49 protein-coding genes, 1 tRNA gene and 1 rRNA gene are annotated in these 51,858 nt (G+C 65.0%); 37 read left to right on the top strand and 14 right to left on the bottom strand.

Annotation, left to right across the window (positions count from 1 at the left end; translation table 11 throughout):
• The first annotated feature begins 31 nt into the window (after positions 1-31).
• The 6 genes from rrf to AC51GT_RS08605 all read left to right on the top strand — a co-directional run bounded on the left by rrf (position 32) and on the right by AC51GT_RS08605 (position 4,828).
• Positions 32-148 (top strand): 5S ribosomal RNA (rrf, locus tag AC51GT_RS08630).
• A gap of 143 nt (positions 149-291) precedes the next feature.
• Positions 292-1,809, top strand: a complete 1,518-nt coding sequence (locus tag AC51GT_RS08625; protein ID WP_496328468.1) for a catalase — start codon at positions 292-294, stop codon at positions 1,807-1,809.
• A gap of 3 nt (positions 1,810-1,812) precedes the next feature.
• Entirely contained in the window at positions 1,813-2,517 is a 705-nt protein-coding gene (locus AC51GT_RS08620; RefSeq protein ID WP_496328467.1) for a glycosyltransferase family 2 protein, read from the top strand.
• The gene (locus AC51GT_RS08615; RefSeq protein WP_496325865.1) at positions 2,514-3,458 is read left to right on the top strand and encodes an acyl-CoA dehydrogenase family protein; all 945 of its coding nucleotides are present in this window, start codon (positions 2,514-2,516) and stop codon (positions 3,456-3,458) included. The genes AC51GT_RS08620 and AC51GT_RS08615 overlap by 4 nt, the downstream gene beginning before the upstream one ends.
• On the top strand, positions 3,455-4,219 hold the full coding sequence (locus tag AC51GT_RS08610; protein ID WP_496325864.1) for a PIG-L deacetylase family protein: 765 nt from the start codon (positions 3,455-3,457) through the stop codon (positions 4,217-4,219). Before AC51GT_RS08615 ends, AC51GT_RS08610 begins: the two co-directional genes overlap by 4 nt.
• A gap of 36 nt (positions 4,220-4,255) precedes the next feature.
• On the top strand, positions 4,256-4,828 hold the full coding sequence (locus AC51GT_RS08605; RefSeq protein WP_496328466.1) for a class I SAM-dependent DNA methyltransferase: 573 nt from the start codon (positions 4,256-4,258) through the stop codon (positions 4,826-4,828).
• An 8-nt stretch (positions 4,829-4,836) separates the two neighbouring features.
• Here AC51GT_RS08605 and AC51GT_RS08600 read toward each other — a convergent pair whose 3' ends face one another.
• Together AC51GT_RS08600 and AC51GT_RS08595 are read right to left on the bottom strand one after the other, a co-directional pair.
• A complete protein-coding gene (locus AC51GT_RS08600; protein ID WP_496325898.1) occupies positions 4,837-5,496 on the bottom strand; it encodes a GAF and ANTAR domain-containing protein in 660 nt (219 codons plus the stop codon).
• A gap of 105 nt (positions 5,497-5,601) precedes the next feature.
• Entirely contained in the window at positions 5,602-6,009 is a 408-nt protein-coding gene (locus AC51GT_RS08595; RefSeq protein WP_496325862.1) for an STAS domain-containing protein, read from the bottom strand.
• A 356-nt stretch (positions 6,010-6,365) separates the two neighbouring features.
• Between AC51GT_RS08595 and AC51GT_RS08590 the strand changes: the two genes are divergently transcribed.
• The 3 genes from AC51GT_RS08590 (at position 6,366) to AC51GT_RS08580 (ending at position 10,354) form a co-directional block, all read left to right on the top strand.
• The gene (locus tag AC51GT_RS08590) at positions 6,366-6,521 is read left to right on the top strand and encodes a hypothetical protein (protein ID WP_496325861.1); all 156 of its coding nucleotides are present in this window, start codon (positions 6,366-6,368) and stop codon (positions 6,519-6,521) included.
• A gap of 181 nt (positions 6,522-6,702) precedes the next feature.
• Positions 6,703-8,175 (top strand): flavin monoamine oxidase family protein, encoded by a 1,473-nt coding sequence (locus AC51GT_RS08585; RefSeq protein WP_496328465.1) that lies wholly within the window; start codon positions 6,703-6,705, stop codon positions 8,173-8,175.
• Between the two features lie 166 nt (positions 8,176-8,341).
• On the top strand, positions 8,342-10,354 hold the full coding sequence (locus tag AC51GT_RS08580; protein ID WP_496328464.1) for an HAD-IIA family hydrolase: 2,013 nt from the start codon (positions 8,342-8,344) through the stop codon (positions 10,352-10,354).
• 137 nt (positions 10,355-10,491) lie between these two features.
• Here AC51GT_RS08580 and AC51GT_RS08575 read toward each other — a convergent pair whose 3' ends face one another.
• Complete coding sequence (locus AC51GT_RS08575) at positions 10,492-11,346, bottom strand: shikimate 5-dehydrogenase (protein ID WP_496328463.1); 855 nt, start codon at positions 11,344-11,346, stop codon at positions 10,492-10,494.
• Between the two features lie 51 nt (positions 11,347-11,397).
• Here AC51GT_RS08575 and AC51GT_RS08570 point away from each other — a divergent pair, with 51 nt between their 5' ends.
• From AC51GT_RS08570 to der, 15 genes are all read left to right on the top strand, one after another.
• A complete protein-coding gene (locus AC51GT_RS08570) occupies positions 11,398-11,697 on the top strand; it encodes a hypothetical protein (protein ID WP_496328462.1) in 300 nt (99 codons plus the stop codon).
• An 11-nt stretch (positions 11,698-11,708) separates the two neighbouring features.
• Positions 11,709-12,527 (top strand): TlyA family RNA methyltransferase, encoded by an 819-nt coding sequence (locus AC51GT_RS08565; RefSeq protein ID WP_496328461.1) that lies wholly within the window; start codon positions 11,709-11,711, stop codon positions 12,525-12,527.
• Positions 12,528-12,547: 20 nt separating this feature from the next.
• On the top strand, positions 12,548-13,537 hold the full coding sequence (locus AC51GT_RS08560; RefSeq protein ID WP_496325855.1) for an NAD kinase: 990 nt from the start codon (positions 12,548-12,550) through the stop codon (positions 13,535-13,537).
• Positions 13,537-15,312 (top strand): DNA repair protein RecN, encoded by a 1,776-nt coding sequence (gene recN, locus AC51GT_RS08555; protein WP_496328460.1) that lies wholly within the window; start codon positions 13,537-13,539, stop codon positions 15,310-15,312. The genes AC51GT_RS08560 and recN overlap by 1 nt, the downstream gene beginning before the upstream one ends.
• A gap of 92 nt (positions 15,313-15,404) precedes the next feature.
• Complete coding sequence (gene steA, locus AC51GT_RS08550) at positions 15,405-16,592, top strand: putative cytokinetic ring protein SteA (protein ID WP_496325853.1); 1,188 nt, start codon at positions 15,405-15,407, stop codon at positions 16,590-16,592.
• Between the two features lie 99 nt (positions 16,593-16,691).
• Positions 16,692-17,615, top strand: a complete 924-nt coding sequence (locus AC51GT_RS08545; RefSeq protein WP_496325852.1) for a copper transporter — start codon at positions 16,692-16,694, stop codon at positions 17,613-17,615.
• Between the two features lie 243 nt (positions 17,616-17,858).
• Entirely contained in the window at positions 17,859-19,625 is a 1,767-nt protein-coding gene (pyrG, locus tag AC51GT_RS08540; RefSeq protein ID WP_496328459.1) for a CTP synthase, read from the top strand.
• Positions 19,622-20,266: an NUDIX domain-containing protein gene (locus AC51GT_RS08535; RefSeq protein ID WP_496328458.1), complete on the top strand. Its 645-nt coding sequence runs from the start codon at positions 19,622-19,624 to the stop codon at positions 20,264-20,266. The genes pyrG and AC51GT_RS08535 overlap by 4 nt, the downstream gene beginning before the upstream one ends.
• A 16-nt stretch (positions 20,267-20,282) precedes the next feature.
• Complete coding sequence (gene xerD / locus AC51GT_RS08530; RefSeq protein ID WP_496328457.1) at positions 20,283-21,209, top strand: site-specific tyrosine recombinase XerD; 927 nt, start codon at positions 20,283-20,285, stop codon at positions 21,207-21,209.
• 114 nt (positions 21,210-21,323) lie between these two features.
• Positions 21,324-22,220: a ParA family protein gene (locus AC51GT_RS08525; RefSeq protein WP_496325897.1), complete on the top strand. Its 897-nt coding sequence runs from the start codon at positions 21,324-21,326 to the stop codon at positions 22,218-22,220.
• 2 nt (positions 22,221-22,222) lie between these two features.
• Entirely contained in the window at positions 22,223-23,086 is an 864-nt protein-coding gene (locus AC51GT_RS08520; protein WP_496328456.1) for a segregation and condensation protein A, read from the top strand.
• On the top strand, positions 23,079-23,861 hold the full coding sequence (gene scpB, locus AC51GT_RS08515) for an SMC-Scp complex subunit ScpB (RefSeq protein WP_496328455.1): 783 nt from the start codon (positions 23,079-23,081) through the stop codon (positions 23,859-23,861). Before AC51GT_RS08520 ends, scpB begins: the two co-directional genes overlap by 8 nt.
• A gap of 782 nt (positions 23,862-24,643) precedes the next feature.
• A complete protein-coding gene (locus tag AC51GT_RS08510) occupies positions 24,644-25,660 on the top strand; it encodes a pseudouridine synthase (protein ID WP_496328454.1) in 1,017 nt (338 codons plus the stop codon).
• A gap of 26 nt (positions 25,661-25,686) precedes the next feature.
• Complete coding sequence (cmk, locus tag AC51GT_RS08505) at positions 25,687-26,355, top strand: (d)CMP kinase (protein ID WP_496328491.1); 669 nt, start codon at positions 25,687-25,689, stop codon at positions 26,353-26,355.
• Positions 26,352-27,779: a ribosome biogenesis GTPase Der gene (der, locus tag AC51GT_RS08500; protein WP_496328453.1), complete on the top strand. Its 1,428-nt coding sequence runs from the start codon at positions 26,352-26,354 to the stop codon at positions 27,777-27,779. The genes cmk and der overlap by 4 nt, the downstream gene beginning before the upstream one ends.
• Positions 27,780-27,858: 79 nt before the next feature.
• On the opposite strand, the gene AC51GT_RS08495 is transcribed toward der, so the two are convergent.
• From AC51GT_RS08495 to AC51GT_RS08485, 3 genes are all read right to left on the bottom strand, one after another.
• On the bottom strand, positions 27,859-29,415 hold the full coding sequence (locus AC51GT_RS08495; RefSeq protein ID WP_496328452.1) for an HNH endonuclease signature motif containing protein: 1,557 nt from the start codon (positions 29,413-29,415) through the stop codon (positions 27,859-27,861).
• Between the two features lie 78 nt (positions 29,416-29,493).
• On the bottom strand, positions 29,494-29,844 hold the full coding sequence (locus tag AC51GT_RS08490) for a DUF4180 domain-containing protein (protein WP_496328451.1): 351 nt from the start codon (positions 29,842-29,844) through the stop codon (positions 29,494-29,496).
• Positions 29,841-30,296: a helix-turn-helix domain-containing protein gene (locus tag AC51GT_RS08485; RefSeq protein WP_496328450.1), complete on the bottom strand. Its 456-nt coding sequence runs from the start codon at positions 30,294-30,296 to the stop codon at positions 29,841-29,843. Before AC51GT_RS08485 ends, AC51GT_RS08490 begins: the two co-directional genes overlap by 4 nt.
• A 191-nt stretch (positions 30,297-30,487) precedes the next feature.
• Here AC51GT_RS08485 and AC51GT_RS08480 point away from each other — a divergent pair.
• Positions 30,488-30,561: transfer RNA gene (locus AC51GT_RS08480), tRNA-Pro, on the top strand.
• 352 nt (positions 30,562-30,913) lie between these two features.
• Positions 30,914-31,123, top strand: coding sequence for a hypothetical protein (locus tag AC51GT_RS08475; protein ID WP_496325829.1), 210 nt, complete (start codon positions 30,914-30,916; stop codon positions 31,121-31,123).
• A 68-nt stretch (positions 31,124-31,191) separates the two neighbouring features.
• Here the strand turns inward: AC51GT_RS08475 and AC51GT_RS08470 are convergent, their stop codons facing one another.
• The 3 genes from AC51GT_RS08470 to AC51GT_RS08460 form a co-directional block, all read right to left on the bottom strand.
• A complete protein-coding gene (locus tag AC51GT_RS08470; RefSeq protein WP_496328449.1) occupies positions 31,192-32,514 on the bottom strand; it encodes a flavin monoamine oxidase family protein in 1,323 nt (440 codons plus the stop codon).
• Positions 32,515-32,586: 72 nt separating this feature from the next.
• Positions 32,587-33,405, bottom strand: a complete 819-nt coding sequence (locus tag AC51GT_RS08465; protein WP_496328448.1) for an Fpg/Nei family DNA glycosylase — start codon at positions 33,403-33,405, stop codon at positions 32,587-32,589.
• Between the two features lie 41 nt (positions 33,406-33,446).
• Positions 33,447-33,965 carry a methylated-DNA--[protein]-cysteine S-methyltransferase gene (locus AC51GT_RS08460; RefSeq protein ID WP_496328447.1) on the bottom strand — a complete coding sequence of 173 codons (519 nt, stop codon included), beginning with the start codon at positions 33,963-33,965 and terminating at the stop codon, positions 33,447-33,449.
• Between the two features lie 138 nt (positions 33,966-34,103).
• On the opposite strand from AC51GT_RS08460, the gene AC51GT_RS08455 reads away from it, so the two are divergent.
• From AC51GT_RS08455 to crtI, 4 genes are all read left to right on the top strand, one after another.
• Positions 34,104-34,865: a class I SAM-dependent methyltransferase gene (locus AC51GT_RS08455; protein ID WP_496325825.1), complete on the top strand. Its 762-nt coding sequence runs from the start codon at positions 34,104-34,106 to the stop codon at positions 34,863-34,865.
• Between the two features lie 103 nt (positions 34,866-34,968).
• Positions 34,969-35,547 carry an isopentenyl-diphosphate Delta-isomerase gene (idi, locus tag AC51GT_RS08450; protein ID WP_496325824.1) on the top strand — a complete coding sequence of 193 codons (579 nt, stop codon included), beginning with the start codon at positions 34,969-34,971 and terminating at the stop codon, positions 35,545-35,547.
• A gap of 36 nt (positions 35,548-35,583) precedes the next feature.
• Entirely contained in the window at positions 35,584-36,501 is a 918-nt protein-coding gene (locus AC51GT_RS08445; protein ID WP_496325823.1) for a phytoene/squalene synthase family protein, read from the top strand.
• The gene (gene crtI, locus AC51GT_RS08440) at positions 36,498-38,081 is read left to right on the top strand and encodes a phytoene desaturase family protein (RefSeq protein WP_496328446.1); all 1,584 of its coding nucleotides are present in this window, start codon (positions 36,498-36,500) and stop codon (positions 38,079-38,081) included. Before AC51GT_RS08445 ends, crtI begins: the two co-directional genes overlap by 4 nt.
• Positions 38,082-38,143: 62 nt before the next feature.
• Here the strand turns inward: crtI and AC51GT_RS08435 are convergent, their stop codons facing one another.
• The 5 genes from AC51GT_RS08435 to AC51GT_RS08415 all read right to left on the bottom strand — a co-directional run bounded on the left by AC51GT_RS08435 (position 38,144) and on the right by AC51GT_RS08415 (position 44,894).
• Positions 38,144-39,649, bottom strand: coding sequence for a phytoene desaturase family protein (locus AC51GT_RS08435; RefSeq protein WP_496328445.1), 1,506 nt, complete (start codon positions 39,647-39,649; stop codon positions 38,144-38,146).
• Positions 39,646-40,809, bottom strand: coding sequence for a glycosyltransferase family 2 protein (locus tag AC51GT_RS08430; RefSeq protein WP_496328444.1), 1,164 nt, complete (start codon positions 40,807-40,809; stop codon positions 39,646-39,648). The genes AC51GT_RS08435 and AC51GT_RS08430 overlap by 4 nt, the downstream gene beginning before the upstream one ends.
• A 78-nt stretch (positions 40,810-40,887) precedes the next feature.
• Positions 40,888-42,003 (bottom strand): polyprenyl synthetase family protein, encoded by a 1,116-nt coding sequence (locus tag AC51GT_RS08425; protein ID WP_496328443.1) that lies wholly within the window; start codon positions 42,001-42,003, stop codon positions 40,888-40,890.
• 149 nt (positions 42,004-42,152) lie between these two features.
• Entirely contained in the window at positions 42,153-43,577 is a 1,425-nt protein-coding gene (gene rox / locus AC51GT_RS08420; protein WP_496328442.1) for a rifampin monooxygenase, read from the bottom strand.
• A gap of 171 nt (positions 43,578-43,748) precedes the next feature.
• On the bottom strand, positions 43,749-44,894 hold the full coding sequence (locus AC51GT_RS08415) for an LLM class flavin-dependent oxidoreductase (RefSeq protein ID WP_496328441.1): 1,146 nt from the start codon (positions 44,892-44,894) through the stop codon (positions 43,749-43,751).
• Positions 44,895-45,144: 250 nt separating this feature from the next.
• Between AC51GT_RS08415 and AC51GT_RS08410 the strand changes: the two genes are divergently transcribed.
• The 7 genes from AC51GT_RS08410 (at position 45,145) to AC51GT_RS08380 (ending at position 51,649) form a co-directional block, all read left to right on the top strand.
• Positions 45,145-46,410 carry an MFS transporter gene (locus AC51GT_RS08410; RefSeq protein ID WP_496328440.1) on the top strand — a complete coding sequence of 422 codons (1,266 nt, stop codon included), beginning with the start codon at positions 45,145-45,147 and terminating at the stop codon, positions 46,408-46,410.
• Positions 46,411-46,417: 7 nt separating this feature from the next.
• Positions 46,418-46,795: an ArsR/SmtB family transcription factor gene (locus AC51GT_RS08405; RefSeq protein WP_496328439.1), complete on the top strand. Its 378-nt coding sequence runs from the start codon at positions 46,418-46,420 to the stop codon at positions 46,793-46,795.
• Between the two features lie 48 nt (positions 46,796-46,843).
• On the top strand, positions 46,844-47,290 hold the full coding sequence (locus AC51GT_RS08400; RefSeq protein ID WP_496325814.1) for a helix-turn-helix transcriptional regulator: 447 nt from the start codon (positions 46,844-46,846) through the stop codon (positions 47,288-47,290).
• A 10-nt stretch (positions 47,291-47,300) separates the two neighbouring features.
• A complete protein-coding gene (locus AC51GT_RS08395) occupies positions 47,301-47,711 on the top strand; it encodes a VOC family protein (RefSeq protein ID WP_496325813.1) in 411 nt (136 codons plus the stop codon).
• Positions 47,712-47,876: 165 nt separating this feature from the next.
• Positions 47,877-50,261 carry an ATP-binding cassette domain-containing protein gene (locus AC51GT_RS08390; protein ID WP_496328438.1) on the top strand — a complete coding sequence of 795 codons (2,385 nt, stop codon included), beginning with the start codon at positions 47,877-47,879 and terminating at the stop codon, positions 50,259-50,261.
• A gap of 134 nt (positions 50,262-50,395) precedes the next feature.
• A complete protein-coding gene (locus tag AC51GT_RS08385) occupies positions 50,396-51,028 on the top strand; it encodes a class I SAM-dependent methyltransferase (RefSeq protein WP_496325811.1) in 633 nt (210 codons plus the stop codon).
• A gap of 207 nt (positions 51,029-51,235) precedes the next feature.
• Complete coding sequence (locus AC51GT_RS08380; protein WP_496328437.1) at positions 51,236-51,649, top strand: hypothetical protein; 414 nt, start codon at positions 51,236-51,238, stop codon at positions 51,647-51,649.
• Positions 51,650-51,858: the final 209 nt, after the last annotated feature.

Raw genomic sequence — 51,858 nt, 5'->3', positions numbered from 1 at the left:
TTGATTTGTGACGATGGTTGTTTCACATTGTTACGGCGGCTATAGCGGTAGGGAAACGCCCGGTCCCATTCCGAACCCGGAAGCTAAGCCTACCAGCGCCGATGGTACTGCACCCTAATCAGTGTGGGAGAGTAGGACACCGCCGAACACAATTTGCGAATACCCTGTATCCGATTCCAGCAATGGACTCGAATACAGGGTATTTTGCTATCGCGGCGTACGATTTCGGGTACTCGTAACGTCAGAGTGCGGCGGCAGCCTTGCCCGCTCGCGAAGAGCGCGGAGGTGCGTATGCCAGACGAGAAGATCTACACCACAACGGACGCCGGAGCCCCGGTTGGAAGCGACGAGCACTCGTTGACCGTCGGAGCCGGCGGCCCGATTGTTCTGCACGATCATTACCTCATCGAGCAGATGGCCCAGTTCAACCGCGAGCGGATTCCGGAGCGGCAGCCACACGCCAAAGGCAGTGGTGCATTCGGCGTCTTCGAGGTCACTGGCGACGTGTCGGCCTACACGTGTGCCGCGGTGTTCCAGCCGGGTGCCGCCACCGAGATGGCTGCGCGATTCTCGACCGTCGCAGGGGAGCGCGGAAGCCCCGACACATGGCGGGATCCCCGTGGCTTCGCCCTGAAGTTCTACACCAACGAGGGCGTCTACGACATGGTCGGAAACAACACCCCGGTGTTCTTCGTCAAGGATCCGATGAAGTTCCAGCACTTCATCCGTTCTCAGAAGCGACGGGCCGACAACAACCTCCGCGACCACGACATGCAGTGGGACTTTTGGACACTGTCCCCGGAGTCCGCGCACCAGGTGACCTGGCTGATGGGTGATCGGGGTATCCCTCGGACCTGGCGCCACATGAACGGCTACAGCTCTCATGCGTACCTGTGGGTCAATGCGGAGGGCGTGAAGCACTGGGTGAAGTATCACTTCATCACCGACCAGGGCCATGAGTTCTTCACCCAGGATGAAGCCGACCAGATGGCATCCATCGACACCGACTATCACACGCGAGATCTGTTCGAGCACATCGACTCCGGGGAGTTCCCGTCCTGGACCCTGAAGGTTCAGTTGATGCCTTTCGACGACGCGGTGGCCTACCGTTTCAACCCATTCGACCTGACCAAGGTGTGGCCGCACGGTGACTATCCCTTGCAAGAAGTCGGGCGGATGACGCTGAACCGGAATCCGACCGATCACCACACGGAGATCGAGCAGTTGGCATTCGAGCCGAACAACCTGGTTCCGGGCATCGGCCTGAGCCCGGACCGGATGCTGCTGGCCCGTGGATTCTCCTATGCCGACGCGCATCGGTACCGCATCGGTGCCAACTACAAGCAGATCCCGGTGAACGCGTCGAAGTATCCGGTGCATTCGTACTCCAAAGATGGTGCGATGCGCGTGAGCAAAGTCAGCGATCCCGTATACGCGCCGAACTCGAAGGGTGGTCCGGCCGCGGCAACAGGCTTCCAGGTGGATCCGGGGTGGGCCGCGAACGGTGAGATCGTCCGGTCCGCCTACGTCGACCATCCGGAGGACGACGACTTCGGCCAGGCAGGCACGATGGTCCGTGAGGTGCTCAATGATGCCGAACGCGGGCGGTTGACCGACAACATCGTTGGTCATCTCCTGAACGGGGTCAGCGAGCCGGTGCTGGCGCGCGCCTTCGAGTACTGGAGTCGGGTCGATCCTGATCTGGGCAACGCGGTGGAGGCCGGGGTTCGGGCCAAGGCCGCCGAACTCGACCCCAAGGCAGCGGAGCAGAGTAATCCGGCGCGTGCCGGCGCGCAGCAGAAGGCGTAGGGAGTGGACGGTTCAGGTGACCAGGTTCGAACAGGCAGGCCAGACGACATTGTCGTCGTTGTGCCCGCGCACAACGAAATGGCAGTTCTGCCCGAGTGTTTGAGCTCGATCGCCGCAGCCGCCGAGCAGGTTGATGTTCCGGTCCGAGTGGTCGTCGTACTCGACGATTGCTCGGACGGGACCGCCGGGTGCATCCCGCCCGGTATCGCCGCCATCGAGGTGACGGGACGATCCGTCGGCCAGGCACGTAAGGCCGGGTTCGACCACGGTTCCTGGAACGACAACACCTGGTTCGCGACCACGGACGCCGATTCTGTGGTTCCACCGAACTGGCTGAGCGAGCAGGTGGCGGCAGCTGGCGAGGGCTGGGAGGCTTTCGTCGGCACCATTGCCGCCCGCGATTGGAATGGCTGGCCCCCGGAGGTCGCCGAGAGATTCCATTCCGAGTATCAGCCTTTTGACGGCCACCGCCATGTGCACGGGGCGAATCTGGGGATGTGGGCGCCGGTGTATTTCGATGTCGGCGGCTTTGCACTGGTCGCCCACGACGAAGACGTAGATCTGATTGCCCGGCTGCGACTTGCTCAGGTGCCGATTTGCTGGAGTGGGCGTGCGCCCGTACTGACGTCGACGCGACGTGAGGGTCGGGCGTCCGGTGGCTTCGCCGACTATTTGGTGGACCTCGGCCGGGCCGGGGAGGCTTCGTGAGTACCACTGCGATCCAGCGAGCGTCGGAGATCGTCTCGGAGCCGGGGTTCGACCTCCCGTTGCCGGGAAAAGGCGACACCCGCGAACGGTTCCGCGCGCTGGCGGCCTTCACCCGTGGCGATATCGCCACCGGGCGCATGGTCGAGGCACATGGTGATGCGGTGGCCATCCTGCATGAGCTCGGTGCCCCCGGCGTGGGGCCGGGTGAACTGTGGGGTGTGTGGGCCGCCGAACCCGCAGCGCCGGTGATGACTGCGGTGCTCGAGTCGGAAGCCTGGACGCTGTGCGGAACCAAGGTCTGGTGTTCGGGTGCCGAGGGGTGCACCCATGCGCTGGTGACGGCCCGAGCCGATGGATATCGGCGGTTGTTCGCGGTGGATCTGCGTTCGGACGGCGTGCATCCGGCGGCGAGTGATTGGCACAATCCGGGTATGGCCGAAACCGGCACTGCTTCAGTGGAATTCGATCGTGTTCCGGCCCGGCCCATCGGTGAACCGGGCGACTACCTCGACCGGGCCGGCTTCTGGCACGGCGGCGTGGGGGTTGCCGCCTGCTGGTTCGGTGGTGCGATGAAGGTGGCGCAACCCCTGTACGAGAAGGCGAAGTCCGCCGGCGACGACATCACCCTGATGCATCTGGGCGCGGTCGACGCACTCCTGGCCACCGGCTGGGCGCAGCTGAGTCAGGCGGCAGCGGAGATCGACGACCAACCCGACGATCTGGCCGGCGCGCGCCGTCGCGCCTTCGGAGTGCGGTGGTCGATCGAGCAGATCGCGACGGGGGTGCTCGACCGTGTGGCTCGCGCACTCGGCCCGGGCCCGCTCGTCGCAGATGAAGACCATGCTCAGGCGGTGGCCGATCTGAGCGTCTACCTCCGGCAGTCGCACGCAGACCGGGATCTGGTGGAACTCGGCAAGCTGGCTGCGGGGACCGCGTCATGACGTCATCCGAGCGATTCAGCGCTGTACCGGTCAGTGCGCAGGGGACCACCGAGGCGCAATGGCAGCCCTGGTTGTCCGGGCATGATTGGCCTCCGTTCGAACCTCGGGTCGACCGATTGATCGTGCTTGCCGCGCACCCGGACGACGAGATCCTCGGTGCCGGCGGCATGATGATCGCTGCGGCCGCTGCGGGCATCGAGGTGGTGCCCGTCTGCTTCTCCGACGGATCGGGGTCTCATCCCGGCTCACCGACCCTGTCGCCCGAAGAACTCGGTGCCCGCAGGCGCGATGAGCTGGACGTCGCGACGAAAGTGTTGGGCCTCGATGCATCTCGGTGGTCCGGCCTGACCGATGGGAAGCTCGGCCACGAGCACGCCGCGATGACCGCGATCCTCGACGGCGTCTGTGACGAGTCACCTGATGAGTCCACGGGCCTTCTCGCGGTGTGGGAAGACGATGGCCATCCCGACCATCAGGCGGTCGGTCGGTGTGCTCGAGAAGTCGCTGTTCGCCGGGGTCTGGCCCTGTGGCAGTATCCGATCTGGATGTGGCACTGGGCAACTCCCGGCGATCCGCAGGTCCCGTGGGACCGGCTCCGAAGCCATCGGCTCTCGACGACGGCGCGCGCCACAAAGCGTGCCGCGATCGCGGCATTCGAGACCCAGATCAACCCGCTGTCACCGGATCCGGCGGACCAGCCGGTTCTCCCGCCACACGTCCTCGAGCGATTGACGCGCACACATGAGTACGTATTCGCCTGAGAGGGTACCGCTTTGGACACCAAGTACTTTGACGCAATGTATCGCGCCAGCGATGACCCCTGGGGCTTCAACACCCGCTGGTACGAGGAACGCAAGTACCGGCTGACGTTGGCGTCGCTGCCGCGCCGGCGTTACCGCAATGCCTTCGAAGCGGGCTGCTCGATCGGTGTGTTCACCGAACTCCTCGCCGAGCGGTGTGACGAGTTGCTGGCTGTCGACCTCAGCGAGCGGGCGACCGCGATCGCCGCAGAGCGGTTGGCCCCGGTGGCCGACCGGGTGCAGGTGCAGACCCGCGACTTCATCGAGGACTGGCCGGATGGCAGGTTCGACCTGATCGTCCTCAGCGAGGTGCTCTATTACCTGGAGCCGGAGCAGTTCGAGGCGGTCCTTCGCCGATCACGGGAAGCGCTCACCGACGACGGCGACCTGGTGGCCGTGCACTGGCGACGGAAGGTCGAGGAGTACCCGGTCAGCGGCGAGGTTGTCCACGATCGACTGACTCAGACCGACCTGTCGCATGTTGCGGGCTACCGCGATCGCGACTTTCTACTCGATGTCTATCGCACGACACCGGGGCAGTCGGTCGCCGAGCTGGAGGGCCTTGTTTGAGCCCCGGTTCAGCGATCTTCAGGACCCGCCTCGACCACACTCGTGGCCACATCGACGAGCTTGACGTTCGAATCCTGCGACAGTTTCGCCAGCAGCCGGAAGGCAGCGGTCGAATCGAGACGATAGCGCTCCATGATCATGCCCTTGGCCTGGCCGATCAGGTCCCGGCTGTTCAGTGCCGTGCGTAGTTGTTCTTTTTCGCGCACGGTCGAGAAGGCGATCGCGGCGTGCGCGGCGAAGAGCTGACCGATCGAGCGTGCTTCTTCGTCAAAGGTGGCCACCGAAGTGCTGTGCAGGTTGAGGGCGCCGAAGTTGTCGCCGTCGACGTACAGGCAGAAGCAAGCCATCGAGGCAATGCCGAGCTGGTCCGCGGCGGTGGCGAATTGCGGCCACCGACTCTCGGTACGCATGTCATCGATCCACACGGTTTCTTCGCCGACGGCAGACCTGATGCAGGGGCCTTCGCGGAGCTGCTGCTGCAGTGCATCTGAGTGCCCGGCCAGATCGCCGATGTACACGGGCGTCTCGACCTGGGAGTTCGCGGTGACCACTGTGACACTTGCGTATTCGGTCCCCGGGATCGTGTCGACCGCGGCTTTCGATATCGCCCGCAGAATGGTTTCGATATCGTTGCTCTCCGAGCGTAGTTCACGCGCCACCTCGGCCATTCGACTCGTCAACGCCAACTGTGAACACTCCATTTGCCCTGCTCCCTCTCGTGCTTTGGACACTATAGATACCTCTTACTCCGGATACGTGGTACTTCGAGGAGATCAGAGGGGGTTGGGGGCAGACATCGCAGCGACGGCGGCCTCGATCGTGGGATAAATGGTCAACGTCTGGTCCAGGCCGACCAAACGCAGTGGGCGCGCGGTCGATGGGCCGTCTGCGACGACCCCCAACGAACCGAAGGGTGCGATCGCCTCGTGGGCGTTGACCAGCACAGACATGCCGGCCGAGGACAAGAACTCCGCAGCGGTCAGGTCGATGATCAGCCCCCTGGGCTGACCGGTCAGTATCTTGCCCACCGCTTCTGCCAGTTCGGGTGCGGTCAGGATGTCCATGCTGCCGGTGACGGCTAGCACGGCCAGCTCACCGTGATGGACGGTGACCACAGATACAGCAGCACTACCAGAAGTGGTGGCGCCGGAATCGACGAATTCCGGGTTCTCGGGGTGCACGGCAGCCAGTCCTTTCGACCTCAATCACAAAGAGCCCGATCGTGGCCAAGTTCTGGCGATCGAAACTCGCGGCTGCTGTCTCGACCGGCTTTCCCATTTTGCCACACCACGGTGCTGCCGATACCCACGGCATCAACCCGTTCGTGCACCTCGCCGGTGCAGCAAGTGTTGGGCCGGTACGAGGCGGGCTTGGGTCTGGCTCCGAGTGTCGTGGATTACCTGATGTTTCAGTCCGAAATGTCTGGGTAACCCGACTCCGCGGGTTACGGCACACCAGTGCTGAAACAGTCAATGCCCCCGCGGTGGGAAGTAGGGCCCTGGTCCTGCGGCCTGCCGCTCAGTCGTCTGGAGTTCAATTGATCATCATCGGAGCCATCCTCCTCATCCTCGGTCTAATTTTTGGTATCCAGATCCTGTCGGTGGTCGGAGGGATCTTGGTGGTTGTCGGCGCAGTTCTATGGGTTCTCGGTGCCACCGGGCGCAAGGTCGGAGGCCGAGCCCACTATTACTGACGGTTACCGACGGTCGTAAGCAGCTCGAGGCCGTTGCGGCCCTGACGTTCTGTACTGCCGGTCGTGGTGTCACCGGACTGGGTCGCATGACCCACTTTTTCCGCGTGGTCGGGTTACGATTCCGGCCATGCTCACCCACGATGTGAACAGTGCAGGTCAACGGCCACTCGCGGCTGGCTCGATGACAAGGCGGCAGCTCTTCGGAGCTGCCGCCTTGTCGGCTGTGGGCGTCTCTGTCGGCGGAAGTCTGTTCGGTGCCGGGGCGGCGTCCGCCGGGGGCAGTCCCGGTTCGCAGACCTATGACGTGGTGGTGGTCGGCGGCGGCTTGTCCGGGTTGGCGGCGGCCAAGGCGGTCGCCGAATCCGGCCGGTCGGTGCTGGTGCTCGAGGCACGCGAACGCGCCGGCGGGCGGGTTCACAACATTTCGACCCCGAAACTGGGTGTGACCCTGGACGCCGGTGCGGAGTTCATCGGGCCGACTCAGACACAGATCGCCGCATTGGCCCGCGAATACGGTGTCGCCACGTTGCCCACATACAACGCCGGGGACAGCGTCTTCTGGAACAGTGGGCAGCGGTCCACCATGCCCAGCGCACTGGGCCTACCCATCGATCCGGCCACGCCGGAGGCAGGTCTGGCCCTGGCCGAGGTCGAACTCCAGGGACTCCTGAACTTTCCGGTGGGCCGGCCGTGGGAGCATCCCGACGCCGCCTATCTCGATTCGGTGACGTGGCAACAGTGGCTCGAGGCCCGGGCGATGTCGCCGACCGCACGGATGTTACTGGGCCTGGCCAGTTCGGCAGCGCTCTCGGCCGAGGCCGATGAGTTCTCTGCGCTCTACTTCTTCAATTACGTGGCGGCCGCGGGTGACGAGGCGAATCCGGGCAGCCTCATCCGGCTGCTGACCACCGAGGGTGGTGCACAGGAGCGACTGTTCGTCGGCGGTGCGGCGCTGATACCGCTGCGGATGGCGGCCGAACTCGGTGAGCGGATCGTCTACAACGCGGCAGTGCGTTCGATCGGATGGGCCGACGACCTCGCCACCCTGTCCACAGATGCCGGAATGATCAGGGCACGCAAGGTGATCGTCGCCATGTCGCCGGCGATCAGTGGCCAGATCGACTATCTGCCGGGCCTACCTGCCGCGCGTGAAGGCCTACATGCCGGCTACCGGATGGGTGCGGTGAGCAAGTTCGCGGCCGTCTACCGCGAACCGTTCTGGCGGGCCAAGGGCCTGTCGGGTCAGGTGATCGGAAACGGTGAACCGATCGATGTCTGCTTCGAGAACTACGCCGAAGGCAATCACGTCCTGATGGGGTTCATCTCCGGCGACGCCATGCGCAGACTCGACCAGGCACCCGAGGAGCAGATCGTCGCCGAATGCACCGAGAACCTCGTCGACTACTTCGGCCCGGAGGCGCGGGACCACCTCGACCACGGCATCTTCAAATGGGACCTCGAGCCCTGGTCACAAGGGGGACCGGTGGCGGTGAGCAGGCCGGGCACGCTCACCCGATACGGCCGGGCACTGCGTGCGCCCGTCGGTCCGATCCACTGGGCGGGCACCGAGACGGCCGACTACTGGACCGGGTACATGGACGGGGCCGTCCGCTCCGGGGCGCGGGCCGCCGGTGAGGTGCTGAGCCGACTGTGATGGAGGGCGGGGCGCGAGGGAATGCTCTTCTCGAATTAACTGTTTGAGGTAGTGATCCGCTATCCTGGCTTGCGGCCATTCGGCCATTCCAACCGAACTACATAGCGTGAATCCATCGACTCTGCGGTCTCCGCAGGTGGTGTGATCGTGACGAAAAGGCAGACGCGTGAACGACAGACGTAACGGCAACGGCAGCAGTCGAGGCAACTCCAACACCGGACGGCCCACCGATCGCCGAGATGGATCCGACCGGGGCGGTTTCGTCCGCAGCGGTGCCGACCGGAACGACCGCAACTTCCGAAACGATTCGAACGCTCGTCGCGGCACCGGCTCGGCCAATCGCCCGCCGGAGCCCCCGCTCCCCGAAGACGTCCGCCCGCAAGACCTCGACACCGAGGTTCGGCGCGACCTGCTCAGCCTCGACAAGGCGAACTCGGACGCGGTTTCACGCCACCTGATCATGACCTTCCGCCTCCTGGACGAAGATCCGGTGCTGGCTCTGGAACATGCACGCGCTGCCCGCCGCCGGGCCGGTCGTATCGCCATGGTGCGCGAAGCCGCCGGCCTCGCCGCCTACAACGCACAGGAATGGGCCGAGGCTCTTTCCGAGCTGCGTGCCGCAAAGCGGATGTCGTCGGGCAATGCGCTGCTGCCGATGATCGCGGACTGCGAGCGTGGCCTGGGCCGTCCCGAGCGGGCGATCGATGTGGCCCGCAGCGACGAGGGTCGCACCCTGACCGGTGAGGTCGCCGCCGAGATGCGAATCGTGGAATCCGGTGCGCGCCTGGACCTCGGCGATTTCGAGAAGGCCATCGTCACACTTCAGACCAGCGATCTGGACCCCTCACGGGTCGGGACCGATGCCGCCCGTTACTTCTACGCCTACGCCGCGGCACTGCTCGCCGGTGGACGTCGCGAGGAAGCGATCACCTGGTTCATGAACGCGGCCGCTGCCGACGAAGACGACCTCACCGACGCAGAGCAGCGGTTGATGGAACTGTCCGAGCCGGAAGACGAGTCCGGGCCGGAGTCGGTGGATGAGGTTCTGTCCGCTCCCGCGCAGCAGGTCCGCACCGGCGCCGCAGCTGTCGCCGACGCCCCGGCCGTTGTCGCCGAACGGGTGGACGTTGTCGAGGCGGTCCGGCCCCAGCTCATCCCGGCCGCGCCCGCCGCAGCCGGTGACCGGTTGCGCGATGCCTACGACGCCCTGCTACTCGATCTCGATGGCACGGTCTACGCGGGCAAGCTGGAGATCCCCGGGGCCAAGACCGCCCTGGACGCCGGAGACCAGAAGAACTACTACGTCACCAACAACGCCAGTCGCTCGCCGGAAACGGTCGCAGAACACCTGCGCGAGTTGGGATTTGCGGCAGAGCCGGACGAGATCGTCACCAGCGCGCAGACCGCGGCCCGGCTGCTGGCCGAGCGCCTGCCGATGGGTTCTCGGGTGCTGGTCGTCGGCACCGAGGCGCTGGTCCACGAGATCCGCTCGGTCGGACTCGGCGTGACCCGCAGTGCCGATGACCGTCCGGCCGCTGTGGTGCAAGGACATTCGACACAGACCGGGTGGGAGATCCTGTCCGAGGCGGCGCTGGCCCTGCGCGCGGGTGCGCTCTGGGTGGCTTGCAACGTCGACGCCACCGTTCCGACCGAACGCGGCCTGCAGGTGGGCAACGGTTCGATGGTCGCCGCGGTGGCCCATGCCACCGGCAGGCAGCCGTTGGTCGCCGGTAAACCGGCCGCTCCGTTGATGATCGACGCCGTCGATCGCAGTGGATCGAAGACGCCGTTGGTCGTCGGGGATCGTCTCGACACCGACATCGAAGGTGCCAACGCCGTCGAGGCCGACAGCCTGTTGGTGCTGACCGGTGTCAGCACCGCCGCCGACGCGCTCAACGCACCCGAAGCGCAGCGTCCGACGTTCGTCTCTGCCGATCTGAGCGGGCTCAATGCCGCCGCCGATGATGTCATCGTCGGACCCCGTCCGGGGTGGCATGTCAGTGCGCTCGACAGCACGCTGACCGTCGTCGCCACCGACGACGACGCCGATCCGGCCGCAGTCCTTTACGCGGTGCTGCACGCCGGCTGGTCGAACGAGCGCACCGCCGACACGTGGACGGTCGAGGCCGCCGAGGAGACCGCGCAGAACGCGCTGAAAATCGCCGGACTGCTCGTCTGAGTCGCTTGAATCCAGCTTGAACCCGAAGAAATCTGAATAAGCCCGAACCCTGAACCCCCCCACCCGGTTCCAGTCCATTCACACGTTGCACAACACGTGGTCTCGGCTGGGGTCGGGTGGGGGGGTTCTCGGTCGGCTCAGGCGCGTGAGAACTCGGACGCCGCGGTGATCTGGTCGTCGTCCGGTCGGACCCCGGTGTAGAGCACGAACTGCTCTGCGGCCTGCAGTGCGATCACCTGGGCGCCGGTGATCACCGTCTTTCCGCGGGCAGCGGTGATCAGTGGTGTCTGCGAGGGTATCGCCACCACGTCGAACACGGCCCGGGCCGCCTCGACGGTGGTTGCGGTGAAAGGCATCCCGTTGGCATCCGGGCCACCGGCCATCCCGATCGGTGTCGTGTTCACGAGCAGGTCGGCGGTCTGCGTACCCAGATCGGGTTGCCAGGTGAACCCGTAGCGCTGCGCCAGCGCCTGTCCCGCCGACCTGTTGCGCGCGACAATCACGGTGTCGCGGTAGCCCTCGTCGCGCAACGCCGCGACCACTGCCTTGGCCATGCCGCCGCTGCCCGCGACCGCAACCGAGGCGGCAGTTGGGATTCCGCTGTCGCGCAACAGGTTTGCTGCGGCCTGGTAGTCGGTGTTGTAGGCATGCAGTGTGCCGTTCTCGTTGACGATGGTGTTGACCGAATCGATTGCGGCCGCCGAATCATGCATCACATCGATCAGGTCGATGACCGCTTCCTTGAACGGCATCGAGATTCCGGCGCCACGGATGCCGAGTGCCCGGATTCCCGCGACCGCCGCCGGCAGGTCGGTGGTGGTGAATGCCTTGTAGGCGTAGTCGAGACCGAGTGCGTTGTAGAGGTAGTTGTGAAACTTGGTGCCGATGTTGCTCGGCCGTCCCGAGAGCGAGATACACAGCCGGGTGTCGCGGCGCAGGACTCGAGCGTCGGGTGCAGTCGGATCCGGGCGCGTTCCGGTGGTGGAGGTCATCATTGGACGCTAACAATCAACCGCCCGCAGATCGACTAACCTTGGCAGGCGATGAACCAACCCCTGCCCGGACCCAGACCCACTGCCGGAATCACGCCCGGACCCAGACCCGGACCGACGCCCGGACCCCGACCGACACCGGGCCCGGCCCCGGTCGCGCCCGGCGCTGCCGTCGATCCGGACGCCATCAGGCGTGATGTTGCCGCGTTGCTCGATCAGGCCGACAGCGTGGCCTCATCGGATGAGAGCACCGGCGGCGAGGCCCTGGTTCAGCTGGCAAAGCAGGCGCACCTGCTCGAACAAGCGCACACGGTGATCACCGACGCCCTGGAAAAGGTCGATCGTGTCTGAGTGTGTGCGCAATGGCGCGTAGGGCACGCCTCGATGCAGAGCTGGTGCGTCGGGGTGAGGCCCGGTCCAGGGACCACGCACGGGATCTGATCGAAGCGGGTCTGGTCAAGGTCAACGGCACCGTTGCCACGAAACCGGCAACCAATGTCGACCTCGGCGCGCCGATCGTGGTGGCGGAGACCAACGATGAGGGCTGGGCCTCGCGTGGTGCCCACAAATTGCTCGGCGCACTGGCCGCGTTCGAACCGCTCGGCGTCTCGGTGACCGGTAAACGATGCCTCGACGCGGGAGCGTCGACGGGTGGGTTCACCGACGTCCTGCTGCGGCGCGGTGCCGCCGAGGTGGTGGCGGTCGACGTGGGGTACGGCCAGCTCATCTGGCGCATCCAGAACGACGAACGCGTGCACGTGCACGATCGCACCAACGTCCGGAGTCTGACCGCTGCCGAGATCGGCGGGCCGGTGGACCTGGTGGTGGCCGACCTGTCGTTCATCTCCCTCAACCTGGTGCTCGCGGCGTTCGCCGATTGCGCCAACGTCGGAGCGGACCTGCTGCCCATGGTCAAACCACAGTTCGAGGTGGGTAAGGACCGGGTGGGATCCGGGGGAGTGGTGCGCAGTGCCGAACTTCGTGCCGAAGCGGTCACTGCCGTCGCGCAGACCGCTGCGGGTCACGGCCTGCAGACGCTCGGTGTTGTGGCCAGCCCGTTGCCGGGCCCGTCGGGCAATGTTGAATACTTCCTCTGGCTGCGTAAGCAGACCGAACCGGGTGTCGTAGATGACAATGTGCGCATGGCCATTGCCGAGGCGATCGAGAAAGGGCCCCAGTGAGTGATCTGGCGGGTGCCCCTGTGGAAAACGTGCCGGGCGCACAGGAGTCGGTTGTGGAGGCGCAGGAACGCGAGTTCCTTGTTGTCGCCCACACCGGCCGGGACATCGTGCGCGAGACCATGGCGGTCATCGCCAAACGGTGCGCGGACGCCGGAATCGGGTTGCGCGTCATCGATCACGACATCATGTCGACGCCGCCGGGGCCGCCGTACCTGGGCGCCGTGTACCCGCTCGACCTCGAGGAACTGCGCGACACCGGTGCCGACATCGCCGTGACGTCCGCCGGCGAACAGTCTGCGGTCGGTTGCGAAGTGGTCATCGTGCTCGGTGGCGACGGTACGTTCCTGCGCGCCGCCGAGATCGCGCATCCGCTGTCCGTGCCGGTGCTCGGGATCAACCTCGGGCACATCGGCTTTCTCGCCGAGGCGGAGGCGAACCGGATCGACGAGGTGATGACCAAACTCGTGACCCGTGATTACTCGATCGAAGATCGCATGACACTCGACATCAGCATCCGGGTCGACGGTCGGGTGATCGCACAGACCTGGGCCCTGAACGAGGTCAGCATCCAGAACCTGTCGCGGCAGGGCGTCCTGGAGTTGATCACGGAGGTCGACGGACGTCCGGTTTCGGCATTCGGTGCCGACGGCATCCTGGTCTCCACGCCGACCGGTTCGACCGCCTATGCGTTCTCCGCGGGCGGCCCGGTCATGTGGCCTGACCTGGAGGCCATCCTCTTGGTGCCGTCGAATGCGCACGCCCTGTTCGCCCGGCCGATGGTGACCAGCCCGCGTTCGCTCGTGGCGGTCGAGGTGATGGCCCGCGGGCAGGACGCACTCGTCGCCTGCGATGGGCGCCGCAACATCGAGGTACCGGCCGGTGGCCGCATCGAGGTCGTCCGTGGACGCAAGCCGGTGCGCTGGATCCGGATCGATTCGGATCCGTTCGCCGACCGGTTGGTGCGCAAGTTCGAACTGCCGGTCACCGGGTGGAGGGGGAGGCAAACCTAGTGCTCGAAGAAATCTCGATCAGCGGCCTGGGCGTCATCGACAAGGCCAGCGCCGAGTTTCATGAAGGCCTGACCGTGTTGACCGGCGAGACCGGTGCGGGCAAGACCATGGTGGTCACCAGCCTGCACCTGTTGTCCGGCGCGCGGGCCGATGCCGGCCGCGTCCGCACCGGCCAGAGCCGGGCCGTGGTGGAAGGTCGTTTCCGGGCCACCGGTGCCGACGCCACCGAGGTCCTTGATTCGTCCGGTGCCGAACTCGACGACGACGGCACCGTGATCGCCGTCCGCACGGTCAACGCGGACGGCCGATCCCGGGCCCATCTCGGTGGCCGGTCGGTTCCGGTCGGATTGCTCGGACAGTTCACCAGTGGCCAGCTGGCGATCCATGGTCAGAATGACCAGCTCCGGTTGCTGCGCGCAGAACATCAGCGTGATGCGCTCGACCGATTTGCCGCCGGCGCGGTGACCAAACCACTCAAGGCGTACCGGGAGGCGCGCGATCGGTGGGTGACGTTGGCCGATCAACTCCGGGAGCGCCAGGCCAACTCGCGGGAGATCGCGCAAGAAGCCGACCGACTCCGGTTCGGTGTGGACGAGATCGACAAGGTCGCGCCGCAGGCCCGCGAAGACGAAGAGATCGCGGCCACGGTCCGTCGCCTCGGTGATCTGGAAACCGTGCGCGCCGCGGCCGCGGCCGCTCTGGTGGCCGTCACCGGCGCCGACCCGAACTCCGACGCCCAGCTCGGAGGGTCGGTCCTCGACGGATTGGGTGTGGCCCGGACCGCCGTGGGGACGATCAACGACGACACGTTGCGGGGGCTGTTGCCGCGGATCGAAGAAGCGCTCAGCGTCGTCGGGGACATCGGTGAAGAACTCAGCAGCTTCCTGTCCGGTCTGCCGACGGACGCCGCCGAACTCGAGCAGTTGCTGCAGCGGCAGGCCGAACTGAAGTCGCTGGTCCGCAAATACGCCCCGGACATCGACGGTGTGATCGCATGGGCCGACGCGGCCCGCTCGCGGCTCGCCGAGATCGGTGACTCCTCGGAAACACTCGAAGACCTCTCGGCCCGGGTGGTCGCGGCCCGCGACGACGTGGCCGCGGCGGCGGGCAAGTTGACCAAGGTGCGCGTCAAGGCCGCCAAGTCGTTGGCCACCAAGGTCAGTTCTGAACTGACGGGTCTGGCGATGGGGGATGCGCAGCTCGAGGTCGTCGTCTCGCCGGATGATGCGACCGACAACGATCGCCGGTCGCTCGAGATCGACGGGCGAGCGGTCCATGCCGGCCCCGATGGCACCGACAAGGTCGAGTTCGGGCTGGTCGCGCACGCCGGCGCGCCGGTTCGGCCGATCGCGAAATCGGCATCCGGTGGTGAGCTCTCCCGCGTGATGCTCGCGCTGGAGGTGGTCCTGGCCGGTCCGGGTGGCGGTTCCACGATGGTGTTCGACGAGGTCGACGCCGGTGTCGGTGGTCGCGCGGCAGTCGAGATCGGACGTCGACTGGCCCGTTTGGCACAGGCACACCAGGTCATCGTGGTCACGCATCTGCCACAGGTGGCGGCATTTGCCGACAATCACCTGCTGATCGGAAAACAGAGCTCCCCGGGATCGAAATCGGCCAAGTCTTCTTCGGTGACGAGTTCGGTGGCCGTGCTCGACCGGGACGAGCGTGTGGCAGAACTGGCCAGAATGCTTGCCGGACTGGGGGATTCGGATACCGGTCGGGCTCACGCCGAGGAACTCCTGGGGACCGCGGAGCAAGAGAAAGCGGCTTTTTGACCTCGATACGCCTGTTACTCGTGTGACAAAAGTGGCGTGTGTTACGGCGCGCCTCCACCAAAACCATCGAGTGGTGGTTCAGTGTTTCCCGCATGAGGATGCCTGCCCTGCTGTCACGCACAACCGAAACTCTGCCTGGGATCAGCGGTATCGCCAGGATCGACAAGAACACCAAACGACTGCTGTCCAGGGTCGGCCCCGGGGACATCGTGATCCTCGACGAGGTCGACCTGGACCGCGTCACGGCCGACGCACTCGTCGCCGCTGACGTGCTGGCCGTCGTGAACGCTTCGACGTCCATCTCCGGTCGTTTCCCCAACCTCGGTCCCGAGTTGCTGGCGGCATCGGGCATCACCCTGATCGACGATGTCGGTGTCGAGGTCTTCAAGCGCATCAAGGACGGCGCCAAGATCCGCGTCGACGACGGTGGCCTGTATTCCGGTGAACGCCGGCTCGCGAAGGGCATCGAACTCGGCGAGCGTGAGATCGCCGATCTGATGATCGACGCCAAGACGGGCCTGGTCGATCACCTCGAGGCCTTCTCCGGCAACACCATCGAGTTCATCCGCAGCGAGTCGCCCCTGCTGATCGACGGTGTCGGTGTTCCCGACGTCGACGTCCGCATCGAGGGCCGCCACGTGGTGGTCGTCTCCGATGGACCCGATCACGCGGCCGACCTCAAGAAGCTCAAGCCGTTCATCAAGGAGTACCAGCCGATCATGGTCGGTGTTGATGGTGGCGCCGACACGTTGATGGACATGGGTTACCGCCCCGACCTGATCGTCGGTGACCCCGAGGGGATGCGGGCGGCAACGCTCAAGTCCGGCGCGCAGGTCGTCCTGCCCGCCGACCCCGATGGTCATGCCCCGGGTCTCGAGCGGATCCAGGATCTCGGAATCGGTGCGATGACGTTCCCGGCCGCCGGGTCCGCGGCCGACCTGGCGCTGCTGCTCGTCGACCACCACGAGGCCGCGCTGATCGTCACCGTCGGCCACCCGGCCTCGATCGACGAGTTCTTCGACCGCAGCCTGCGTGAGTCCAACCCGTCGACCTTCCTCACCCGGCTCAAGGTCGGCGCAAAGCTCGTCGACGCAAAAGCTGTCGCGACTCTGTACCGTTCCCGGGTTTCCGGGGCGGCCATCGCGCTGCTGATCCTGGCCGCACTGGTGGCCATGATCGTCGCGGTGATGATGTCGAGCAGTGGTTCGGAAGTGACCGACTGGATCGTCGATCAGTGGGACCGCCTCACCGACTGGGTCCAGCGGGTGTGGAACGAATGATCGTGGTCACTGATCGCTCACACTGATCGCTGACACGCCCCGAACCCGCAGGGGACCGGCGTGGCTGGATCGACCTGATACTCCTGGAATGAGATTTTTGTGATTTCGCTTCGCCAGCACGCCATTTCGCTGGTCGCGGTGTTCCTCGCCCTCGCTGTCGGGGTGGTGCTGGGATCCGGATTTGTCGCTGACACGTTCGGGTCGGCCAGTGACACCCAGGACAAGCGGGAGCAGGAGCTGCGCGACGAGAACCAGCAGCTGACCAACAACCTCAACGCTGCCAACAACTTCGACACCGCGATCGCGGGTCGACTGTTGGCCGGGTCGCTGACCGATCGTCCGGTGCTGATCATCACCGCGCCGGGGGCGGACGAGGGCGATGTGGCGGCGGTCAAGGACAACCTGAACAAGTCGGGTGCGATCCTGAGTGGACAGCTGGCACTGACGGACACTTTCGTCAGTGATCAGAGCGCCGAGAAGATGCGTTCGATCGTCGACCAGTCGATTCCGGCAGGCAGCACCTTGAAGACGGAGTTGACCGACTCCGGTGGTCGCGCCGGGGATCTGCTGGGGCTGTTGCTCAACCTGTCGCCGGACGAGGAGGGGTCACAGGTCGACTCCGGTGCCACCGATGCCGGGCTGGCAGCACTCAAGCAAGGCGGCTTCATCGATTACGCCGAGGGTACGGTTGCGCCGGCCCAACTCTCGATCATCGTGACCGGCAACAAATTTGCCGACGATTCCGGTGCGCGGGGACAGGTGATCGCCCGTTTCGCGGCCGCCTTCTCCGAGCGCGGTGCCGGAACCGTGCTGGTGGGCCGGACCGGTTCGGCCGAGGGTTCGTCCCCGATCGCGGTGATCCGGGCCGACCCCGCGCTGAACGCAGAGGTCTCCACCGTCGACAACGCCAATCAGGCAACCGGCCGGATCACCGCCGTCCTGGCGCTGACGGACGAGCTGGGCAACAAGCACGGCGCCTACGGCACCGGGCCCGGCGCCACCGCGATCGCGCCGGAGAGCTGAGCTGATCGGTCGCTGCAGATCTGAAGCCGCGAGAAGCGGGTAGATCTGTAGGCCACCCGGATCAAACGACGCCACGTGTCATCTGCGCCACACCCGGGCGCAGGCACGTGGCGTTCGTGTCTGTACGGCCCTGTCCAGGGCGATCACCGGTTCGTGTCAGAGTAGGAAATCTGGCCATTGGTGTTACCGTGGAGTCCCGTAGGTAGGCAAGGATTTCTTGCCGCAGTACTAACGGGAGAAGCGTTGCGTCCATTACGTCATGTGCGGTCCGGCACAAAGCACATCTTCGTGACCGGGGGCGTTGCATCGTCGCTCGGTAAAGGTCTGACGGCTTCGAGCCTCGGCCAGTTGCTCACGGCGCGCGGACTGCGCGTCACGATGCAAAAGCTAGATCCTTATCTCAACGTCGACCCGGGAACGATGAACCCGTTTCAGCACGGCGAGGTTTTTGTCACCGAAGACGGTGCCGAAACCGATCTCGATGTCGGCCACTATGAACGCTTCCTCGACCGGGATCTGTCCGGGTTCGCGAATGTGACCACAGGACAGGTCTATTCGACCGTCATCGCCAAAGAGCGCCGCGGTGAGTACCTCGGTGACACCGTCCAGGTGATCCCGCACATCACCGACGAGATCAAGCGCCGCATCCTCGCGATGGGCCAGGCCGACAGCGACGGCCAGGTCCCCGACGTCGTCATCACCGAGATCGGTGGCACGATCGGCGACATCGAATCGCAGCCGTTCGTCGAGGCGGCACGTCAGATCCGTCACGACGTCGGCCGGGACAATGTGTTCTTCCTCCATGTGTCACTGGTCCCGTACCTGGCCCCCTCGGGTGAGCTGAAGACCAAACCGACCCAGCACTCGGTCGCCGCGCTGCGCAGCATCGGTATCCAGCCCGACGCGCTGATCCTGCGGTGCGATCGCGACGTCCCCGAGGCGCTGAAGAACAAGATCGCTCTCATGTGCGACGTGGACGTCGAGGGTGTCATCTCGACGCCGGACGCCCCGTCCATCTACGACATCCCCAAGGTGCTGCACGCCGAGCAGCTCGACGCCTACGTCGTCCGCAAGCTCGGGCTCCCGTTCCGGGACGTCGACTGGACCGTCTGGGGCGAGCTGCTCAACCGGGTCCACGAGCCTCGTGAAGAGGTCACCATCGCGCTGGTCGGCAAGTATGTCGAGCTGCCGGATGCGTACCTGTCGGTGACCGAGGCCATCCGGGCCGGCGGTTTCGCCCATCGGGCTCGCGTCAACCTGGTGTGGGTCCAGTCCGACGACTGCGCCGACGACGCCGGGGCTGCCGCAGCGCTCGCCGATGTCGACGGCATCCTGATCCCGGGTGGATTCGGGATCCGCGGCATCGAGGGCAAGGTCGGCGCGGTCCGATATGCGCGTACCCACAAGATCCCGCTGCTGGGGCTGTGCCTGGGTCTGCAGTGCATCGTCATCGAGGCCGCACGTACCGCCGGTCTCGCCGATGCGAGCTCCACCGAATTCGATCCCGAGACCCCGTACCCGGTGATCTCGACGATGGCCGATCAGGAAGACGCCGTCGCCGGTGAGGCCGACCTCGGTGGAACGATGCGGCTCGGCGCCTACCCGGCGAAGCTCGACCGCGGTTCGGTTGTGGCCAATGCCTATAACTCCGTTGATGTTTCCGAACGTCACCGGCATCGTTTCGAGGTCAACAACAGCTACCGCGACAAGATCGCCGAAAGCGGTCTGGTGTTCTCGGGCACCTCACCGGACGGCCATCTCGTGGAGTTCGTCGAGTACCCGCGTGAGGTTCACCCGTTCCTGGTCGGCACCCAGGCCCACCCGGAACTCAAGAGCCGCCCGACGCGTCCGCATCCGTTGTTCAGCGCATTCGTGCGGGCTTCATTGCGGTACAAGATGGCCGAGCGTCTGCCGGTCGACGTCCACGGTGACGAAGACGTCGACGTCGATCTCGACTCCGTTCTCGACGTGACCGCCGCCGAGGCGGGCGCCAAAGAGGCCGGCATTTGAGCGAGCGTCACGAGTTCCGGACCCTCGGAACCGACGTTCGCTACGACGGGGCGATTGTTGCGCTCCGGGTCGACGAGGTCGCGATGCCCGGCGGGACCACCGCCAGGCGTGAGGTGGTCGAACACCACGGCGCGGTGGCGGTGGTCGCGGTGAACGAGCAGGACGAGATCGCGATGGTGCTGCAGTACCGGCATCCGATCGGTCGGCGTCTTCTCGAACTCCCGGCGGGTCTGCTCGACGGGGGACCGCAGGAGAGTCCCGTCGAGGCGGCCCGGCGTGAGCTGATCGAGGAGACCGGACTTGCCGCCGAACGGTGGCAGGTGCTGGTCGACATCGATGCCTCGCCGGGCTTCACCGACGAGGCGCTGCGTGTCTATCTCGCCAGCGGGATAACCGAAGTGCCGCAACCGGATCCGGAGCACGAAGAAGCCGACATGACATTGCACTGGGTGTCGCTCGATGATGCGGTACGGCAGGTCTTGTCCGGTGACATCGTCAACGCGACGGCCGCGAGCGGGATCCTGGCCCTGTCCGCCGCTCGGTCACAGTCGATTCCGTTGCGTGATGTCGATGCACCCTGGACCGACCGTCCGGTGGCGTTCGCCAACCGCAAGTCGGACAGCGGGACCGGTCGAGAATGAACGCGCGCCGAACCTCATGAGCCTCGCGGATCAGGTGCAGATCTACCTGGACCACCTGGAGGTCGAACGGGGTTCGGCGCGTAACACTCTGCAGTCCTATGCCCGGGATCTGCGGCGGTATCAGGAGTATCTGGCGTCGCGGGGGATCGACGTGCTCGCCGACGTCACCGAGGCCGATGTCCGGGAGTTCCTCATCGCCCTTCGCCGCGGTGACGCCGACAACGACAAACCCCCGTTGGCCGACAGCTCGATCGCGCGAACCCTGGTGGCCACGAGAGGTTTTCACAAGTTCGCCGCCGCCGAGGGAATCGTGCCGGACGACGTCGCGCACGGTGTGGCCCCGCCCAAGGCGCCGCGCCGGCTCCCCAAGAGCCTTCCGGTCGACGAGGTGCTCGCGATCCTGACCGCCAGCGGTGGTGAGGACGTCGCCGACTCGCCGCGGTCGCTGCGGAACCGGGCATTGCTCGAACTGCTCTACAGCTGTGGTGCCCGCATCTCGGAGGCGGTCACCCTCGACGTCGACGACATCGACACCGAATCCCGGTCCGTGGTGTTGCGTGGCAAAGGGGGAAAAGAACGAATCGTGCCCGTGGGCCGTCCGGCCATCGCCGCACTGGACGCGTATCTCGTGCGTGGCAGACCCGCACTCGTCTCCAAGTTCAACCCGGCACTGTTCCTGAACTCACGGGGTGGCCGGCTCAGTCGCCAGAGCGCCTGGCAGGTGCTCGTCGATGCAGCCGAGCGCGCCGGGTTGGACAAAGCCGTCTCACCGCACACGTTGCGTCACAGCTTCGCCACGCATCTGCTCGACGGTGGTGCGGACGTCCGCGTGGTGCAGGAACTTCTCGGACATGCATCGGTGACGACCACGCAGGTCTACACCCTTGTGACGGTCGGAACGATGCGTGAGGTGTACGCGCTGGCGCACCCTCGGGCCCGATAAGACACCCGCGTAGCGGTGAGCCTCCACAGCGCCGCCGCGCCGACCCACTAGGCTCTGGGTGTGACAACGCCGCAGCCACCTGAATACGGGCGCGGGCGTGAAGCGAATCAGTTGATGATCTCGCCGCCGCCAGTCGGCGTAGAGGAACTCAACCGCGAAAAGCCCAGCGCACCCGGAGAGCTCGGGCCGACCGGCCGCGAACTGCGTCCGGTGCCCGAACCGATGCCGCTAGACCGGCACGGTCCTGCCACGGTGGTCGCTGTCTGTAATCAGAAGGGTGGCGTGGGCAAGACCACGTCCACCATCAACCTGGGCGCCGCCTTGGCCGAATGTGGTCGTCGTGTGCTGCTGGTCGATCTCGACCCCCAGGGCGCGCTGTCCGCCGGTCTGGGTGTCCCGCACCACGAGCTGGACCTGACGGTCCACAACATGCTGGTTCCGCCGCAGATCTCTGCTGAAGATGTCCTGATGCGGACGCGGGTCGACGGCATGGACCTGTTGCCGTCCAACATCGACCTGTCGGCAGCCGAGATCCAGCTGGTCAACGAGGTGGGCCGCGAGCACACCCTCGGCCGCGCGCTGCATCCGCTGCTGGACCGCTACGACTACGTGCTGATCGACTGCCAGCCGTCGCTGGGACTGCTCACCGTCAACGCGCTCGCCTGCGCCGACACGGTTGTCATTCCGATGGAGTGCGAGTACTTCAGTCTGCGTGGACTGGCGCTGCTCAACGACACCATCGACAAGGTTCGCGATCGGCTCAATCCGCGCCTGACGCTCGGCGGCATCCTGGTGACGATGTTCGACGCCCGCACCCTGCATTCCCGTGAGGTGATGCAGCGGGTGGTCGAGGTGTTCGGTGACAAGGTCTACGACACCGTCATCAGCCGGACCGTCCGATTCCCCGAAACCAGTGTCGCCGGTGAACCCATCACCTCGTGGGCACCGAAATCAGGCGGCGCGAAGGCGTATCGGGCACTGGCCCGCGAAGTCATTCACCGCACGCGTTAGAGATGGCCGAGCCCTCAGAGACCGAGCCGTCAGAGGTTGCAGAAGTCGAGGTCGCGGCGGAACCCGTTGTTGTCGGCAAGTCTCGCTTCCAGGTCAAGCTGGCGAACTTCGAGGGTCCGTTCGACCTGCTGCTCAATCTCATCGGGCAACACCGCCTCGACGTCACCGAGGTCGCGTTGCACGAGGTCACCGACGATTTCATCGCTTACACCAAGCTTCTGGGTGCGGAGATGGAACTCGACCAGACCACCGAGTTCCTCGTGGTGGCGGCCACGCTGCTCGACCTGAAGGCCGCGCGTCTGCTGCCCTCTGGTGAGGTCGAGAACGACGAGGACCTCGCGTTGCTCGAGGCCCGCGACCTCCTGTTCGCGCGCCTGCTCCAGTACCGGGCCTACAAACAGGTCGCGATGTTGTTTGCGGAGCTGGAAGCTGCCGCGCTGCAACGCTATCCGCGTGGGGTGTCACTCGAACCGCGTTTCGAGTCGTTGCTTCCCGAGGTGACCCTCGGTGTCAGCCCGGCGGTGTTCGCCGAGGTGGCGGTGTCGGCGATGACACCCAAACCGGTTCCCAAGGTGGGGCTCGGGCATCTGCACATCGAGAAGGTGTCGGTGCCCGCGCACGCTTTGCGGATCGGGGAGATCCTGCGGCACGCCGGTGCCGGCGTGTGGGTGAGTTTCTCGGACCTGGTCGTCGAATGCGGAAGCGGTCTCGAGGTGGTGGCGCGATTCCTGGCCCTGTTGGAGTTGTATCGCGAGCGGGCCGTGGCCTTCGAACAGCCTGAGGCTCTCGGGGCGTTGATGGTGAGCTGGACCGGTGAGCTCGAAGACGCTCAGGTGATCGTCGAGAAGGGTGAAGATTATGGCTGAGGAACAACCGCTCGAAGAGCCGCAGGAGACTTCTGGCGCCGAGGCCGACGAGATGCTGTCGGATGCGCTGGCCGAGGCCCTGTCCGAGGACGACGGCGCCGAGAACACAGCGGACGACGACCTGCCGGTGGAAGACGTCCTCGCGGACGACGAACTCCGGTCGGCGCTTGAAGCGATGTTGCTGGTGACAGACACACCGGCACCCACCGACCAGCTCGCGTCGGTGCTCGAAGAGAAGACCTCGCGGGTCCAGGCGATGCTGCGGCAGATGTCGAACGAATTGACGGACCGGAACAGCGGCATGGACCTCCGCTACGCCGGTGACGGCTGGCGGTATTACACCCGCAACGAGTACGCGCCCTACGTCGAACGGCTTCTCCTCGACGGTGCCCGGACGAAACTGACCCGGGCGGCGCTCGAAACCCTGGCCGTGGTGGCCTACCGCCAACCGGTCAGCCGGTCCAGGGTCAGTGCAGTGCGCGGGGTCAACGTCGACGGTGTGGTGCGCACGTTGCTCGCCCGCGGATTGCTCGCCGAAGTCGGAACAGACCCGGATTCGGGCGCAGTGACGTACGGCACGACGGAACTATTTTTGGAACGCCTGGGGTTGGCTTCTTTGGACGAGCTACCGGATCTCGCGCCGTTACTCCCTGACGTGGACGTCATCGACGCCCTCGGAGATGAGATCATCAGCGACCCGCGATTCGCCAAACTGGCAGGTAACCCGTCAGACTTGAAGAACAAAACCAACAACATCACCGTCGACGACGATTGAGCTGCGCATTGCAGATCGATCAATACGACGGGAATTAGGGATAGAGAATGGCACCCGCTAGCCGAGACGGCAAACCGGACAGAAGCAACAACAACCAAGGCAAAGGGCGAGCTCCCCGTGAGGGAGGACGGTCGTTCGACGACCGCGACGCCAAGCCTTACTCCGAGCATGGCAGTCGGCCCGCCGGAGACCGTGGTGGCAGGTCCACCGGCGGTGAGCGCGGTGGTCGGCCCACGGGTGACCGTGGTGGCAGGCCCACCGGCGGCGGCGAGCGCGGCGGACGTCCCACGGGTGATCGTGGTGGCAGGCCCAGCTTTGGTGATCGCAGTGGTCGGCCTTCGGGCGATCGTGACGGTCGGTCCGGTGGTGACCGTGGGGGCAGGCCTACCGGCGGCGGCGAGCGTGGGGGACGTCCCACCGGTGATCGTGGTGGCAGGCCCAGCTTTGGTGATCGCAGTGGTCGGCCTTCGGGCGATCGTGATGGTCGGTCCGGCGGTGGCGAGCGCGGCGGACGTCCCACCGGAGATCGTGGCGGACGCCCCAGCGGCGGCGAGCGCGGCGGACGTCCTACCGGTGATCGCGGTGGACGGCCCAGCTTTGGTGATCGCAGTGGTCGGCCTTCGGGCGATCGTGACGGTCGGTCCGGCGGCGGCGAGCGTGGCGGACGTCCTACCGGTGATCGTGGTGGACGGCCCAGCTTTGGTGATCGCGGACGGCCTTCGGGCGATCGTGGCGGAAAGCCGGCATACGAGCGCAGCGAAAAGCCCGCTTACGAGCGTGGCGTGCGGAGCGGCGGCGAAGATCTCGGTCGTCCGACCGGTGACCGGACCGCGAACCCCGGCACCGAGCGCGCGGGTGGCGCGTCCGGCGGGAGGCCCGCGGGTAAGGCGACCAAGAATGCCGCCGAAGCCCGGTTCAAGAAGACGCATCGCAAGGGCTTCAACCCGGAGCGTGGTGCTCGTTCGGCCCCTGACGCGAAGAGCGGTCAGGCTCGGCTGAACAATGCAAAACCCGCCCGCGACCAGAATCCGCTGGATGCAGCGGAAGATGGTGCGACGTACGTCAAGGATGGCTTGCGACTGCAGAAGGTGCTCGCGCAGGCCGGAGTGGCTTCGCGACGCGGCGCCGAAGAGTTGATCGCGGCCGGCCGTGTCGAGGTCGACGGTGAAATCGTCCTGGAGCAGGGCCTGCGTATCAATCCTGAAACCGCCGTGGTTCGCGTTGACGGATCCCGTGTGGTTGTCAACGAGGAGCATCAGTACCTCGCGTTGAACAAGCCCAAGGGCTGGCAGTCGACGATGGCCGACGAGTTCGGCCGTCCCTGCATCGGTGACCTGGTTGCCGAGCGGGTCATGTCGGGGCAGCGACTGTTCCACGTCGGACGCCTCGACGCGGACACCGAAGGGCTCATCCTGCTCACCAACGATGGTGAGCTGGCGCATCGTTTGATGCACCCATCGTTCGAGGTCCCCAAGACCTATATGGTCACCGTGCGTGGAGAGGTGCATCGCAACCTGGGTCGCACCCTGCGCGACGGCATCGAACTCGATGACGGCCCGGCCAAGATCGACAAGTTCGCATTGCTCGACGTGAACCAGGGCATCTCGCTTCTCCGCCTGACTTTGCACGAAGGCCGCAAGCACATCGTCCGTCGAATCCTCGACGCGTCCGGCTTCCCGGTTATTCGACTGGTGCGCACCGACATCGGTGCGGTCAACATCGGCGAACAACGTCCGGGCACCCTGCGGGTCATGGGCAACGACGAGATCGGCGCCCTCTACAAGGCGGTGGGAATGTGACCACCCCAGAGGTGATCACGTCCGGTGTGATCGCCATCGACGGTCCGGCCGGAACCGGTAAGTCGAGTGTGGCGCGCCGCGTGGCAACCGCGCTGGGCGCCAACTACATCGACACCGGAGCCATGTATCGGGTCGCAACCCTGCGCGCACTGCGCGCCGGTGTGGCACTGGATGATCCGGACGCGATCGACAAAGCGACCGAGGGCGTTCGTATCGCCGTCACCAACGACCCGGCCAAGCAGGTCGTGTTGATGGACGGCGAGGACGTCTCCGATGAGATCCGTCGCGACGAGGTGACTCGCGCGGTGTCGGCTGTCTCGGCCGTACCCGCCGTACGTACTCGTCTGGTGCAGGCGCAGCGCGATCTGGCACAGAACGGACTCAGCGTGCTCGAGGGCCGCGACATCGGAACCGTTGTGTTCCCTGATGCCGCGCTCAAGGTGTACCTGACCGCGACGCCGGAGGCTCGTGCGCAGCGGCGACATGATCAGAACGTTGCTGCAGGAATTGACAGTGATTACCAGACGGTGCTGGCGGACGTGATCCGCCGGGACCATCTGGATTCGACACGGTCGACGTCGCCTTTGCGACCGGCCGATGATGCCGTACAGGTCGACACCACCGACATGGGCATCGAAGAGGTGATCGCCAAGCTGGTCGAGTTGGCGCGCAACCGGATTGGGGTAGAAGCATGAGTGACAACTTTGACGGGGCGGCGATTTCGTCCGACGGATTGTGGTCGGATGAGTCCGACTTCGAGCTGGCAGAGCTCGCCGATCTGGGTGTCGACGGCGCGCCGGTGGCGGTGCCCGTTGTGGCGATCGTCGGTCGCCCGAACGTGGGCAAGTCATCGCTGGTGAACCGAATCCTGGGTCGCCGTGAAGCGGTCGTCGAGGACATCCCCGGCGTGACCCGTGACCGTGTCTCTTACGAGGCATCGTGGGCCGGGCGACGATTCATGGTGCAGGACACCGGCGGTTGGGAACCCGACGCCAAGGGGCTGCAGCAGTCCGTTGCGCGCCAGGCCGAGATCGCGATGAAGACGGCCGACGCGATCGTGCTGGTTGTCGACACCACCGTGGGCGCCACCGCCACCGATGAAGCGGTGGCGAAGGTGCTGCGGCGCTCGAAGACACCGGTGCTGTTGGCGGCCAACAAGGTTGACGACGAGCGGTTGGAAGCCGAAGCGGCTGCCCTGTGGTCGCTGGGACTGGGGGAGCCGTTCACGGTGTCCGCCGCCCACGGTCGCGGTACCGGTGATCTGCTCGACAAGATCCTCGAAGCACTGCCCGAAACGCCTCGCGAATCGACCACCATGGGTGGCCCGCGCCGAGTTGCGTTGGTGGGCAAGCCCAACGTGGGCAAGAGCTCGTTGATGAACAAGCTCACCGGTGAAGAACGTGCAGTGGTCGACAACGTCGCCGGAACCACGGTCGACCCCGTTGACGAGCTGGTCGAACTCGGTGGACGGGTCTGGAACTTCGTCGACACCGCCGGCTTGCGCAAGAAGGTGACGCAGTCGAGCGGGCACGAGTTCTACGCGTCGCTGCGCACCCGGTCGGCCATCGAGGCCGCCGAGGTCGCGGTGCTGCTGATCGACGCCTCGGAGCCGATCACCGAGCAGGACCAGCGGGTTCTGACGATGATCATCGAGGCCGGTCGTGCATTGGTGATCGCGTTCAACAAGTGGGATCTGGTCGACGAGGACCGCCGGCTGCAGTTGGCCAAGGAGGTCGACCGCGACCTGTCCCGCGTGCCGTGGGCACGGACGGTCAACATCTCAGCCCACACCGGTCGGTCCGTGGCCAAGCTCGTGCCGGCACTGGATACGGCGTTGGCGTCATGGGACAAGCGGATCTCGACCGGTCAGCTCAACAACTGGCTCAAGGATGTCATCGCCGAGACTCCGCCACCGATGCGTGGTGGGCGTCTGCCTCGGGTGATGTTTGCGACGCAGGCTGCCACCCGGCCGCCGACGTTCGTCTTCTTCACCACGGGCTTCCTGGAGGCCGGCTACCGCCGCTTCCTGGAGCGAAAGCTGCGTGAGGCCTTCAACTTCGATGGCTCGCCGGTTCGGGTGAACGTCCGCGTCCGCGAGAAGCGCGAGCGCACGAAGTAGCGAACGCAGTATTAGATCCGCAACCTGCCCCGGTCGACACAAATCGACCGGGGCAAGGTTCGTTCAGGCCGCACTGCCTTCAGGCGGCCCATCGAATCGATTTCTTCCAGCCGAAGTCGACGTTGTAGACCTGTGCCGCTTCAGCTTTCGCCTCGAAGGCTGCGCGGGCGCGCTCCTGGAACCACGCGGCATCAGCATCACTGTCGGGATGCCACATCTCCGGATTGGAAAAATACTTGTCCGGAAAATGAGTGTTGTTCGGCTGCGGCAAAGCCAACGACCCACGCTGGCGCCACCCGATCCGGCCCTGCCAACCCGGTGGTCCGGTATCTGAGTTGATGATCTCGGTGATCCACCCGGTCTCCCCGTCGTGGACCTGCCCATGATCGGGACCACACACCAACGTCAACACGGTGATGTCGGTCCACCCGCCTTTGGACCATTCCCTGGTGTGATGGACCGCGACCTCGGTAGCTGGTGCGTCGCATCCGGGCCGTGAGCAGCCCCGCTCAGCGGCGATCAACGCCATCCGCTGATCCTCGGTCGCCAAACGTTGTTCCCGGCCCACAAACAGGGGACGGTGCTTGTCGTCGAGCAACGCCAAAAACTTGCGGTTCACCCCCGCCAGCCGCAGGGCATCACGCACCGGCACCACACCACCGGAGGCGGTGGTCGCCACACCGGCTTCTTTTTCGAGTTGCTCCAAGGTCATGGTGACGATGACCCGCGCGGGTAAACCCCGGTGCCGGCCCAGGGTGCCTTGCCCGACCGCCAACTCCAGCAACCGTTTCAATGCATCGTGGTTACGTTGCCCCGGGGTGCGGTGGTCGCGTTTTGCCGCGGCCTGCAGGGTGTCGGCATCGGCTTTATCAGCAGGCCCGGACGGTGAGTCAGGGTCGTCAGGATTGTTCATCCCGGCCGCAGCCCACTTGGCGGCAACAACATCCCACAGCGCCTTGGTCACCGGATCCAGGGTGCCGGTCAGTGTGGCCATCTTGTCCGCACCCTGCTTGGACACCGACAACCCGCGCTTCTGAGCTCGGTCGGCGTCGTCGAACTCGCCGTCCGGATCCAAATGATCACGCAGATACAATCCGACCCGCTTGAGTTCATCGGGATCCATCGTCCGGGCGGCCTCGGCCATCAACTGTTCCCCATCGGACCACAAGGCGAGGTTGCTGCGAATGGTGCCCGGCAGATTATGCAACGTCTCGTGAATGACGCTGTAGTGCGCGACTCCGATCGCGCCATCACGCAACGCCGACCAGGTATGCGGATAGACCGGTGCAAGCACCTCGCCAGAGGGGGTGTGCCATTGACCCACGCGCTCAGCCCTTTTCGACCGGGCGCTGGCCTGGGTCGCCGAAATACGTAAATGGTGCCGCAGAAACTTGGTGTGCTTGAGCCCTTGCTTGGCAGCGACAGACCGTTCCCGTAGCTCGACCGCGATCCGCACCTTGATCGCTTCATCACGGCGGGTCTGGGTCTCGACAGCTTGGGCGAGTTCGACAGTTTCCTTGTCCGAGAGCGGCGCCAGTGAGATGTCAACAAGCCTGCGCGACAATGCTTCACGGACAGCAACGACCTCTTCCGCATCAAGGGCCATGCCCTCGATGCGGTTAATGAGATCTGTCACCCCCGACGTCATGGAATAGTTCTATCAGCAGCCACCGACAAGTCGCTGACCAGCGGTTTTCGTCAAAGGTGGTGGCGGTCAAGCAAGTCTGGTGTGTACGTCATCGATCGTGTCGACAAACCACACATGACGCCCGCGATTGGATTCGCGCACAAATGCGGCCAGAGGCTTGCTGCGAGCGACCTCCGTGGAGATGTCGCCGACGATGGCGATCACCACGTGGTATTGCACCATCTTCTGGAGGTATTCGCCTGCGACGCCCGTACTGAGGTCCAGGAAGCCTTCTGGCAACCGGGTGACGGGTATCGCGACTGCTGCCACCTTGTGTCCCCATGTTGCGCCGATTGCGTCGAGAGCGGCCACGGGTTCGCCGGTGTCGGAGTAGACCATCAGCTCGGTACCGTTCGCGGTCGGCCGGAAGGTGGTCATGAGAAGTTGCCTCCTTCGGTGAGGTCGCGGAGCAGGATCAGGACGTCTGCGGTGTCGCTGATGCTGCCTTGCGCAATCACTTTCAGTGATCGGCCGTCCGGGCCGGGGGCTGTGGTCAAGCGCAGTGGATGCCCGCGGTCCCGGCCTCCCACTGCGGCCGTGAGGACGGTGGTGATGCGATCCCAGTCGCCGGGCTTGAGGTTGTCGAGGTCGACAACAACGGTGCTGTGTTCGGTGGCGTCTTCTTCCGGAAGCGGCGCAGCCACCGGTCCTGGGCTGCTGTTGCCGGCACCTGCAGCAAACGCGGCCAGATCCGCTCGCGTGATCCGATACTGCTTGCCCACACGTGCAGCCCGCAGCCGCCCATCGCGGATGTAGGTGCGGACTGTCCGCACGTGTAATCCGAGCTCATCGGCCACCTCGTCGGCGGACAGGTAATTCGGTGGTGCCACAGTAGGACAATATACATGCAGATAGGGAAGTTTAGGTAACTTTGTTCCCGAAGGCCAACCGAGGAAACGTCAGAGCTGCCGAGCCTCCCGACTCGGATGCGGCGGAGCTTCAGCAGGGCATCTACCAGGCGATTTTCGCTGTGGGTGGTGCCTGAGGTAATCTCATTCAGCGCCCTTAACGGGGAGTGCCACGGGCTGTGGCGCAGCTTGGTAGCGCACTTGACTGGGGGTCAAGTGGTCGCAGGTTCAAATCCTGTCAGCCCGACAGAGAAAAGCCTGGTCAGAGAGTTCTGACCAGGCTTTTTTGTGCCCGAAGCTGATTGGCGGGGCGGTACAGTCGCGGTTGCGCGAATCGGAGATCCGGCGGAGTCTCGGATGCATGAACGATGAGATGATCTGCCCCGAGTGTGGGCACAAGATCCGCAGCCAAACGATTCCAGGTGTGCCCAAGGCCGGCGGGGGCACCACAGAACCGTATGTGCAAGGGCCGAGCTGCTTCAGCAGCTGGTGTTCACAGCATCAGGCTTTCGTTGCGGCCAACTCGTAGCGCGTGCCGCGGGCGCTCCGAGGAACCGCGTGACAGGTTTGACTAGTTCACATCGGGGTAAGTCGGTTCCATGACGAAAGACGAAGCTCTACGCAAGATAGACAGCCAGTTGGACACTTTCGCGAGCGGAGCGATGGGGTACGCGGAGGGTTCCTCTGCTACGAGCGAGGAAGACGTCGAAGAGAGGGTCCGTCTGCGCCAAGCGGCGAAAGAAAAGATCGCCGGACTCGAAGACGGCGACCCCGAGATTGACAGGCTCGCTACGGAACTCAACCTTTGACCGGTTGTAATGCGTCGATCACAGCGGTGGTTTCGGAGAAATCCGGAGCCGCCGCTTTTTTCTGGGGATCAACTCCAGATCTCTGTGAATGACACAGCGCGACCCAGGATCTGTTCTGCGGCCCGATGTCCCGACTTCAGCGCACCGGTCACCGTTGCGGGGTCGTCGGTCCAGGTGGCCTCGCCGGCCAGGTGCACCACGTCGTCGATCGGTGTGGAAAGGACGTCGTGATCGAGTCGGTCCGAGCCGACTGTCATGTACGAGTACGAACCGCGCGCGTAGGGATCGTCCTGCCAGCGAGTGACGTGTACCCGATCGGGTTGCACAACAAGGCCGCCGTACAGCGCTCGCAATGCGTCGAGAACGGAGTCGGCGATCTGCGGGTCAGACCATTCGCGAGTCGCTCTGGCGCAGGGGCCGGCCGCGAACGTCAGGAGCGTCGGTGAACCGTTCATGGCGGTCAGGTCGTACCAGGAATGCCACCACCTTCCGGCCTCGCCCTGCCGGCGAATCGCATAGACGTCGTCGTCCCAGAATTTCTGCGGAAACCGCAGGACCACCTTCTCGAATGCGTTCATCTCCAGCCGCCGCAATGCACCTGATTGCGGTTCGGGCAGTGGTGGATCGAGAATGAACTCGGGCGACTTCAGCACTCCGATCGGAACCGTGATCACAACCCGGCCGGCCGTCATACGCCCCTGGCCGGTCTCGACGGTGACACCGGTCGGCGACCACCGCACGCAGGTGACCACGTGTTCCAGGCGCACATCGAGGCCCTTCGCCAGGTGTGTGGCGAGTTCGTCGTAGCCGTCGGGGAACACCACTTCGTCACCGTCGATCGCATCGTCGTCGAGACCGTGCGCGTCGAGGTCGTCGATCCACACACCCAACTGTTCCTCGGCCCGGTGTTGCAGGAACTCGCGGACTCGCATCGACCGATCGGCGTCCCACTTCAGTTGCGCCAGAGTGCTTTCCACTGCCTCGCCGAAGGATGTCCTCGGGTCTGAGGTGGCGATGTTTATCGCCAGTAGATCGCTGAACGAATGGATGTCCGCGGTGAAACGCTGGGCGGCTTCGTCACTCAATCGCGTGTCGGTGGGAGAGTAGTAAGCGATGGGTCGCCCATCGGGCTGATAGCTGCCCACGGTGAACTCAAGCGTGCGCATGCCGAAGGCCTTGACGGCGTCGGCTACCGGATTTCCATCGATTCCGTGGACCCAGGACGCTCCGTAGTCGACGACCTCGCCGTCCGCGCGTGAGGTCCACACGCGCCCTCCGACGCGGTCTCTGGCCTCCAGGATCGCCACCCGCCGGCCGTCATCGGCAAGGATTCGCCCGACGGTCAGGCCGGCGATTCCGGCGCCGACGATCAGCGTGTCGAATTCTGTCAACGGCGTTCCGATCTATTGGTGCGGGCATGCCAGACCGGCCGCCGCTTTCGCGGTTGTCTTTCCGATGAGTGTTCACGACTGCTCCCGCGAACACCACCACGTCGTGCGCCCGCCGACGGTGCCGCGTGACATCGGCGCCCCACACCGGGGGCACACGGCGTCGGTCTTGCGATACGGGATGATCTCCCCGGTGTGCACGCCGCCCTTCTTGATCGCGGATCGGATGGCACGGCGCAGGGCGACACGTAGGTTGTCGAGGTCGTCGGTGGTCAGTGTCTTGGCGCGGCGTGCCGGGTACAGCCCACATTGCCACAGGACCTCGTCGGCGAGCAGGTTCCCGATCCCGGCGATGGCCGCCTGGTCGAGCAGCCTGGCCTTGAGAGGCGCTCCACTCGAACCGATTCGACGCCGGAAGTCCTCTCGCGAGATCTCCGCGGCATCAGGGCCGAGGGCATCGATATCGGGTTCCAGGCGTACGCGGCCGAGGCGGCGTTTGTCGAAGAGCCGGAGTTGGCCCCCGTCGTCGAACGTCATGGTGAAGCGCGTCCACTCGGGCTTGTCGGTGTCCCGCTCACCGACGTGTGGATCGCCGCCGCCATAGACCGAGGTCTGCTCACCGTCGGGCGCTGTGACGATGATGCGTCCACCCATCCCGAGATGGATGCCGAGCCGGGGACCTGCTGATCCGTCCGCGGTTTCGGTCTCACACCACATGGCTTTGCCGCGGCGACGGGCTTGGATGAGCTTGCCGCCCTTGAGTGCTCGGGCGATCTCGCCCGGGCGGTGCGGGCGGCACTCGAACGTGTCGGTGTCATCGATATCGACGATGACCCGGTTCAGCGCCTTCTCGACGACCGCTCTGGCGTTCTCGACCTCGGGTAGTTCCGGCATTCGTCCGGTATACCCGGCGCGAGGCACTCATGCACTCGTGGTCAGAACAGCGTGGGCGGGGTGGCGCCCTCCAGATCGAGTAGCCATCGCTTGGTTTCCAGGCCTTGTCCGCTGTCACCGCCCGAGTAGCCTCCCAGGCCATCGGCGGCGACCACCCGATGGCATGGGATGAGCAGTGGCACAGGGTTGCTGCCCATGATGGCGCCGATGTTCCGGGCAGAGACGCCGGTGCCGCTGCGGGTTGCGAGTTCGCCGTACGTGATCGTGTCACCTCGATGCACGGTCTCCTCGAGTGTGGTCAGCACGATGCGGGCCGCGTCCGTCAAGCCGTGCAGGTCGACCGGAAGGTCGAAGTCGGTCAGGTTCCCGTCAAAGTAGGCGCGGAGCTGTTCGAGCCCTTCGGCCAGCAACCGATCGTCTGACGGACTGCTCGTCGGCGGGAGAGTCCGCCAGGCGACCCGCACGATCGCCTCACCGCTACTGGAAACGGTGATCGATCCGACGGGTGTTGACAGCGAACCGGAGGAGATTCCATCAACCCGCTGATCTTCGTGCCTCACGTGGGCCGAGGATAGTCCCACCGATCGCATAGCGCGCTGATCACGGCCGCGGTCATGTGCCCAGCCGCGACATGCGACGACGTCACCGCCCTCGGCCTTTCCCGTATCGGAGACGGGCCCGCGGACTACGCTCGAGCCATGTCGTTCGAAGTTCCGCCGGACGCTTACGCCCGGTTCATGGGTCGTTATTCCGAACCCCTGGGCGCCGTATTCGCTGATGCCGCCGGTGTCGGGGGAGACCAGCGGGCACTCGATGTCGGGTGCGGTCCGGGAGCCCTCACCGCGCATCTGGTGTCCCGGCTCGGGGTCGATCATGTGAGCGCCATCGACCCGTCATCGTCTTTCGTCGATGCCGTGCGAACCCGATTCCCGGGGATCGACGTACTCCGGGCGGCTGCCGAGGACCTGCCGTTCGAGGCGAACTCGTTCGACGTCACGCTGGCTCAGCTGGTGGTTCATTTCATGACCGACCCCGTGCTCGGACTCACTGAGATGGCTCGGGTGACACGGCCGGGCGGCACGGTCGCCGCCTGTGTCTGGGACCTCGGCCCGAACGAACGCGGCCCGATATCGCTGTTGTGGCGGATGGTTCGTGAATTGGACCCGGATGCTCAGGATGAATCCGCTCTGGCCGGCGTCCGGCAAGACGAGTTGACGTCGCTGCTCAGTCGCGCCGACATCCGCGATGTCGAGTCCAGCGAACTCACGGTCCACGTGACGTACCGCGGTTTCGACGAATGGTGGGAACCCAACACATACGGGATCGGGCCCGCGGGCGTCTATGTCGCGGGGTTGTCGCCCGAGCGGCGAAACATGTTGCGTGAGCGATGCTTCGCAGCTCTGCCGACCGCACCATTCGAATTGTCGGCAACGGCCTGGTGCGCGGTCGGCAGGACGTGACCTCCGCTGCTCGCTGCCCGTTCGTTCACCGGATCATCCGGGCCGGTATCGGCTCCGAATGTCAGATGACAAACTTGAGGCACCCCGAGTGAACGAGGTACGCATGACCGACGACCTGGTCGTCCTGGCCGACTCCGACGGACAACCGTGCGGAACCGCGGACCGGACGACCGTGCACACCACGGATACACCCGTGCACTTCGCGTTTTCCTGCCACCTGGTCGACGAAGGGCATCTTCTGATGACCCGACGAGCGTTGAGCAAGCGCACCTGGCCGGGCGTCTGGACGAACTCGTTCTGTGGGCATCCACGGCCCGGCGAATCGGTCGAGGATGCGATCCACCGATACGCCCAGCGCGAGCTGGGTATCGACGTGCAGGGCGTGCGATGCGTGTTGCCCGACTTCCGCTACCGGGCGGTCGACGCCAGCGGTGTGGTGGAGAACGAGATCTGCCCGGTGTTCGTCGCGAGCCCGGTGGGTGAGCTGCGCCCGGATCCCGATGAGGTCGCGGAGTACGCCTGGGCGGCGATTTCCGACGTCTGGACCCTCGCCGAACGCACCCCCTGGGCGGTGAGCCCGTGGTTCGTCGAACAGGTTCGCGCATTGCCCGGTCCGCACCCGTACGGAGATGTTGCCGCAAGCCCATCCGGAGCGTCCACCGGCCCGAATAGAGGGCAGTAGGTGACCGCGAGAGCAACGAGGGCAAGGACAGGTCTGATGGTGCAAACACGGAGGCGAGCAGAGGCTTTGCAGCCCTATCTGCGCTATGACGCTGCCGCTGACGCCAGTGCCGCGTTGGTGATCCGCCGGTATTCGTCGTCTTTCGGACTGGCGACGCGGCTGCTCGGGGGGCAGGTCCGACAGGATGTGTGCAACATCTACGCACTCGTACGGGTGGCCGACGAGGTCGTGGACGCGCCGCGGCCCGGTCAGGGCAGCGTTGACCGGCTGATCGAACTCGACAAGCTCGAGCAGGAAACGTACGCGACCATGGAAACCGGGTCGAGTACCAATCTGGTTGTCCACGCGTTCGCGCGCAGCGCTCGGCGGGTCGGCATCGGACAAGAGCTGATCACCCCCTTCTTCTCGGCGATGCGCACGGACCTGCAGCACGTTGACCACGATTTCGCGAGCCTGGCGACGTACATCTACGGCTCCGCCGAGGTGGTCGGCCTGATGTGCCTGCGCGCCTTCGTCGCCGGCGAACCGAACCCGGCACCGCTGTATGACGAGCTCGCACCCGGGGCCAGGCGACTGGGCTCGGCGTTCCAGAAGATCAACTTCTTGCGCGACTTCGGCGATGACAGCGACGGCCTCGGACGGCGTTACCTGGTCGGGCTCCAGCCTGATGAACTCGACGACGAGATCTGGCACAACTGGATCGACGACGTCGAACTGGACCTGGCTGCGGCCGCCGAGGTCATTCCCTGGCTACCACGCGGCTGCCGCGTGGCGGTGTGCACGGCCCACGACTTGTTCGCCGATCTGACCCGCCGTCTGCGGGCGACGTCACCGGCCCAGGTGCGATGCCACCGGGTGCGCGTGCCGACACCGGAGAAGATGCGCATCGCTGCGTCGGCCACGCTCCGCCGTGGTCGACCTCTCGTTTTCGACAAGGAGATCAAGGTTTCGTGACGGGCACACCGCAAAAGGTAGTCATCATCGGAGGTGGTGTTGCCGGATTGGCCACCGCCGCCCTCCTCGCGCGTGACGGTCACGACGTCGACCTGGTCGAAAAGAACGATGACCTCGGTGGCCGGGCCGGATCGTGGGCGCACGAGGGTTTCCGTTTCGACACCGGACCCTCCTGGTGGCTGATGCCAGAGGTGTTCGACCACTTCTTCGATCTGCTCGGCACCTCGACGTCCGAGCAGGTCGAGCTGGTGCGTCTGGAACCCGGGTACCGAGTGTTCTTCGAGGGTGTCGACGAGCAGATCGACATCGGTGGTGACGAATCGAGCAACCGCGCGCTGTTCGAGACGATCGAGCCGGGTGCCGGTACTGCTCTGAGCCGTTACCTCGACTCCGCCCGCGACGCATACGACATCGCCGTGAAGCGTTTCCTCTACACCAGTTTCGACTCGCCGCGCGCTTTCCTCAGCCGTGAGGTGTTGCGAAATCTCCCGACTCTGGCGGTGTTACTCACCAGGTCTTTGGAGTCGTTTGTCTCACAACGTTTTTCCGATCGACGGTTACAGCAGGTGCTCGGCTATCCCGCGGTGTTCCTCGGATCTTCACCTGAACGCACACCCGCGATCTATCACCTGATGAGCTGGCTCGACCTCGCAGACGGCGTCCGCTATCCCAATGGCGGTTTCACGACGTTTGTAGAGGCGTTGTCCAGGCTGGCGACCGAGAACGGGGTGCGGGTACACACCGGCACGTCGGCGACCGCAATTCTGACGCGGCCGCGAAAGGGTCGGGGGCGTCTGGGGCGTCGCCGAAATGAGGTTGTCGGGGTGCGGGTGCAGGGCCGCGGAGATGTCGAACACGTCATCGCCGCCGACATCGTTGTCGGCGCCGCGGACCTGCACCACGTAGAGACCAAGCTCTTGCCTGCCGATCTGCAGACGTTCCCACAACGATGGTGGGACAAGGCGACCTCGGGACCGGGGGCGGTCCTGGCCTATCTGGGTGTGCGCGGCGATCTGCCTGAACTGGAACATCATTCGCTGTTCTTCACCGAGGACTGGACGACGAACTTCGACGCCATTTTCGAGCAGCCGACCCACATGCCGGACCCGGCGTCCCTGTACGTGTGCCGGCCGTCCGCCACGGACGACTCGGTGGCCCCGGCCGACCACGAGAACGTCTTCATTCTGGTGCCGTCGCCCCCTGATCCGGACATGGGTCACGGGGGGATCGATGGTGCCGGGGATCCGGACATCGAAAAGGTCGTCGACCAGGCGATCGCGGCGATTGCCCAATCGGCGGGGATCCCGGATCTCGCCGAGCGCATCGTGGTCCGTCGCACCGTGGGCCCGGCCGACTTCGTCGATGACGTCAACTCGTGGTCCGGCGGTGCACTCGGACCGGCACATACGTTGCGACAGAGTGCATTCCTGCGTGCCACCAACCGGTCGCGCAAGGTCGAGGGTCTGTTTTACGCGGGTTCGAGTACGCGTCCGGGTATCGGTTTGCCTATGTGCCTGATCAGTGCCGAACTCGTCCGGAAGCGTCTGCGGGGCGATCGGTCGGTCGGGCCGTCGAGCTGAACGCCGCCGCCCGGTGAATCCCGACCCTCGGTGACGACATCAGGCTTCGAGGACATCTGGATTCACCGGCGGGATGGCTGATCCGCCGGGCCGATCAGGTCTGAGACGATTCGCGCCGACATCATGACCAGCGGAAGTCCGCCTCCGGGATGAGCCGAGCCGCCGACCAGATAGAGGCCGGGCACCGGTGAGGTGTTCGGCGGCCGAAGGAACGCCGCGCGTGCGCCGTTCGACGACGACCCGTAGATCGAACCGCCCGGAGTCAGCGTGCGCCGCTCGAGCTCGGCGGGCGACACCACGATCCGGTGGCGGACGTGCGAGCGCACATCGAGGCCGCGGTCGGCCATCACCTGCATCACGTGGTCGGCGTGTGCCTCGACGACCCCCGGTGCGTCCCAGTCCATTCCGTTCGGTGGATCATGGCGCGCGGCGTTCACCAGCACAAACCACGCTCCCGTTCCGGGACCGGGAACGATGGCCGGGTCGTCGGGTGCCGAGATGTACACCGTCGGACGTTCCACCGGCCGCGGTGGCCCGTCGAATCCGAAGACGGCGTCGAACTCCGCGTCGTAGTCCTCGGCGAACAGCACAGTGTGGTGCTGCACCTGAGGTGGATTGTCCAGCGCGAGCAGGATTGCGAACCCGGACAACGACGGAGTGGCGCTGCGCAGTCGGGCTGCCACCCGGCGGGTGGTCCGCGACGAGACGAGGCGTTCGTACACCTGCGTGGCATCGGCATTCGCGACCACCAGGTCCGCGTCCCGGAAGGTCCCGTCCGCGAGCTGCGCTCCGTCGATATGTCCATGCGAATCCGTGGTGAGACGGGTGACCTCGGTATCGCATTCGATGGTCCCGCCGAGTGCGAGGAACCGATCGCGGATCGCCGTGGCGATCACGCCCAGTCCGCCGGCGGTATACCACGAGCCCCACGCCTGTTCCGACCACGGAACCGACACGAGAGCAGCGGGCGCCCGCCGGGGATCCGATCCGGTGTAGGTGGCGTACCGGTCGAGTAGTTGAACAAGACGGGGGTCGCGTACATAGCGGCGACCGAGTCCGCGCAACGAGTGCCACGGGGCGATGGTCGCGAGGTCCGACCATGCCCGGAACCCTCCCATCAAGCGGCGGATCTCCAACGGAGACTCCAGGAATGGCTCGTGCGTGACGTCCCAGACCGATTCTGCCCGCGCGAGCAACGCCGACCACTGCGCGCCGCGACCGGGACCCAGCTTCGCATCCATGGCGGCCGGGATCTCGTCGAGTGAGCCCGGCATGTCGAGCTCGGTGCCATCCGGGAACCGGTAGCGGGCGGCCGTCGAAAGCCGTTGCAGGGACAGCACATCGTGAACCGATGCGCCGGTGGAGGTGAACAACTCTTCGAGCACCTGCGGCATCGTCACGAGTGAGGGGCCGGTGTCGAAACGAAAACCGTCGTGTTCGATGACCCCGAGCTTGCCCCCGATATCCGAGGATTGCTCGAGCACCGTGACGTCGTGTCCGCCGGCCTGCAGCCGCAGGGCCGCAGCCAAACCGCCGACTCCCGCGCCGACCACGATGACCTGGCTCATGCGTTCACCTCGATCGATCTACCTTTCCATTGCAAACGCCCGCGCCGACGGGCGACGGCGGAATCGACGGTGAGGGCGGCAAACGCGACTATCGATGCCGGATGGGCCAGTGCGTCCGGCCAGGCTCGTGCACCGGTGGACCGGGCGGCGATCACCCGGGAGGCGACTCCGGCGACGTAACCGACTGCGCCGGTGCGTGATCCGGTCAGTGCGCCCAGGAATGGGACGACGTACATGAGCGCGAGCAACGCCATGACAGCAAGCGACCCCGGCGCCGAGCCGAATGCGTTCCACAACGACTTGCCATAACCTGCGCGTACGGCGTGCCATCCCTCATACATCCGGCAGGCAGCGATCCGACTGCCGTCCGCGGCGACCCCGTGACCGCCGGCCCGTTTGACCGCGCGCAGGAGCGCGATGTCTTCGAGTATCTCGTTGCAGACGGCAGCGTGCCCGCCCGCCCGACGGTAGGTCTCCGCGTCGACGACGATCAGTTGGCCGTTCGCAGCCGACAGGGACGGCCGCGGCGATCGTTCGGCGATACCGAGCGGCAGTGTGCTCAGCCACGACCACTGCAGCAGCGGTTGCACCAGACGCTCACCGATCCCGACGGCGATCTGCCGGGGATAGGGGCTCAGCAGGTCGAGGCCGGTTCGCCGCAGCATCGCCGCGGACGAGGTGAACGCACACGGTTCGACCTCGACGTCGGCGTCCACAAACACAAGAACGCCACCGGACTGGGCAGGGTCGGAACCGACCAAACCAGAGAAGGCCGATTCGGAGAGCTGGTGGCAGGCCCATGGTTTACCCAGCCAACCCGGCGGGAGCGGCGCCCCATCGATGATCTCGAGACGGGCATCGCGCTGAGCAATCGCTGCGAGTACGGCGTCGGTGCCATCGGTGGATCCGTCGTCGAGCACGAGGACGCGCACCGTCCCGGGCCATCGGTCGGCTGCGGCCAGGACGCCGCGCACGCAACGCTCTGCCACCGCCGCTTCGTCTCTCATCGGGATGAGGACGGTCAGGGGCTCGGCATCCGGAACGTCGGTGGGTACTGGTCTGCGGACGCGGATCGCGTTGTCGACCGTCAACGCGAGCGATGCCACTGCCGATCCGGTGCCGATCGCCACCACTAGCTGCGCAATGTCACCGCGTCGCATCGAACGTCTTCTGGAACAAGCTTCCCCCGGGCTGTGGTCGAGTGTGAGGTCGTTCCGACGACCGTATCGCCTCGATCATCAAGACTGGCGCCACACACACCGCTCGACCAAGCCGGTCAACGCTGTCCGGGTCAGGTCATCGACCGGCAGCGACCCGACGATGTTCATGGCTTTGTCGGTCAGCTCGCTGATCCGTGCCTCGATTTCGCTGTCGGCGCCGGTTGCGACGAGCACGGACCGGATGGCTTCGAGATCGTCTTCATCGACGTCCGGGTTGCCCAGGCAGGTCCGGAGCAGCTCCTTTTGTGACCAGTTGCCCCGCGACTCGGCCACGGCCATCAGAAGCGTGCGTTTGCCCTCGCGGATGTCGTCGATCGCCGGTTTGCCGGTGATCAGGGGATCGCCGAAGACACCCAGCAGGTCGTCCCGCAGCTGGAACGCTTTGCCGGCTGTCAGTCCGATCTGGTCGTAGAGACGCAGGAGCATCTCGTCTGCCCCGCCGAGGGAGCCGCCGAGTCGGAGCGGATGGCTGATCGTGTACTTCGCGCTCTTCAACCGCAGGATGAGGTCGGTGCGGGACCGCGAAATGGTCGGCTCGGTCTGACTGAGCATGTCCAGGTACTGGCCGGCGTAGGCCTCATCACGCATCTGCGACCACATGGCCCGGACGGTCCGACGCGACTGGAAGTCGAGGGAATCGGCGGCCATCACGGCCAGATCATCGGACCACGACAGGCACATGTCACCGACGAGGATCGCGACGGCAGAACCGTGATTGTCGCTGTCACCGAGACGATGCTGCCGGGCGTGTTCGTCGGTGAACTGCCGGTGCATGGTCGGGAGTCCACGACGGGTGTCGCTGTTGTCCATCAGGTCGTCGTGGATCAACGCTGCGAGATGGAACAATTCGATCGCCGCGGCCATCTCCGGCATCCCGGTGACCTGGTCTCCGCCGGTGGCGCCGTACGCACCCCACATACAGAACTGTGCGCGGATCCGTTTTCCGCGGGCCAGCGTATCGGTGATCGCGGTGGTCAGCGGCGCGACTTCTCCACTGAGGCCCCGGAGGAACGTCGAGTGGTCGAACACGTGAGTGCTCAGTGCCTCGTTCGCCAGGGCGGTGATCTCACGGTGCCGGTCGCGGACGAGTTCGTCGATGGTCGGCGTGATGGTCTGGTGCTTCAGCGACTGCATGTCTCGTTCTCCGTGTCCGGGCGTCAGTTCGGCAAAAACTTGGTGCACTGACCGTTCGGAGCAGATGACGGTATCGGATGGGTGCTGATCACGATGGCGACGATGATCGTGAAGATCGTAAGTCGACGCTTCGAATCATCGAGGCCGAATCAGACGGCGGCGCCAAACCATCGGGGCAGGTGGGCGAGGAGTTCTTCCTGGGCGTCTCCGACCCAGACGACATGACCGTCGGGGCGCAACAACACCGCGGGCAGGTCAAACTCTCTGCTTGTGTCGACGACATGCTGGACCCGGTCGTCCCAACCCGATGCCGACAATCGACCGGTTTGGTCGAGCAGCAGCCCGCGGCCGTCGTGCATCAGCCCGTACAGACGACCGGTTTTCAGCTCCAGGTCCCGCAGACGCCGACCGAGGAGTTCATGGCCCTCACCGAAGTCGTAGTGGATCCCGATGGCCGTGATGATCTCGGTGATGAACGTGTTGGCATCGTCGAAGTCCATCAGCGACGAGAACAGTTCCCTCAGCGCGATCGCGCCGGGATCGGTTGCCATCAGCGCCATCTGGGCCCGGGTGTTCCTCAACACGGCGGCGCCCACCGGATGTCGCTCGGATTCGTAGGTGTCCAGCAGGCACCCTGGAGCCCAGCCGTTGATCTCGGCGGACAATTTCCAGCCGAGATTGAAGGCGTCCTGGATTCCGAGGTTGAGTCCCTGACCGCCGACCGGCGGATGGATGTGCGCCGCGTCGCCCGCCAGCAGAACACGACCGACCCGGTAGCGGTCGGCCTGCCGGGTGGCGTCGCCGAATCTGGATAGCCAACGTGGCGAGTGCACACCGAAGTCGGTGCCCGCGGTTTCCCGTAGTTGCTGCCTGAGTTCGTCCAGAGTCGGTGCAGTGGTGCGATTTTCGGCTACTGAAGCGGCAGGGACGACAACCCGGTACAGACCGTCGCCCATCGGTCCGACACCGAACCGCAGCTGGGTCTTGCGGACTTCGGTCATCACCGCACCGAGCGTCTCCGGATCGGCAGTCAGCTCTACCTCACCCAACAGCGTGTCGACACGGGAGTCCTCGCCCGGAAATGCCACGCCGAGGAGTTTGCGAACAGTGCTCCGACCACCGTCGCAGCCGACGAGGTAACGCGCTCGCAGTGTGGTTCCGTCGGCCAGTTCGACGCTCACGCCGTGGTCGTCTTGATCCAAGGCGACCAGCTCACGACCGCGCCGGAGCTCGGCCCCGAGGCCGACGGCCCGCTCGGCCAACAGACGATCGGTCACGGGCTGCGGTATCCCGAGCACGTAGCCGTGTGCGGTATCGAGGTGTTTTGGTGGCGGCTTGGCGATACCGGCGAAAAATCCGCCGACCGGATACTTCTGGCCGGCCTCGAGGAACTGTTCCAACACACCGCGCTGATCCAGAATCTCGATGCTTCGGGCGTGTAGACCTAGTGCGCGGACGATGTCCGTCGGCGCGGTGTCCTTCTCGAGGACGACGGTGTGTACGCCGCTCAATCGGAGTTCGGCCGCGAGCATCAGTCCGGTCGGACCCGCACCGGCAACGATCACATCAATCATGGAATTCCCTTCGGAAGAGCCATTTTTCACGTCTCGCGAAGTTCTCGAGCACGGCGTGTTCTGGCTACGACGGGACATTCTGCAGCACCACCGGGGCCTTGCGGCAAGCCCCGGGTTGCGCTATATGTTGAAAGAGGCAGGGACCGGGCAACCGACCTGCTTTTGTGTTTGTCAGAGCTTCTTCAGGGTGCGCACGATCTTGAGGAAGGGCACGTTCGACTCCATCGATCTCCCCAGACTCGGTTGCGTGAAGCTGATGTTGAGCAGGACGATGTAACGCAATCCGGAGTCACGCAACTGTGCGACTTGGTCGACAACCTCATTCGGTGTGCCGTTCAGACATACTTCCCGCATAACCGATGAAGGGACTTCTGCTGCGTGGGACAGTGCTGTCTGCTTGTCCAGTTTGAACGGTAGGTGATCCTGTATACCGGTGAAATCGGCGCCGAGAGGATGCTGCGCACCGTGGCGCGCGAAGCTGTCACTCGGCACGCACAGCGCGAGGGCTTTCATTGCCGGCGCGTCCAAGGCGGCATCGACGGACTCTCGACTTCGACCGGTGACGACGGTGATCCACAATGCGGGCGTAATGGTCATCGGGTCGCGACCGGCATCGGAAGCCGCGGAGCGAACGACATCGAGGCGCTCGGCATAGTCGTGGGGTCGAGTCAGCAGTCCCGGGAACCAGGCGTCGCCGAAGCGCCCGACAGTTCGCAGCATTCGCGGACCGTGTGCGGCAATCCACAGCTGCGGCCATCTCCCGCGATAGGGCGGTAGATCGAACAACGCGTCGCGCAGCGGGAAGAAGGGTGAGTCCCTGTTGACCAGTTCGCCTTTGGAGTCCCAGAGCGCCCGAATGGTTGCGAGGGCCTCCTCGAACCGTGCGACCGGCGTCGACCAATCGACGCCGTATGGCTCATTACCCACGCGTTCGCCTGTCCCGACGCCGAGTATCGCGCGGCCCCGGCTCAACAGATGCAACGTGGCGGCAGCTTGGGCGGTGACAGCGGGATTGCGACGTCCGGAGTCGGTCACGCCAACACCCAAGTCCAGGCGGCCAATCCGGTTGCGTGCTGCCAGGTATCCGAGCATGGTCCATGGTTCGAGGCAAGCGTCCGACCGGGGGACGAGCTTGGTGGCGCCGACGTACTCCGCGTCCCATAGCGATCGAGGAAACAAACCGTTCAGGTGGTCTGGGACCCAGAATGAGTCGGCACGACTTACTGCTGCCCCGAGGTAGCTTGCTCGCGCAGCCAATTCGGCTCGTGATCTCGAGGCTGTGATGTTGTCCATCACGCCAACCCGAAGTCGCGACATCAGATGTCCCTTGCAGTTTTCGGCTGTCCGGGTCGTGTGGCAATCTGCCGGCTGTATTCGTTGGTGTTTCGCCGATCGGGGGCGACGTGCTTCAGCTGATGAGTATGCCCCAGTTCGACGCTCTCACATTGCCCGATCGGGCAGACATTGCCCGCGCCCAGATCAGTGCGTTGACGCCCCCGCCATGGGCGGTATAGTTGCGCAAGTACGCACTTATTACGTCCGACGGACCCAGTTGAGGTGGGAGACCGTGCTCGAAGTCTTGGGTGTGCGGACCTTCCGCAAACTCTTTGCCGCACAGCTCGTCGCTTTGGTGGGTACCGGCCTGCTGACGGTCGCGCTCGGTCTGCTTGCATATGACATCGCCGGGAGCGCTGCGGGCGCGGTGTTGGGAACCGCGTTGGCGATCAAAATGGTTGCGTATGTCATTGTGGCGCCGGTGATGTCGGCGGTGGCCGTGAGCGTTCCCCGCAAAGCGTTGCTGGTTTCCGCCGATGGTGTGCGCGCGTTGATCGCGGTGACTCTGCCGTTCGTGGATCAGGTCTGGCAGATCTACGGGCTGATCTTTGTGTTGCAGGCGGCGTCGGCGACGTTCACCCCGGCGTTCCAATCGATGATTCCGTTGGTGCTGCCCAAGGAAGACGACTACACGCGGGCGTTGTCGTTGTCGCGGTTGGCCTACGACCTGGAGTCGTTGGCGAGTCCGGTGATCGCGGCGGGGTTGTTGACGGTGATCACCTATGACTCGCTGTTTGTCGGCACTGCACTCGGGTTCGTGCTGTCTGGACTATTGGTTTCCGCCACGGTGCTCCCGGCTGTGCTTTCGGCGGATCCGTCAGGACCGTTGATGCGCCGGATGGCCGGCGGTGCTCGGATCATGCTGGCACACAGTGCCTTACGTTCGCTGCTTGCGCTCAATATGGTGGTTGCCTGCGCATCGGCGATCGTTCTGGTGAACACGGTCGTCTATGTGCACGACGTGCTTGGCGGCTCCGGTGCGGGTGTGGCCGTGGCGTTGGCCTGCTTCGGCGCCGGGTCCATGACAGCGGCGATCTGTGTACCTACTCTGCTGACCATGTTTTCGGTGCGCCGGGTGATGCTCTGGGGTGCAGCGATTCTGCCGTTCGGACTGACGGCGATCGGGGTGATGCTGTTGTCGTCGCCGCCTCCCGCGGTGGGATGGGCGGTGCTCGCCGCGGTGTGGGTGATGTTGGGTACCGGGACCTCCCTGGTCAACACTCCCTCGGCGCGATTGGTCCGGGATGGGTCGACGCAGCAGAACTGGGCGCAGGTGTTCGCAGCCCAGTTCTCGTTGTCCCACGCGTGTTTTCTGCTGACCTATCTGATCGCGGGCTGGGTTGGATCGCAGGTGAGCCAGTCGACCGCCGCGATCGTGCTGGCCCTGCTGGCTACACTTGCCACCATTGGGGCGGCGCGGATCTGGCCGGCGCGTCCGGTACATCCGGGGCATCACCCGGTAGGGGACAGGCACCACGTCAGGACCGGCGCGAAGTGAAAGAGCGATGACTGCGATGGCAAGGAAGTCACCAACGGTGCAGGACGTGCCGTCGAGCCTGGCGCACCCGGTCGCGCCTGACCAAGCACATCTGGACGCCGCGACAAACACCTTTAGGATGCTCTCGGATCCCACCCGGCTGCATATCCTGTGGCTACTCAGCCACGGCGAGGCCGACGTCTCAGCGCTCATCCAGTCCTCGGCGGCATCGCGGACGGCGGTCAGTCAGCATCTGGCAAAGCTGCGATTGACCGGGTTGGTCGACACCCGGAAAGAAGGCCGGCGGGTCATCTACCGGATCCGCGACGGCCATCTGGCGCGTCTGGTCGCCGAGGGTATGAACCATGCGGATCACGTCGTCACCGGCGAACCCCCGCACGAGTAGGGGGTTTTGGTCTCGACCGGGAAGTGAGCGCGTGGCACGATTGGTTGCGTGACCAGCGCGCCCACTCATTCGCAGAAGCTGACCGACCTCGCGCTGCTGCGCCGTGTGCGTGACCGCATCGACCGCGAACACGCGCAGCCGCTGAACGTCGAAGCGCTCGCTCGGGGCGTGAACGTGTCGGCCGGTCATCTGAGCCGCGAGTTCAAGCGGGCCTACGGTGAGTCCCCGTATTCCTATCTGATGACGAGGCGCATCGAGCGTGCGATGGCGTTGCTGCGGCGCGGTGACCTGAGCGTCACCGAGGTCTGTTTCGAGGTGGGGTGCTCCTCGCTGGGCACGTTCAGCACGCGGTTCACCGAGTTGGTCGGAATGCCGCCGAGCGTCTACCGGCGGGAGGCGTCGACGGCGGCACCCACCGGGATGCCGTCATGCGTGGAAAAACAGGTGACCCGACCGATCAGGAATCGAGAAGCATCGGTGGCTGCGTCGTCCTAACGTGATTCCCATGGACATCACCATTCATTCAAGTTTCCTTCCGCATAACGACGCTGACGCCGCGCTGGCGTTCTACCGCGACACCCTCGGTTTCGAGCTTCGCAACGATGTTGGCTACAACGACATGCGTTGGCTCACGATCGGCCCGGTCGGCCAACCCGGGGTGAACATCGTTCTGTCTCCGCCCGGAGCCGACCCCGGAATCACCGACGAGGAGCGGCGCACCATCGAAGAGATGATGGCCAAAGGCACCTACGCCAGCGTGATGCTGGCGACCAACGACCTTGATGCCACCTTCGACAAGGTGCAAGCCAGTGGCACCGAGATCGTCCAGGAACCGACTGAACAACCGTGGGGTGTTCGTGACTGCGCGTTGCGGGATCCGTCGGGCAACATGGTGCGCATCCAAGAAGTGCGATGACCCCGTCCTCGTCGGTGATCCATGCACTCATTTGCTCGGGGCACCGAGGTTGTTCTGCCAGGAGGTTTTCAGATGGCTATGCCTGTTCGACCGAGCAGCGGTCAGGCAACATGGCCGTAGTCTGAGAAACGACGCTTGTCCGCAGATATGGAGACTTGACCAAACATGGCCACCAGTAAGCAGTCCCAGTCGCGGCAGGTTCACGTGGCCGACAGCCACGACATGATCCGGGTGCAGGGCGCGCGCGTCAACAATCTGAAAGACATCAGCGTCGAGATCCCGAAGCGCCGGTTGACGGTCTTCACCGGCGTGTCCGGTTCCGGTAAGAGCTCACTCGTGTTCGGCACCATCGCCGCCGAGTCGCAGCGGATGATCAACGAGACCTACAGCGCGTTCGTGCAGGGGTTCATGCCCACCCTGGCGCGGCCCGAGGTCGACGTTCTCGACGGCCTGACCACCGCGATCATCGTCGATCAGCAACGGATGGGGGCCGATCCGCGGTCCACGGTCGGCACGGCCACCGACGCCAACGCGATGTTACGCATCCTCTTCAGCCGGATCGGCCGGCCGCATATCGGCTCACCCCAGGCGTTTTCGTTCAACGTCGCCTCGATCTCCGGTGCCGGCGCGGTCACCATCGAAAAGGGTGGACGAGAGACCAAGGAGCGGCGGAGTTTTTCGATCACCGGCGGTATGTGCCCACGATGCGAGGGTCGCGGATCCGTGTCCGACATCGACCTGACCGCGTTGTACGACGAAACCAAGTCGCTCAACGAAAGTGCCATCACCATCCCGGGTTACAGCATGGACGGCTGGTACGGCCGCATCTATCGAGGCTGTGGATATTTCGATCCCGACAAGCCGATCAACAAGTTCACCAAGAAGCAGTTGAACGACCTGCTCTACCGCGAGCCGACCAAGATCAAGGTCGACGGGATAAACCTGACCTACGCCGGTCTGGTTCCGCAGATCCAGAAGTCGTTCCTGTCCAAGGACGTTGACGCGATGCAGCCGCACATCCGGGCGTTTGTGGAGCGCGCGGTCACGTTCACCACCTGCCCCGACTGCGACGGCACCCGTCTCAACGACGGCGCGCGCTCGTCGAAGATCAACGAGGTCAACATTGCTGATGCCTGCGCGATGCAGATCAGCGACCTTGCCGACTGGGTGCGCGGACTCAAAGAACCGTCCGTCGCACCGCTGCTCGCCAACCTGCAGCGGACCCTCGACTCGTTCGTCGAGATCGGCCTGGGCTATCTCTCGCTGGACCGGCCGTCCGGCACGCTGTCGGGTGGTGAAGCCCAGCGCACCAAGATGATCCGTCATCTCGGATCGTCGCTGACCGACACCACCTATGTCTTCGACGAACCGTCCATCGGACTACATCCCCACGACATCGCGCGGATGAACACCCTGCTGCTGCGACTGCGGGACAAGGGGAACACGGTGCTGGTCGTCGAGCACAAGCCGGAGACCATCGCGATCGGTGACCACGTGATCGATCTTGGTCCGCGCGCAGGTAGCGAGGGCGGCCAGGTGATGTACGAGGGCACCGTGGAGGGTCTGCGGGCCAGTGACACGATCACCGGCCATCACCTCGACGACCGGGCCTCGCTCAAGACGGAGGTGCGCTCCGGTTCCGGCGTCTTGCCGGTGCGGGGCGCGTCCACGCACAACCTGCGTGATGTGGACGTCGACATCCCACTCGGCGTGTTGGTTGTGGTCACCGGCGTGGCCGGGTCGGGCAAGAGTTCACTGATCCACGGTTCGGTGGCCGGCAGCGATGGCGTGGTCACCGTCGACCAGTCGGAGATCCGCGGCTCGCGGCGCAGCAACCCGGCCACCTACACCGGACTGCTGGAGCCCATCCGCAAGGCATTCGCCAAGGCCAACAATGTGAAGCCGGCATTGTTCAGCGCCAACTCCGAGGGCGCCTGTCCCACGTGCAAGGGCGCCGGCGTCATCTACTCGGACCTCGCGATGATGGCCGGTGTGGCCACACCCTGTGAAGAGTGCGAGGGCAAGCGTTTTCAGGCCGCGGTACTCGACTACCTCCTCGGGGGCCGCGACATCAGCCAGGTGCTGGAGATGTCCGTTGCCGAGGCAGAGACGTTCTTCGCCGAGGGAGACGCGAAACTACCGGCCGCGCACAAGATCCTGGAACGGCTGGCCGACGTCGGACTCGGGTACATCAAACTCGGACAACCGCTGCCGACCCTGTCGGGCGGTGAACGGCAGCGACTCAAGCTGGCGACCCAGATGGCAGGCAAGGGCGGGGTCTACGTGCTCGACGAGCCGACCACCGGCCTGCATCTTGCCGACGTCGAGAACCTGCTCGGTCTGCTCGACCGGCTCGTCGACTCCGGCAAGTCCGTCATCGTCATCGAGCACCACCAAGCGGTGATGGCGCACGCCGACTGGATCATCGACCTCGGTCCCGGGGCTGGTCATGACGGCGGACAAATCGTCTTCGAAGGGTCACCGGCCGACCTCGTCGCCGATCGGTCGACGCTGACCGGTGAACACCTCGCGGCCTACGTGGGGAGTTGAACGACCTGCCCCGGGGACGTGCGGAAGCGGCTGATCGGGCCCTCATGGCACTAGGCTTGTAGGGGAGTGGCAACGTCGTCCTACTCGGGCCGGCGTTGTTCGAGCACCGGTCTGATCCCAGGGAGTTACGTAAAGTGAGCGACGACGTGCCACGTGATCGTGTGCCGACCAAGTGGGAAGAGATCACCGCGGCTGATCCCACACATTCGACTCGGTACGCCGAGCGGTTCCGGGCGATGGCCGCGAAAGGTCAGGACATCGTCGGCGAGGCGCGGTTGATTGATGCGATGCTCGTCCGCGGCGGGCGGATCCTCGATGCAGGATGTGGACCGGGCCGTCTCGGTGGGCACCTGTATGCGACCGGACATCAGGTGGTGGGGGTCGATGTCGACCCGGTGCTGATCGCCGAGGCCGAAGCGGACTATCCGGGTCCGACCTGGATTGTCGGCGATCTTGCCGAACTCGATCTGCCGAGCCAGGGGATACCGGCGGACTTCGACGTCATCCTGTGTGCGGGCAACGTGGTCACCTTTGTTGCGCCGTCGACCCGGCGCGATGTCCTCCGTGCGTTCGTGCGGCATCTGGCCCCAAATGGCCGGGTGGTCATCGGGTTCGGTGCCGGGCGCGACTACGAGTTCTCCGACTTCTTTGCCGACGCCGAGGCGAGCGGTCTGGTGGTCGACCTGTTGATGTCGACCTGGGACCTGCGGCCGTTCACCGACAACTCCGACTTCTTGGTGGCGGTGTTCTCGAAGCCGCAGCAGTGACGGGTGCCGCCTCCACGTGGGGCGCTTCCCGCTGTACTCGTTGACGCCGAGGCCCTTGTTGGCCTTCTTTCTGCGGCCTTTGGGTCTGTCCGCGGGTGAGCGCACCCCCCACTTGCTCTTCGAGTTGAGTCCGGGCATCTTCTCGCTTCCGATCCGGCTGTAGCGGGTTTCACCGTCGACGGTCAGAACACCGTCCTGGACGTCGATGTGGGCAACGGCCGCCCAGAACGAGTTCTTGCTGTTGCCGACGTAGGCCAGGATCACGTCGGTATCAGCATCCGGCAGACCACCTTCGCCGGCGCGTCCATAACGGATAGCCACCCGGGGTCGTCCGAACTTGTCGATGGCGCCGCCGCCGTTGTCGACGCTCTGGTAGATGTTGACGAGCAGATCGCCGTTCTCGTTCGGGTTTACCCGAACCTGTTCCGTGGCAGAATTGTTGCCCTTGCCCGGGATCTTTGCTGTCGCCGTAATGGTGCATGTTGGCCATTTTTTCAGGTTTCACTGATGACCTTTGTCGCCGCTGATGACCACGTAGTCGTTGGTGATTTCGTTCCGGCAGAAGAAATACACGTCAAGGTCGCCGGGCCACATTTCGTGACATTGCCGTTGTCGTCGTAGGTTGCGCCGCGGCCGTCCCATTCCAGTCCGACGGTCGGCACCCAGTTGGTGTCACCCTGGGACTTTCGTAGCTCGATCTTCGCCATTTGGCTGGGGGAGTCCTTGGTGAGAGCGACCTTCATCTTGTCCATTGAAATCGTGGTAGAAGGTGCTGGTTGGTGTCGGGGGTCCTTCTGTGCGATGCCGTGTGCCAACGCGAGCGCAGCGAG

This window comes from Williamsia sp. z34, from assembly GCF_059553395.1.
The sequence above is the reverse complement of the archived record's forward strand: the minus strand, read 5'-3'. Positions and strand labels throughout refer to the sequence as shown.

Excerpts from the sequence above, each read along its gene's own strand:
- AC51GT_RS08625 (WP_496328468.1), top strand. The coding sequence starts at position 292 with ATGCCAGACGAGAAGATCTACACCACAACGGACGCCGGAGCCCCGGTT.
- AC51GT_RS08610 (WP_496325864.1), top strand. The coding sequence starts at position 3,455 with ATGACGTCATCCGAGCGATTCAGCGCTGTACCGGTCAGTGCGCAGGGG.
- AC51GT_RS08605 (WP_496328466.1), top strand. The coding sequence starts at position 4,256 with ATGTATCGCGCCAGCGATGACCCCTGGGGCTTCAACACCCGCTGGTAC.
- AC51GT_RS08600 (WP_496325898.1), bottom strand. The coding sequence starts at position 5,496 with ATGGCCGAGGTGGCGCGTGAACTACGCTCGGAGAGCAACGATATCGAA.
- AC51GT_RS08585 (WP_496328465.1), top strand. The coding sequence starts at position 6,703 with ATGACAAGGCGGCAGCTCTTCGGAGCTGCCGCCTTGTCGGCTGTGGGC.
- AC51GT_RS08575 (WP_496328463.1), bottom strand. The coding sequence starts at position 11,346 with ATGACCTCCACCACCGGAACGCGCCCGGATCCGACTGCACCCGACGCT.
- AC51GT_RS08570 (WP_496328462.1), top strand. The coding sequence starts at position 11,398 with ATGAACCAACCCCTGCCCGGACCCAGACCCACTGCCGGAATCACGCCC.
- AC51GT_RS08565 (WP_496328461.1), top strand. The coding sequence starts at position 11,709 with ATGGCGCGTAGGGCACGCCTCGATGCAGAGCTGGTGCGTCGGGGTGAG.
- steA (WP_496325853.1), top strand. The coding sequence starts at position 15,405 with ATGAGGATGCCTGCCCTGCTGTCACGCACAACCGAAACTCTGCCTGGG.
- xerD (WP_496328457.1), top strand. The coding sequence starts at position 20,283 with ATGAGCCTCGCGGATCAGGTGCAGATCTACCTGGACCACCTGGAGGTC.
- AC51GT_RS08525 (WP_496325897.1), top strand. The coding sequence starts at position 21,324 with ATGATCTCGCCGCCGCCAGTCGGCGTAGAGGAACTCAACCGCGAAAAG.
- AC51GT_RS08520 (WP_496328456.1), top strand. The coding sequence starts at position 22,223 with ATGGCCGAGCCCTCAGAGACCGAGCCGTCAGAGGTTGCAGAAGTCGAG.
- scpB (WP_496328455.1), top strand. The coding sequence starts at position 23,079 with ATGGCTGAGGAACAACCGCTCGAAGAGCCGCAGGAGACTTCTGGCGCC.
- der (WP_496328453.1), top strand. The coding sequence starts at position 26,352 with ATGAGTGACAACTTTGACGGGGCGGCGATTTCGTCCGACGGATTGTGG.
- AC51GT_RS08490 (WP_496328451.1), bottom strand. The coding sequence starts at position 29,844 with ATGACCACCTTCCGGCCGACCGCGAACGGTACCGAGCTGATGGTCTAC.
- AC51GT_RS08475 (WP_496325829.1), top strand. The coding sequence starts at position 30,914 with ATGACGAAAGACGAAGCTCTACGCAAGATAGACAGCCAGTTGGACACT.
- AC51GT_RS08465 (WP_496328448.1), bottom strand. The coding sequence starts at position 33,405 with ATGCCGGAACTACCCGAGGTCGAGAACGCCAGAGCGGTCGTCGAGAAG.
- AC51GT_RS08455 (WP_496325825.1), top strand. The coding sequence starts at position 34,104 with ATGTCGTTCGAAGTTCCGCCGGACGCTTACGCCCGGTTCATGGGTCGT.
- idi (WP_496325824.1), top strand. The coding sequence starts at position 34,969 with ATGACCGACGACCTGGTCGTCCTGGCCGACTCCGACGGACAACCGTGC.
- AC51GT_RS08445 (WP_496325823.1), top strand. The coding sequence starts at position 35,584 with ATGGTGCAAACACGGAGGCGAGCAGAGGCTTTGCAGCCCTATCTGCGC.
- AC51GT_RS08435 (WP_496328445.1), bottom strand. The coding sequence starts at position 39,649 with ATGAGCCAGGTCATCGTGGTCGGCGCGGGAGTCGGCGGTTTGGCTGCG.
- AC51GT_RS08430 (WP_496328444.1), bottom strand. The coding sequence starts at position 40,809 with ATGCGACGCGGTGACATTGCGCAGCTAGTGGTGGCGATCGGCACCGGA.
- AC51GT_RS08425 (WP_496328443.1), bottom strand. The coding sequence starts at position 42,003 with ATGCAGTCGCTGAAGCACCAGACCATCACGCCGACCATCGACGAACTC.
- rox (WP_496328442.1), bottom strand. The coding sequence starts at position 43,577 with ATGATTGATGTGATCGTTGCCGGTGCGGGTCCGACCGGACTGATGCTC.
- AC51GT_RS08415 (WP_496328441.1), bottom strand. The coding sequence starts at position 44,894 with ATGTCGCGACTTCGGGTTGGCGTGATGGACAACATCACAGCCTCGAGA.
- AC51GT_RS08405 (WP_496328439.1), top strand. The coding sequence starts at position 46,418 with ATGACTGCGATGGCAAGGAAGTCACCAACGGTGCAGGACGTGCCGTCG.
- AC51GT_RS08395 (WP_496325813.1), top strand. The coding sequence starts at position 47,301 with ATGGACATCACCATTCATTCAAGTTTCCTTCCGCATAACGACGCTGAC.
- AC51GT_RS08390 (WP_496328438.1), top strand. The coding sequence starts at position 47,877 with ATGGCCACCAGTAAGCAGTCCCAGTCGCGGCAGGTTCACGTGGCCGAC.